At 70.2% G+C, this 57,671-nt stretch carries 49 protein-coding genes and 1 pseudogene (1 of these 50 running past the window's edge); 21 read left to right on the top strand and 29 right to left on the bottom strand.

What is annotated here, in order from left to right:
• Nucleotides 1-87, top strand: a pseudogene (locus tag ACWEOW_RS21165) (HNH endonuclease); the annotation flags it as partial.
• Between the two features lie 49 nt (nt 88-136).
• Here the strand turns inward: ACWEOW_RS21165 and ACWEOW_RS21170 are convergent.
• Together ACWEOW_RS21170 and ACWEOW_RS21175 are read right to left on the bottom strand one after the other, a co-directional pair.
• Complete coding sequence (locus ACWEOW_RS21170; protein WP_452271297.1) at nt 137-292, bottom strand: hypothetical protein; 156 nt, start codon at nt 290-292, stop codon at nt 137-139.
• Nucleotides 293-575: 283 nt separating this feature from the next.
• Nucleotides 576-959, bottom strand: a complete 384-nt coding sequence (locus tag ACWEOW_RS21175) for an SHOCT domain-containing protein (RefSeq protein ID WP_452271224.1) — start codon at nt 957-959, stop codon at nt 576-578.
• 184 nt (nt 960-1,143) lie between these two features.
• Here ACWEOW_RS21175 and ACWEOW_RS21180 point away from each other — a divergent pair, with 184 nt between their 5' ends.
• Together ACWEOW_RS21180 and ACWEOW_RS21185 are read left to right on the top strand one after the other, a co-directional pair.
• Nucleotides 1,144-1,692, top strand: coding sequence for a copper chaperone PCu(A)C (locus ACWEOW_RS21180; RefSeq protein ID WP_452271225.1), 549 nt, complete (start codon nt 1,144-1,146; stop codon nt 1,690-1,692).
• Between the two features lie 121 nt (nt 1,693-1,813).
• Nucleotides 1,814-2,317: a hypothetical protein gene (locus ACWEOW_RS21185; protein WP_452271226.1), complete on the top strand. Its 504-nt coding sequence runs from the start codon at nt 1,814-1,816 to the stop codon at nt 2,315-2,317.
• 64 nt (nt 2,318-2,381) lie between these two features.
• Here the strand turns inward: ACWEOW_RS21185 and ACWEOW_RS21190 are convergent, their stop codons facing one another.
• From ACWEOW_RS21190 to ACWEOW_RS21200, 3 genes are all read right to left on the bottom strand, one after another.
• Nucleotides 2,382-4,067, bottom strand: coding sequence for an AbgT family transporter (locus ACWEOW_RS21190; protein ID WP_452271227.1), 1,686 nt, complete (start codon nt 4,065-4,067; stop codon nt 2,382-2,384).
• Nucleotides 4,064-5,713, bottom strand: coding sequence for a leucyl aminopeptidase family protein (locus tag ACWEOW_RS21195; protein ID WP_452271228.1), 1,650 nt, complete (start codon nt 5,711-5,713; stop codon nt 4,064-4,066). The genes ACWEOW_RS21190 and ACWEOW_RS21195 overlap by 4 nt, the downstream gene beginning before the upstream one ends.
• Nucleotides 5,714-5,989: 276 nt before the next feature.
• Nucleotides 5,990-6,631: a TetR/AcrR family transcriptional regulator gene (locus ACWEOW_RS21200; protein ID WP_452271229.1), complete on the bottom strand. Its 642-nt coding sequence runs from the start codon at nt 6,629-6,631 to the stop codon at nt 5,990-5,992.
• 240 nt (nt 6,632-6,871) lie between these two features.
• On the opposite strand from ACWEOW_RS21200, the gene ACWEOW_RS21205 reads away from it, so the two are divergent.
• From ACWEOW_RS21205 to ACWEOW_RS21215, 3 genes are read left to right on the top strand one after another with little or no spacing between them, the layout of a single operon-like run.
• Complete coding sequence (locus ACWEOW_RS21205) at nt 6,872-7,663, top strand: SDR family NAD(P)-dependent oxidoreductase (RefSeq protein ID WP_452271230.1); 792 nt, start codon at nt 6,872-6,874, stop codon at nt 7,661-7,663.
• A 5-nt stretch (nt 7,664-7,668) separates the two neighbouring features.
• Nucleotides 7,669-8,796 (top strand): DUF5938 domain-containing protein, encoded by a 1,128-nt coding sequence (locus tag ACWEOW_RS21210; RefSeq protein ID WP_452271231.1) that lies wholly within the window; start codon nt 7,669-7,671, stop codon nt 8,794-8,796.
• 3 nt (nt 8,797-8,799) lie between these two features.
• Nucleotides 8,800-10,419, top strand: a complete 1,620-nt coding sequence (locus ACWEOW_RS21215; RefSeq protein WP_452271232.1) for an acyl-CoA synthetase — start codon at nt 8,800-8,802, stop codon at nt 10,417-10,419.
• Nucleotides 10,420-10,450: 31 nt separating this feature from the next.
• Here the strand turns inward: ACWEOW_RS21215 and ACWEOW_RS21220 are convergent, their stop codons facing one another.
• Complete coding sequence (locus ACWEOW_RS21220) at nt 10,451-11,941, bottom strand: hypothetical protein (protein WP_452271233.1); 1,491 nt, start codon at nt 11,939-11,941, stop codon at nt 10,451-10,453.
• A 583-nt stretch (nt 11,942-12,524) separates the two neighbouring features.
• On the opposite strand from ACWEOW_RS21220, the gene ACWEOW_RS21225 reads away from it, so the two are divergent.
• Nucleotides 12,525-12,746 carry a helix-turn-helix domain-containing protein gene (locus tag ACWEOW_RS21225; RefSeq protein WP_452271234.1) on the top strand — a complete coding sequence of 74 codons (222 nt, stop codon included), beginning with the start codon at nt 12,525-12,527 and terminating at the stop codon, nt 12,744-12,746.
• 76 nt (nt 12,747-12,822) lie between these two features.
• On the opposite strand, the gene ACWEOW_RS21230 is transcribed toward ACWEOW_RS21225, so the two are convergent.
• Nucleotides 12,823-13,296 (bottom strand): hypothetical protein, encoded by a 474-nt coding sequence (locus ACWEOW_RS21230; RefSeq protein ID WP_452271235.1) that lies wholly within the window; start codon nt 13,294-13,296, stop codon nt 12,823-12,825.
• A gap of 173 nt (nt 13,297-13,469) precedes the next feature.
• Nucleotides 13,470-14,177, bottom strand: coding sequence for a helix-turn-helix transcriptional regulator (locus ACWEOW_RS21235; protein WP_452271236.1), 708 nt, complete (start codon nt 14,175-14,177; stop codon nt 13,470-13,472).
• 114 nt (nt 14,178-14,291) lie between these two features.
• On the opposite strand from ACWEOW_RS21235, the gene folE reads away from it, so the two are divergent.
• Nucleotides 14,292-15,035, top strand: coding sequence for a GTP cyclohydrolase I FolE (gene folE / locus ACWEOW_RS21240; RefSeq protein WP_452271237.1), 744 nt, complete (start codon nt 14,292-14,294; stop codon nt 15,033-15,035).
• Nucleotides 15,036-16,034: 999 nt separating this feature from the next.
• On the opposite strand, the gene ACWEOW_RS21245 is transcribed toward folE, so the two are convergent.
• The 4 genes from ACWEOW_RS21245 to ACWEOW_RS21260 all read right to left on the bottom strand — a co-directional run bounded on the left by ACWEOW_RS21245 (nt 16,035) and on the right by ACWEOW_RS21260 (nt 20,899).
• The gene (locus ACWEOW_RS21245; RefSeq protein WP_452271238.1) at nt 16,035-17,102 is read right to left on the bottom strand and encodes an ABC transporter ATP-binding protein; all 1,068 of its coding nucleotides are present in this window, start codon (nt 17,100-17,102) and stop codon (nt 16,035-16,037) included.
• On the bottom strand, nt 17,099-18,709 hold the full coding sequence (locus ACWEOW_RS21250; protein WP_452271239.1) for an ABC transporter permease: 1,611 nt from the start codon (nt 18,707-18,709) through the stop codon (nt 17,099-17,101). The genes ACWEOW_RS21245 and ACWEOW_RS21250 overlap by 4 nt, the downstream gene beginning before the upstream one ends.
• Nucleotides 18,710-19,744 carry an extracellular solute-binding protein gene (locus ACWEOW_RS21255; RefSeq protein WP_452271240.1) on the bottom strand — a complete coding sequence of 345 codons (1,035 nt, stop codon included), beginning with the start codon at nt 19,742-19,744 and terminating at the stop codon, nt 18,710-18,712.
• Nucleotides 19,745-19,876: 132 nt separating this feature from the next.
• Nucleotides 19,877-20,899 carry a sigma-70 family RNA polymerase sigma factor gene (locus ACWEOW_RS21260; RefSeq protein WP_452271241.1) on the bottom strand — a complete coding sequence of 341 codons (1,023 nt, stop codon included), beginning with the start codon at nt 20,897-20,899 and terminating at the stop codon, nt 19,877-19,879.
• Nucleotides 20,900-21,046: 147 nt separating this feature from the next.
• On the opposite strand from ACWEOW_RS21260, the gene ACWEOW_RS21265 reads away from it, so the two are divergent.
• The 8 genes from ACWEOW_RS21265 to ACWEOW_RS21300 all read left to right on the top strand — a co-directional run bounded on the left by ACWEOW_RS21265 (nt 21,047) and on the right by ACWEOW_RS21300 (nt 30,784).
• Nucleotides 21,047-21,835, top strand: coding sequence for an SDR family NAD(P)-dependent oxidoreductase (locus ACWEOW_RS21265; RefSeq protein ID WP_452271242.1), 789 nt, complete (start codon nt 21,047-21,049; stop codon nt 21,833-21,835).
• 156 nt (nt 21,836-21,991) lie between these two features.
• Entirely contained in the window at nt 21,992-23,890 is a 1,899-nt protein-coding gene (locus tag ACWEOW_RS21270) for a potassium transporter Kup (protein WP_452271243.1), read from the top strand.
• A gap of 103 nt (nt 23,891-23,993) precedes the next feature.
• Nucleotides 23,994-25,238, top strand: coding sequence for an ROK family transcriptional regulator (locus ACWEOW_RS21275; RefSeq protein WP_452271244.1), 1,245 nt, complete (start codon nt 23,994-23,996; stop codon nt 25,236-25,238).
• A 69-nt stretch (nt 25,239-25,307) separates the two neighbouring features.
• Nucleotides 25,308-26,651 carry an ABC transporter substrate-binding protein gene (locus tag ACWEOW_RS21280; protein ID WP_452271245.1) on the top strand — a complete coding sequence of 448 codons (1,344 nt, stop codon included), beginning with the start codon at nt 25,308-25,310 and terminating at the stop codon, nt 26,649-26,651.
• 8 nt (nt 26,652-26,659) lie between these two features.
• Nucleotides 26,660-27,670: a carbohydrate ABC transporter permease gene (locus tag ACWEOW_RS21285; protein ID WP_452271246.1), complete on the top strand. Its 1,011-nt coding sequence runs from the start codon at nt 26,660-26,662 to the stop codon at nt 27,668-27,670.
• Entirely contained in the window at nt 27,670-28,509 is an 840-nt protein-coding gene (locus ACWEOW_RS21290; RefSeq protein WP_452271247.1) for a carbohydrate ABC transporter permease, read from the top strand. The genes ACWEOW_RS21285 and ACWEOW_RS21290 overlap by 1 nt, the downstream gene beginning before the upstream one ends.
• Nucleotides 28,506-29,780 carry a 6-phospho-beta-glucosidase gene (locus tag ACWEOW_RS21295; protein ID WP_452271248.1) on the top strand — a complete coding sequence of 425 codons (1,275 nt, stop codon included), beginning with the start codon at nt 28,506-28,508 and terminating at the stop codon, nt 29,778-29,780. Before ACWEOW_RS21290 ends, ACWEOW_RS21295 begins: the two co-directional genes overlap by 4 nt.
• Nucleotides 29,780-30,784: an N-acetylglucosamine kinase gene (locus tag ACWEOW_RS21300; protein WP_452271295.1), complete on the top strand. Its 1,005-nt coding sequence runs from the start codon at nt 29,780-29,782 to the stop codon at nt 30,782-30,784. Before ACWEOW_RS21295 ends, ACWEOW_RS21300 begins: the two co-directional genes overlap by 1 nt.
• 4 nt (nt 30,785-30,788) lie before the next feature.
• Here ACWEOW_RS21300 and ACWEOW_RS21305 read toward each other — a convergent pair whose 3' ends face one another.
• The 3 genes from ACWEOW_RS21305 to glsA are packed head-to-tail and all read right to left on the bottom strand — an operon-like array spanning nt 30,789 to nt 34,059.
• Nucleotides 30,789-31,685 (bottom strand): Dyp-type peroxidase, encoded by an 897-nt coding sequence (locus tag ACWEOW_RS21305; protein ID WP_452271249.1) that lies wholly within the window; start codon nt 31,683-31,685, stop codon nt 30,789-30,791.
• A gap of 4 nt (nt 31,686-31,689) precedes the next feature.
• Nucleotides 31,690-32,232, bottom strand: coding sequence for a DUF6328 family protein (locus ACWEOW_RS21310; RefSeq protein WP_452271250.1), 543 nt, complete (start codon nt 32,230-32,232; stop codon nt 31,690-31,692).
• A 21-nt stretch (nt 32,233-32,253) separates the two neighbouring features.
• A complete protein-coding gene (glsA, locus tag ACWEOW_RS21315; protein WP_452271251.1) occupies nt 32,254-34,059 on the bottom strand; it encodes a glutaminase A in 1,806 nt (601 codons plus the stop codon).
• Nucleotides 34,060-34,148: 89 nt separating this feature from the next.
• Between glsA and ACWEOW_RS21320 the strand changes: the two genes are divergently transcribed.
• Nucleotides 34,149-35,570, top strand: coding sequence for an alanine/glycine:cation symporter family protein (locus ACWEOW_RS21320; protein ID WP_452271252.1), 1,422 nt, complete (start codon nt 34,149-34,151; stop codon nt 35,568-35,570).
• A gap of 54 nt (nt 35,571-35,624) precedes the next feature.
• On the opposite strand, the gene ACWEOW_RS21325 is transcribed toward ACWEOW_RS21320, so the two are convergent.
• The 12 genes from ACWEOW_RS21325 to ACWEOW_RS21380 all read right to left on the bottom strand — a co-directional run bounded on the left by ACWEOW_RS21325 (nt 35,625) and on the right by ACWEOW_RS21380 (nt 49,057).
• Complete coding sequence (locus ACWEOW_RS21325) at nt 35,625-36,200, bottom strand: polysaccharide deacetylase family protein (protein WP_452271253.1); 576 nt, start codon at nt 36,198-36,200, stop codon at nt 35,625-35,627.
• 45 nt (nt 36,201-36,245) lie between these two features.
• A complete protein-coding gene (locus ACWEOW_RS21330; protein ID WP_452271254.1) occupies nt 36,246-36,854 on the bottom strand; it encodes a LutC/YkgG family protein in 609 nt (202 codons plus the stop codon).
• Nucleotides 36,851-38,365 carry a lactate utilization protein B gene (locus ACWEOW_RS21335; protein WP_452271255.1) on the bottom strand — a complete coding sequence of 505 codons (1,515 nt, stop codon included), beginning with the start codon at nt 38,363-38,365 and terminating at the stop codon, nt 36,851-36,853. The genes ACWEOW_RS21330 and ACWEOW_RS21335 overlap by 4 nt, the downstream gene beginning before the upstream one ends.
• Nucleotides 38,362-39,174: a (Fe-S)-binding protein gene (locus ACWEOW_RS21340; RefSeq protein WP_452271256.1), complete on the bottom strand. Its 813-nt coding sequence runs from the start codon at nt 39,172-39,174 to the stop codon at nt 38,362-38,364. Before ACWEOW_RS21340 ends, ACWEOW_RS21335 begins: the two co-directional genes overlap by 4 nt.
• A 31-nt stretch (nt 39,175-39,205) precedes the next feature.
• Nucleotides 39,206-40,645 (bottom strand): rhamnulokinase, encoded by a 1,440-nt coding sequence (locus ACWEOW_RS21345; protein WP_452271257.1) that lies wholly within the window; start codon nt 40,643-40,645, stop codon nt 39,206-39,208.
• A gap of 4 nt (nt 40,646-40,649) precedes the next feature.
• Nucleotides 40,650-42,689 (bottom strand): bifunctional aldolase/short-chain dehydrogenase, encoded by a 2,040-nt coding sequence (locus ACWEOW_RS21350; RefSeq protein WP_452271258.1) that lies wholly within the window; start codon nt 42,687-42,689, stop codon nt 40,650-40,652.
• Nucleotides 42,690-42,693: 4 nt separating this feature from the next.
• Complete coding sequence (gene rhaI, locus ACWEOW_RS21355; protein ID WP_452271259.1) at nt 42,694-43,857, bottom strand: L-rhamnose isomerase; 1,164 nt, start codon at nt 43,855-43,857, stop codon at nt 42,694-42,696.
• Nucleotides 43,858-43,866: 9 nt separating this feature from the next.
• Entirely contained in the window at nt 43,867-44,232 is a 366-nt protein-coding gene (locus ACWEOW_RS21360; protein ID WP_452271260.1) for an L-rhamnose mutarotase, read from the bottom strand.
• 89 nt (nt 44,233-44,321) lie between these two features.
• Nucleotides 44,322-45,365 carry a rhamnose ABC transporter substrate-binding protein gene (rhaS, locus tag ACWEOW_RS21365; RefSeq protein ID WP_452271261.1) on the bottom strand — a complete coding sequence of 348 codons (1,044 nt, stop codon included), beginning with the start codon at nt 45,363-45,365 and terminating at the stop codon, nt 44,322-44,324.
• 16 nt (nt 45,366-45,381) lie between these two features.
• Nucleotides 45,382-46,428 (bottom strand): ABC transporter permease, encoded by a 1,047-nt coding sequence (locus ACWEOW_RS21370; RefSeq protein ID WP_452271262.1) that lies wholly within the window; start codon nt 46,426-46,428, stop codon nt 45,382-45,384.
• Nucleotides 46,425-47,426: an ABC transporter permease gene (locus ACWEOW_RS21375; protein ID WP_452271296.1), complete on the bottom strand. Its 1,002-nt coding sequence runs from the start codon at nt 47,424-47,426 to the stop codon at nt 46,425-46,427. The genes ACWEOW_RS21370 and ACWEOW_RS21375 overlap by 4 nt, the downstream gene beginning before the upstream one ends.
• A gap of 110 nt (nt 47,427-47,536) precedes the next feature.
• On the bottom strand, nt 47,537-49,057 hold the full coding sequence (locus tag ACWEOW_RS21380) for a sugar ABC transporter ATP-binding protein (protein WP_452271263.1): 1,521 nt from the start codon (nt 49,055-49,057) through the stop codon (nt 47,537-47,539).
• A gap of 175 nt (nt 49,058-49,232) precedes the next feature.
• Between ACWEOW_RS21380 and ACWEOW_RS21385 the strand changes: the two genes are divergently transcribed.
• Nucleotides 49,233-50,240 carry a LacI family DNA-binding transcriptional regulator gene (locus tag ACWEOW_RS21385; RefSeq protein WP_452271264.1) on the top strand — a complete coding sequence of 336 codons (1,008 nt, stop codon included), beginning with the start codon at nt 49,233-49,235 and terminating at the stop codon, nt 50,238-50,240.
• Between the two features lie 193 nt (nt 50,241-50,433).
• Here the strand turns inward: ACWEOW_RS21385 and ACWEOW_RS21390 are convergent, their stop codons facing one another.
• A complete protein-coding gene (locus ACWEOW_RS21390) occupies nt 50,434-54,246 on the bottom strand; it encodes a glycoside hydrolase family 78 protein (protein ID WP_452271265.1) in 3,813 nt (1,270 codons plus the stop codon).
• Nucleotides 54,247-54,604: 358 nt separating this feature from the next.
• Between ACWEOW_RS21390 and ACWEOW_RS21395 the strand changes: the two genes are divergently transcribed.
• The gene (locus tag ACWEOW_RS21395; RefSeq protein WP_452271266.1) at nt 54,605-54,847 is read left to right on the top strand and encodes an Lrp/AsnC ligand binding domain-containing protein; all 243 of its coding nucleotides are present in this window, start codon (nt 54,605-54,607) and stop codon (nt 54,845-54,847) included.
• Nucleotides 54,848-54,863: 16 nt separating this feature from the next.
• Here the strand turns inward: ACWEOW_RS21395 and ACWEOW_RS21400 are convergent, their stop codons facing one another.
• Nucleotides 54,864-55,868, bottom strand: a complete 1,005-nt coding sequence (locus tag ACWEOW_RS21400; protein ID WP_452271267.1) for an alpha/beta hydrolase — start codon at nt 55,866-55,868, stop codon at nt 54,864-54,866.
• A gap of 129 nt (nt 55,869-55,997) precedes the next feature.
• Between ACWEOW_RS21400 and ACWEOW_RS21405 the strand changes: the two genes are divergently transcribed.
• Entirely contained in the window at nt 55,998-56,918 is a 921-nt protein-coding gene (locus tag ACWEOW_RS21405) for a dioxygenase family protein (RefSeq protein ID WP_452271268.1), read from the top strand.
• A gap of 297 nt (nt 56,919-57,215) precedes the next feature.
• Nucleotides 57,216-57,671, top strand: the start of a protein-coding gene (locus ACWEOW_RS21410; protein WP_452271269.1) for an IPT/TIG domain-containing protein. It continues 630 nt past the right edge of the window; the window shows 456 of its 1,086 coding nt (coding positions 1-456); its start codon is at nt 57,216-57,218; its stop codon lies beyond the right edge, outside the window.

Consider the following 57,671-nt stretch of genomic DNA (forward strand, 5'->3'; position numbering starts at 1 on the left):
TGGTGCGAGGCGCACCACGTCCAGCCCTGGTCCACCGGCGGGCCCACCGACCTGGGCAACGGGGCGCTGCTGTGCGGACGGCACCACACCCGGGTCCACGAGCTGGGCCTGGACGCCGAAGTCACCCCCTGGGAAGTCACCTGGCACCGACCCCCACCACCGCAATCACCACAGCAATCACCACAGCAATCACCACCGCAATCACCACCGCCGGCAGCACCGCCGGCACCACGATCGGCGGCACGATCGGCAGCACCGCAATCACCACCGCCGGCAGCACGATCGGCGGCACCGCCGGCAGCACGGGATCGCCCGCCGCCAGCCGCCACCGCGACCAGGACAGGGACCCGGACCGACCCCGGCACCGGGGTCGGTGCAACGGTGAGTGCCAGGCTCGGTGCCGGCGGCGGGGTTGGTCGCCAACCACCCTGACCCACATGATTGATCGGTGGGGCCAGCGGTGGTCGGCATCCCGCACGTCGACGTGCACCGGCACCAGCACACGAGAAAAGGCGGCCGGCCCGCCCGTGAGCACGGGACGGGCCGGACGCCTCAGCACCGGACGGCAGCTCGCGTCAGGCGAGCGCCTTGGCCTTGAGCTGGTCGAACTCGGCCTGCGTGATCGCACCCGAGTCCAGCAGCGACTTCGCCGCCGCGATCTGGTCGGCGGGCGTCTTTGACTCCTGGGCGACCGACTTGATGTACGACTCGGTCGACTGGCGGGCAGCCTCGTAGTCCTTCATCTGCCGCTCCGCCATGCCGCGGCCCCGGACGATGAGGTAGATCAGCGCAACGAGGAACGGGAAGACGATCAAGCCGATGACCCACAGGGCCTTGACCCAGCCGTTCACATCCTTGTCGCGGAACAGGTCCGTCAGGATCTGGAACAGGACCATCAGGTACATCACGAAGACGAAGGTCCAGACCAGCAGCCAGAACCAATCCCAGAAACTATTCATAGGTGCTCCCGTGGTAGTGAGGGGAAACGCGGCAACGCGAGAGGTCGAGCACGCTGATTCTCGTACAAACGCACCTTCGCGCGACCGCTTTTCGCGTATGCCGTCAGCATGTGTCGTGCGCCCGCCCGCCACATCACCCACGATGGGCGACACGGCAGCTCGCGACCGGTCCTACCGTCGATCCATGACGACTCGCCGTGCCCTCGCCGTCGCATTCCTCGCGCCGCTGCTCGGGGTGGGGATCGCTGCGTGTGAGCGACCGAGCCCTGCGACCGTCCAGCAGGCCCGGATCACGAACCCGATCCGGGAGAACAGCATCAACGCCCAGGTCGGCAACATCCGCCTGCTCGGCACCCGGATCGACACTGCCGCCGAGCGAAAGTCCATCGCGGGCTCGAATGTCGGCCTCTTCACCACGATCGCGAACGACGGGGACACCCCCGACAAGCTCGTCAGTGTCTCGAGCGTCTACGCAACCAGGGTGGTCCAGCGGCAGGGCACGAGCGGGCCGGAGCAACCCGTAGCCGTCGACATCCCCGGAGAGATCGCCGTGTCGCTGCAGTATGCCGGCGGCCTGCACCTCGAGATGGTCGAGCTGAAGATCACCGCGCAGGCCGGACGGCTGCTGCCGGTGACGTTCACCTTCGAGAAGGCCGGGTCGGTCACCGTCAACGTGTTCATCGACGGCTTCGGCCTGCCCACTGTCTCGCCGCCGTCCCCGACCACCTCCTGAGCTGCCGACGACGCCACCCGGCGCCATCGGGACGCGGCACCACCTGACGCGCCACACGGCATACCCAGCGGCAGACGGGCCGCCCGCAGAGCGGCATACCCGACGAACGAAAGGACCGGCCATGGCTGCGATCGCCATCGGATCACTCACCACAGGGCAGGCCGACCTCGTGCGCGAGACCGAGCCAGACCGGATGGCCTCGCTGTCGGAGGACGACCTGCTCGACCTGCACGCCCGCATCCGGCGCGCGCGCAACAAGCATGTCGGGCTCTATCGGCGCCAGGGGGCCGCGCTGGTGGCGGCCAAGGGCGCGCGGGGGTTCGCCCGGCCGGCCAACCGCACCAACGCCGAGCGCGCCGAGGTGTTCGAGCTCGCACTGGCACGAGTCAGCGCGCGGATCGGAGTCGTCGCCAAGGCGGCGGCCAGCGAGCTCAAGCAGGAACGCCTCGCCGCGGCGGCAGCTGCCAAGGCGGGCACCGGGCCGGACACCGCGGCGGTCGCCGCCACGAAGGCATCCATCCCCTCGACGCGCCGACGGGCCACGAAGACCACAGGCGGGACGAAGCGCGACGCATCGTCGCAGGCCGCCGGGGCTCGCCGCCAGGCCAAGCGCGACAGCCGCTGACTCCGAGCCTGACCCGGCGCCGGCTCACTCGATCCCCCGAGTTCGGGTGAGCCGGCTGTCCGTGTCAGCCCAGATGGACGGGGGCATCTGGGCCCCAAGGGATTCCGAGCACGTACCAGAGGACGTAGAAGAGCAGCCAGGTCACGAGGACGATTCCGGTGTAGGGGATCATCATCGACACCACCGTGCCCATGCCTGCCTTGCGACGGTAGCGCTGGCAGACGAGCACGATGAACGGCAGGTACACCATGAGCGGTGTGATGACGTTCATCGGGCCGTCGCCGACGCGGTATGCCGCGATGACCGTCTGCGGGGCGATGCCGAGCTGGTAGAAGAGCGGGATGAAGATCGGCGCGAGGATTGCCCATTTCGGGATGACGCCGGGCATGATCAGGTCGATCACCGCGACGAGGATCACGAACCCGATGAGCAGCGGCAAGGCCCCGACGTTGGCCCGCTCCAGGAGGTCGGCCAGCCAGGTCGCGGCGAGCCGGCTCATGTTGGAGTAGTTGAAGTACGCGATGAACTGGGCGATGAGCAGCATGAGGAAGATCAGCCCGCCCAGGCCGCTGAACGTCTTGACGATCGCGTTGATGACGTTCGTGCTGCCGAGCAGCGTCTTCGCGCCGCGCCCGTAGCCGAGGCCGGCGGCGAGGAAGAGGATCGAGATGATGAACAGCAGGCTGCTCATGAACGGCGAGGTGCCGAAGATCTCCCCGGTGTCGGGGTTGCGCAACGGCGCGTTCGGCAGGACGGTCAGCAGGGCGATGACGAGCGCGGCACCGAGCAGCCAGTAGAGCGACATCCGCAGCCCGCGGGCCTCGAGGCTCATCTCCTCGTCGTTCGCGACGTGCTCCTTCGGTGCGTCCTCGGGGGCCTCGCCGGGGTCCCACTTGCCGAGGCGCGGCTCGAGCAGGCGCTCGGTGATCCACGTGATGACGACGGCGCAGAAGATCGTCGATCCGATCGAGAAGAACAGGTTGTGCGTCACGTTGAGGCTCACGTGGGGCGCCACGAGCCCGAGGGTCTCGTTGGTGACCTCGGTGATGATGCCGTCGGCCGGTGTGATGAGGATGTTGACGAAGAAGGCAGCGCTGACACCGGCATACGCTGCGGCGATCCCGGCGAGCGGATGCCGCCCGAGCGAGACGAACGCCGCCGCACCGAGCGGGATGAGGACGAGATAGCCGGCGTCGGAGGCGACGCTCGACAGGCCACCGAGCAGCACGATGATGAACGTGATGAGGCCCGCCGGAGCCACCTTGACCATCTTGCGGATCATGGCTCCCATGAGCCCGGCCTCTTCGGCCACGCCGACACCGATCATCGCGACGAGGATGACGGCAACGACGCCGAAGTCGTTGAAGTTCTGCACGGCGGTCGTGAAGATGAACCGGATGCCATCGCCAGTGAGCAGGCTGTTGGCGGTGATGGTCTCGCGCTGAAGCTCGTAGTCAGGGATCGGGCCGACGGGCGGATGCGGGTAGCCCGGGTTGACCGTGCCGCCCTCGTAGTCGGGCACCGCCGGCAGGCTGCCGGGCTCGGCGACATCGGCCGTCACGCTCGCCCCGGTCAGGTACAGGATGTGCGAGAGCACGATCACGCCGATGATGAGCCCGAGGAAGATCAGTGCCGGGTGCGGGACCCGGTTGCCGAGCCGCTCGATCGCGTCGAGGAAGCGCTGTGCCCCGCCCGGCTTCTCTTCAGCCTCCGGGCTGCCGTTCGACGGCGACTCGGCGACGGTGCTCATGGCTGCGGCTCCGGGGCCGTCGCCGCGCCTGGATCCTCACCGCGACCGGCGTCGCCATCGGCACCGGCGTCGTCCCCGGCACCGGAGTCGTCCCCGGCACCGGCGTCGCCATCGGCGTCCATCTCATCCGCGCTCTCCAGCGGCGGGGGCGGCACGAAGCCGAGCGCGAGCGCGATGAGCAACCGGGTGCCGAACCCGGTCGCGCCCTTGTTGCGCCAGGCGCGTGGGGCCGGCAGCTGCGCCGTCCCCGCGATATCGAGGTGCGCCCAGGGCCGGTCGCCGACGAACTCGGCGAGGAACAGCGCGGCCGTGATCTGACCGGCGTTGGGTCCGCCCATGTTGGTGAAGTCGGCTACGACGGAGTCGAGCTGGGACCGGTAGGGCCGATGCAGCGGGAACTCCCAGACCGGCTCGTCGGTCACAGCGCCCGCCCGCCTGACCTGCTCGACGATCTCGACGCTGTTGCCCATCACGCCCGCCATGTCGACCCCGAGGGCTCGCAGGCACGCACCGGTCAGCGTCGAGATGTCGACGATCGCGTCGACGCCCTGCTCGACCGCGAGCGCCAGAGCGTCCGCCATGACGAGGCGGCCCTCGGCGTCGGTGTTGAGCACCTCGACGGTCTTGCCGTTGCGCATGGTGAGGACGTCCCCGAGCTTCATCGCCGAGCCGGAGGGCATGTTGTCCGTGCACATGAGATAGCCGGTCACCTCGGTCGTGCAGCCGAGGGCATTGAGCGCGGTCATCGAGGCCAGCACGGTGGCCGCACCCGTCATGTCGTTCTTCATCTGGGCGTGGGACTCGTCGCTCGGTTTGAGGCTGATGCCGCCGGAGTCGTACATGATGCCCTTGCCGACGAGCGCGAGGTGCCCGGTCGGAGCGTCCGGCGCGTAGCGGAGGCGGACCATGCGCGGCTCCTCGACGCTGCCGAGGTTGACCCCGAGCAGGCCACCGCAGCCCATCTCGATGAGCTGCTGCCTGTCGAACACCTCGACCTCGAGACCGGACCGCGGCCCGATCTCCTGGGCGACCTCGGCCATTCTCGTCGCAGTGAGGATCGCGGCGGGGCAGTTCGCGAGGTCGCGGCCCAGGCTGGCCGCCGCGGCCAGGACACGGCCCCGCTCGAGGCCCTCCTGCACCTGCTGCGCAGACTCGGCCGGAGCGACGATGACGAGCGAGTCGAGTGTCGACTCGTCAGCGCCCTTGCCGATGAGGAAGCGCCAGCGCGCAAGCACGACACCCTCGGTCACGGCCTCGGCGAACTCCGCTGGGCTCAGGGCGGTTCCGGTCGCGGGAAGGCTCACGGCGAGGCGCTTCTGGTGCGGTACGGCGCGAGCGAACTCGCCTGCGAGGTCACGCACCATCGCCGTGTCCACCTTCTCGCCGACGCCGATCCCGACCGCGACGAACACGTGCCCGTCCGACGACGGCACGACAAGGGTCTGACCCCGCTTGCCTTCGAACCCGGCGGCGCGCAACGCAGCACCGCTGAGGCCGAGCTCCGGCGGCGGCTCACCGCCCTTCGCGAGCGGGATGGCCACCGCCCCGGCGTGCTCGGGCGGTGGCAGCTGGGCCGCGGTCGAGATCGAGGCGGTGCCGCGGGCGGACGGGATGGGGTCGATGGCGCGTGCCGCTGGAGTGCTCACGGGAGCCCCCCTCCTTCCAAGAGTTCCGCTCACGAGCATGCCGACCTCTCCGAGCACGGCGACTCACCCAGGCGGGGTGAGCACACCGGTCCGAGGTGACCAGGAATGCCGGAAGGTCCGCCCTTCGTGGGGGTGTCACCCCCGTGCCGCGCAGGCCTTGCCGCATCGCTCGCCAAGGCCTCCGGGTCGAGGTATGGAGTCGCGACATGGCGCGTGAGATGGCACGACGAGATACCTCGAACCGGGAATACCTCGAATCGGGAGGGCGGTCCGGGGTCAGGCGTCCATCATGCGCTCGAGGACGAAGACGGCGTCGCGGCGCAGGCGATGCGGGGCCGTGGTGTCACCGGCCAGATGCCGGTGGAGGGCATTCTCGAAAACCCCGTCGAACACGGCATACGCCCCGGCGGGGGTCATCGCGACCTCGCTGCCGGCGAGCTCGGCGTGACGTGACACGACCCGCCAGATCATCTCCTCGAGCTGGCGGTCCAGGTCGATGACCGTCGAGAGCAGGCCCTCCTCGAACATCGCCTGGACGCGCAGGTCGTACCAGAGCCGGTGCATCGCGGTGTCCTCGAGCATGGTGCCGACGAGCGCGTCGGCGAAGGCCTGCGCGAGAGCCGGCGCGTCGGGTGACTCGGCGACGATCTCGTCGTAGCGCGTGACGCAGTGCTCCTTGTAGCGGCGCACGCAGAAGGTGATCAGCTCGATCTTGTCGCGAAAGTAGTAGTGCAGGACGCCGTGCGAGAAGTCAGTCTTCTGCGCGATCTCGCGCAGGCTGGTCCGGGCAAAGCCGAGCTCTCCCAGCGTGGCCAGGGTGGCGTCGGCGAGCTCGGCCCGGCGCGACTCGAACTTGTCGACCCGGGCCCTCTCGAAGCGGTCGGCCGCGGGCACGACGACCTGGCTGGCTGGCGTCATGTCGGGCTCACCGCCTTCGTCTCGGGTGCCGCGTCGGCCCGCTCGTCCGGCATATCTCGGTCAGCGGGGTGCCTTGCACTCTATCCGGGGTTGTGTCTTGACGAGTGTCATAGAGAGTTTGGTCAAGTGTCAAGGAAACTCTTGACAAGTGTCCAGAAGCGGGAGGAGCCTGCTGCCAACCGCGACCCGACGGGGGTTCGCGGCCCAAGCCTCAAACCAGTGCCGGCAAAGGAGCCCGCCATGACCTCGATCGACCTCACCGGACGAGTGGCCCTCGTCACCGGAGCCGCCCAAGGGCTCGGAGAGGGCATGGCCGCCGCCCTCGCCGCGGCCGGGGCGCGCGTCATGCTCGCCGACGTCCAGGACTCCGGAGAGCAGGTCGCGAAGGAGCTCGGCGAGGAGCACGGGTTCGTCAAGCTCGACGTCACCGCCGAGGACGACTGGGAGCGGGCGGTCACCGAGACGGTCGAGCAGCTCGGCGGCCTCGACGTCGTCGTCAACAACGCCGGCATCGAGATCACCAGCCTCATCTCCGAGGTCGACCCGGCCGACATCCGGCGCATGCTCGACGTCAACATCCTCGGCACGACCCTCGGCATCAAGCACGGCCTGCGTGCGATGCGCCCGGGCGGCGCAGCCGGCAAGGGCGGCGCGATCGTCAACGTCGCATCGGTCGCCGCGACGATCGCCTTCCCCGGCATCGCGGTCTACTCGGCGACGAAGTCGGCCGTCGACCGCCTCACCCGGGTCGCCGCGATGGAGTCGGGCAAGCTCGGGTACGGCGTCCGAGTCAACTGCATCTACCCCGGGCTCGTCCCCACGGCGATGGGCGCGGGCCTGGCCAACGACTGCGCCGAGCTCGGGCTCTTCCCCTCGCCCGAGGCGGCCGTCGAGGCGGTCGTCGGGCTGACCCCGGCCGGGCGTCTCGGCCAGGTCGACGACATGGCCGATGCCGTGGTGTTCCTCGCCTCTGACGCGGCGAAGTTCATCACCGGCGTCGGGCTCCCCGTCGACGGCGGCATGGGGATGTGATGACGATGACCGACAAGCCCGTCATCGTCTACGGCGCCTCCGGCTACACCGGCCGTCTCATCTGCGAGTACCTCCGCGAGTTCAACGTCCCGTTCGTCGCGGCCGGCCGGGACAAGGACAAGCTCAACGAGGCGATGTCGCAGAACGTCGCCGGCATCGAGACGGCGAACTTCGAGATCCAGACGGTCGAGCACTCGGTCGAGGCGCTGACCGAGCTGTTCCGCGGCGCCTCGGTCGTCTGCAACACGGTCGGCCCGTTCGCGCGGTTCGGCCCCGAGGTCGTCGAGGCCTGCCTCGCGGCCGGCGTGCACTACCTCGACACCACCGGCGAGCAGGACTGGCTGATCCGGTGCGACGAGAAGTACGGCGCCGACTTCGCCGCGGCCGGGCTGCTGCTCGCCCCGGGCGTTGCGCAGATGTACACCACCGGCGAGATCGCCGCGCAGCTGTGCCTCGAGACACCCGGCCTCGACACGCTCGACATCGCCGTCTTCTGGGGCGGCAGCCCGACGATCGCCTCGACGCAGACGATCCTCGTCAACGCCGCGATGTCCAAGGCGTACTACCTGGAGCAGAACGCCTACCAGGAGTGGGACCCCGACGCCGGGCTCTACCAGCTGGCCATCCCCGGCCAGCACGAGCTCGCCCTCGCCCTCCCGTGGGGTGGCACCTCGCACCCGGTGTGGTTCCGCCGCGATCCGCGCGTGGCGAACGTCCGCGTCCTCGGCGGTGTCTTCAACAAGCCGCTCATGCTCGGCGTTCCGCAGATCGTCGCCGCGGCGCTCGAGGCCACCAAGGACCTCGACCCGGACGCGAAGTACACCGCCCTCAAGGCCACCGCGGAGCAGGTCATGAACCAGATGCCGCCCCGCGAGAACCCTCGGCTCAACAAGTCGCTCGACTCGGTCCACGCCTCGGGCCCGCTCGGGCGCGCACACTGCGTCATCCACGGCAACCAGAACTACAAGCAGACCGGCGCCCTCCAGGCGTATGCCGCATACTCCCTTCTCCAGCAGCCGCCGCGCCGCGCCGGCTTCGCCTCTGCATGCCAGGCCTTCGGTCACCGCGAGCTGCTCGGCGTGCTCCGCTCGTTCGGGCTCGTCATGGAGCCGGTCCTCACCATCGAGCGCTGAGCCGTGCGGATCGTCGACTACCTCGACAAGGGTGCCTCGCTCGGCGCCGATGCGCCGTGCCTGACCACCGACGGGCAGTCGATGACGTATGCCGCCGTCCGCGCCTTGTCGTTCCGTGTGGCCGCTGCGCTGGCCGGGCGTGGCGTGCGGCCCGGCGACAAGGTGGCGATCCTGTCCGCGAACGACCCCGTCGCGTTCTCGTGCGTCTTCGGGATCAGCCGCGCGGGCGCCGTGTGGTGCCCGATCAACCCGCGCAACGAGGCGATGGAGAACCGCGAGCTGCTCGACCTGTCGGACTGCTCGGTGCTCGTCTTCCAGAAGTCTTTCGCAGGTCTCGTCGCGCGCATCCGCGACGAGCTGCCGAAGGTGCACACCTGGGTGTGCCTCGACGGCGACGTCTCCACCGACGTCGCCGGCGCGGTCACCTGGACAGAGTTCCTGGCCGGCGGGGGTGGTGCTCTCACCCCGATCCCCCCGGCTCCCGCCGGCCAGGACGAGACGCGCGGCGGGGAAGGTCCGGTCATCGTGGAGGGACCGGACCTCCCCGCCGTTGCGGATCTGGCGATGATCGTCGGGACCGGCGGGACGACCGGCCGGCCCAAGGGCGTCATGCTCACGGGCACCAACCTCGAGACGATGACGGCGCTGACCCTGATGGGCTACCCGTTCGAGGGACGACCGGTGTACCTCGCGCTGGCGCCGCTGACCCACGCGGCCGGCGTGCTCTGCTTTCCGATCCTGTGCCACGGCGGCGAGATCGTCATCATGCGCGCGCCGGACGTCGGCGGCTTCCTGCGCCTCGTCGAGCGGCACCGGGTGACGCACACGTTCCTGCCCCCGACCCTCATCTACATGGTGCTGGGGCACGAGGCGCTCGACACGACGGACCTCTCGTCTCTCCAGTGCTTCTGGTACGGCGCGGCGCCGATGTCGGTGAGCCGGCTCGAGGAGGCTCTACACCGGATCGGCCCGGTCATGGCCCAGCTCTTCGGCCAGACCGAGGCGCCGATGATGGTCTCGATGATGCCGCCCAAGGACCACTTCCGGGCGGACGGCTCGATCGCGGTCGAGCGCCTGTCGTCCGCAGGCCGTCCGGCACCGCTCGTCACGGTTGCAGTGATGGACCCGGTCGGCGGGCTGGTGGCGGCCGGCGAGCGCGGTGAGATCGTCGTGCGCTCCTCGCTCGTCATGCCGGGCTACTACAAGAACCCGGACGCGACGGCCGAGGCGTCCCGGTTCGGATGGCACCACACCGGCGACATCGGCTTCCTCGACGACGAAGGCTTCCTGCACATCGTCGACCGGGCCAAGGACATGATCATCACGGGCGGCTTCAACGTGTACTCCACCGAGGTCGAACAGGCTCTGATGCAGCACCCCGACGTCCAGGAGTGCGCCGTGGTCGGGCTGCCCGACGACAAGTGGGGCGAGCGCGTCGAGGCCGTCGTCCAGGTGCTGCCGGGCCGCTCGGTGCAGGAGCCGGAGCTGATCGCGTTCGTCAAGGACCGGATCGGCTCGGTCAAGGCGCCCAAGGCGGTCCACGTGTGGTCCGACCTGCCTCGCTCCAAGGTGGGCAAGGTCCTGAAGACCGAGATCAAGTCCACCCTCACCAGCACCCTCTGAGTCTTGTCGGGTCCTGCTGCGTCGAGAGCGGTCAGATCCAGGCCGGATGCGGTGGGATCACCACGGCCCGGACCGAGCCGAGGTCGACCATCCACCGGTGTGCCTCGTCCGGTGACTCGCTGGGAGCCGTGACGCCCGGCCGGGGGGCAAGGCGTGCGATCTGGCTGCACTCGGCCGGCTTGCACCATCGCGGCACGTGCCCGCCGAGCTGTTGCCGCAGCATCATCTGCATCGTGCCCGCCATGATCCCGCCAGCGTTGGACGCCTTCTCCTTGGGCGGCTGGTACAGGATCACCTGGGGGACGGTGCCGTCGGAACGCGGCTGGGTCGCAAGGGCGACGATGGCGTCATACTGCCTCCGCGTCTGGAGGTGGCCGCCGAGGTCGGCGCGCCAGATGACGACCCCGGTGACGGCGAGCGCGGCCAGGCCGACGATGCCGGCGATGCGCGACCTCCGGGACCCGATGAGGAGCAGGGCCGTCGGCAGCAGGACGGCGAGCCAGGCCCAGAGCTCGCCCCGGGTGTCCGTGACCACGCCGGTGACGAGGGTCTGGGCGACGTCGAGGCCGATGACGACGGCGATCCCGAAGAGCACTCGAACCAGGCGGGGCCGCACCGCCTCGTCCAGCCAGCCGAGGACGACGGTGACGACGCCGACCACCACCGCCGGCCACACCCCGCTGACAAGGCGGATGAACTCGTGCGCGTAGCGCGTGACGTTGACCCTCAGGGCCGAGAAGCTGCGCAACGGGTTCGGTCGCCGCCACGCGGCGATCTCGATGCCGAAGTGCCCGAAGACGAACCCGTTCAGAAGGTCGATCACGAGGACGCCGAGGGCGAACCCGACGAGATAGCCGACCGCGAGCAGGCCCAGGTCGCGCCAGCGTCGTACCCCCAGCTGCACGATCGCGGCGAGGAACAGGACGACTCCCACCGGCGGGTAGGTCAGCATCGCCGCGACGGTGCCGACGACCAGCCAGAGCCCCAGCCGAACCCGGGTCCCAGCCAGGAGCGGGAGCGTCCAGACCCCGACGGCCGCGACGATGACGGACGGCGTGAGCGTGCCGGGCCAGTAGAACAGCTGGACCCACAGCGCGGACACGAAGATCGTGAACCCGAGCAGCGCGTCGACCGCCCAGTGCAGCCGTGGCATGACCAGGTGCAGGATCCGCCAGAACCCGACGACGAAACCGAGGTATGCCGCGACGTACGTCAACGACGCCGAGAGCGGAGTGCTGTGCTGGCCGATGACCTTCCACCAGAGGGTGTTCAGCCACCGCCCCTCGTGCAGGTCCTTGGACAGGACACTGCCGGCATCCGGGGTGTGCGACGGGAGCAGATATGGCCAGTCGTCGCGCCGGATGAACGGCGCGACCGCCTGCTCCCAGACGCCGGTGACGATCAGGGCGATGACGAGCACCGCGACGACGACGACCCAGCGCGGCGGGCCCGTGCGTGGCAGGCCACCACCCCGCAGCCGAACGTGCCACGGGGATGTCTGGACGAGGCTCTCGGCCGTCAAGCGAGCGGTCTCCATCTGGGTCGACGATCGGACCATCCGACGCTACGCGCCGAGGCCGGACATTCGTCCTGCCACGGGTGTTTGCCCAGCGACTTCGGATGGAACTCGCGGCCACGGCGCTGCAGACCGCAACACACCGAGCAGGCGGCAGGTCCGACGGAAGTGGCCGTCGCACCTGACCGGTGCTCGGTGTGTTTGCTGGGAAGGCTCTCGCCATGCCGACCCGCGCCATGACCGGCCCGCTCGTGCGTCTACGAGGTAGTGGCTCATGGGTGTCCGACCCCGCTGGGCCACCCCAGCGTCTCCCCCGACCCGCAGGTGCGCTCACGAAGGACCGCCGTATGCCGCTGACCGCCGAGACCCCGCCCGGCGCGGGTGCCCGGGTCTGCACATGACGCGGCCACCCGGGAGCGGACCGAGGCGACCGACCCCGGAGGTTCGGCGCCCCGACACCGACGCGCGGCAGCGGGAGCCGGAGGAACGGCATACGGAACCCGGCGCGCGGCAGCGGGAGCCCGAGGAACGGCATACGGGACCCGGCGCGCCGGCAACGGAACCGAAAGCGCGGCACACGCGACCCGAAGTGCCACCTCCGGAGGCGACGCGGCACACGCCGGCCGACGCGCACGCGTCCCCGGACCGGCTGCTGACCCCTCAGGAGGCCGCGAACCTCATCCACGTGAGCCGCTCGACACTGCTCCGGTGGGCGCGCGAGGGCAGGCTGGCGTCGGTCACGATCCCGAGCGGCCGCCGCAGGTTCCGGCTCGGCGACCTGCCCGGGTTCGGCGACAACCACGCGCCGTGAGCCGGGTTGGTTGGGCTTGGGGGTCACCTCGCCTGATGCGGCGCTCCCGAGGCAGGTGCCGGTGCGACCTTGGAGATCACGCCGTCCGCGGGACTGTGGCAGCCGCCTCTACCGCCACCGGCTCAGCGCCCTCGCGACGCGCGCTACCCGCGACGCGCACCTCGCCGTCCGCGCCCTCGCCGAGCGCGACGACGCATGCCTCGCCGGGCAGCAGCCGGTGCGAGGGAGCGTCGAGGGCCGCGGGCTCGCCCGACGTCGGCGCGTGCGTGACGACCAGGTCGGTGACCTCGCTGCCGCCGTCGTTGCGGATCCAGACGTTGGGTGCGGGGCTGTTGAACCCGGGCACCACGGTCACGACGATGGCGCTCTCCGCCGGCCGATCACCCCTCGCGGCGTCTCCGGCGGCGTCTCCGGCGGCAACCTCGGGGGTGTCTCCCGTGGGGACTTCAGGGCCGAGCTCAGTGGCGCCCTGGCCTGTCGCGCGGGCAACCTCCCGGTCGAGCCCGGCGGCATTCTTGCCCCGGGACGAGATGTGCCACAGCCGCGTCATGACCGCACCGCCCCGGTCGCAGCCGACGGGCGCTCGGCGTCATTCACGTTCATCGCACACCTCCGGGTCGTGACCCTGTTTGCTTCCCCTGTTAGACGGGCGGCGCCAGTTCATGACGACCTGACGGGCGCGATTTCGTTCATTTCCGCTCGCCTCGACAGTGAGATACCCACCTAGCCAGCGACCTCTTCGCCCCTCGCCCGCAGCTCGACACAGCACTCGCCACTGCGCGGGACGAGCTCGGCGCTGACCCGCGCCGCCTCGAGCCCGGAGAGCACACCCGAGACGAACGCATGGTTGATCCCGCAGACGAACTCTGGTGCCCGGCTCGCCAGCGGGTGGAAGGGGCAGTTGCGCAGCCGCAGACACGCCGGCTCCTCGCGCTCCGGCTCGAACCCCTCGCTCGCGAGGATCCGCTCGGCCATGGTCAGGGCACGCTCCGCGCCGATCCGGCCGGGCCTGGTCCGCGCACGTTCCTGCGCGCCGAGGTCGTGGCCACGCTCACGGGCCACCCGGGAGGCCGCGTCGCGGGCGTCCTGCGTGTCGTCCTCGGCAAGCACCGCCTCGAGCAGGATCTCGGCGAGCAGGCCGTGACGGCGCTCCGGGATGCTGACCCGGATGTCGGTCTCGGTGGCCTCGTAGACCTTGGGCGCTCGCCCGACCCGGCGGCGGCCCTCGGCGGGCGCGAAGTCGGCGCGCAGCAGGCCGATGTCGACGAGCTTGTCGAGATGGAAGGCAGCGAGCTTGCGGGAGATGCCGACGACGGCCGCGGCCTCGTCGCGAGTCACCGGGCGGCGTGCGGTCCGGATGAACTCGTACATGCCGCGGCGGAGGTCGTCGTCCAGGGCTGCGACCGCGCTGATCGTCGGTTCGATCGCCACGATGTCCACGATATCGCCAGCGAGCATGGCCTCAAAGCTGCCACTGTCGGTGGACGCGCCTAGGCTTGACCGGAGCGGGGGATTATGACCAAGATTGTTTAGTTAAATTCGAGAGTGGATGTCACCCGAGTCCCGGATTCCGGCTGGGACCCAGAGGTCGTGGAGGTCGTGATGACGATGAGCACGAACGCAGGCAGCAGGTCGCGCGGAGGTGGGTCTGCCACCGCGTCGGCGATGGTGCCGGCACCCGCAGCGCCGACACCGGCCAGGCAGCCGGCCCTTCGGGTGGTCCACGAAGCCGAGGGGGTGGACGTCCCGGCTGCCACCGCGGCGGCCGCCGACTTCCTCACGGCGCTCGGGGTGCCTCTCGACTCCGAGAGCCTGCGGGAGACCCCCGCCCGGATGGCGCGGGCGTACGCAGAGCTGTTCTCCCCGCGTCCGTTCGATCTGACGACGTTCCCCAACGACGAGGGGTACGACGAGCTCGTCATGGCGCGAGACATCCCGCTGCGTTCGGTGTGCGAGCACCACCTGCTGCCCTTCGTCGGGGTCGCGCACGTCGGATACCTTCCGGGCGAGCGCATCCTCGGGCTCTCCAAGCTCGCTCGCATCGTGGAGCACTTCGCCTCACGGCCACAGGTGCAGGAGCGGCTGACCAAGCAGGTCGCCGACTGGCTCGAGCAGCAGCTTCTCCCGCAGGGCGTCGGAGTCGTCATCGAGGCCGAGCACACGTGCATGACCCTGCGCGGCGTCCAGGCGCGCGGCTCCAACACGGTGACCTCAACGATGCTCGGCGTCCTTCGCGACGACCCGCGCTCGCGGCAGGAGTTCTTCGCCCTGACCGGCCTGGGCGCCTGACCGCGCTCTCCCGGTGCGAGCGCGACCCGCTCAGGCCGAGCAAGCGGGCGAACCCCACAGTCGAGTGGCCACCCCGCCCCACCCCTCAGCGCGCACGCGGCCCGGCTCCACTCAAATCGCGTGTCAGGTCGCAGCAGGGGCTGCCATGACGACCACATCGACGACCTGACCGCCGACCCGACCTATGGGCGGGTGTGACGGGGTGGCCACTCGAGCGGATCGGTCAGGCGTCGTGCGGGCAGGCCCGCTCACGGCACGGGACCGGGCGTGCGAGCGCGGGCCCACTCGGGCTGGCGCGAGCGCGACCCGCTCAGCCCGAGCAAGGGCCTCACCCCACAGTCGAGTGGCCACCCCGCCCCACCCCTCACCGCACACGCGGCCCGGCTCCACTCAAATCGCGTGTCAGGTCGCAGCAGGGCTGCCATGACGACCACATCGACGACCTGACCGCCGACCCGACCGACGGGCGGGTGTGACGGGGTGGCCACTCGAGCGGATCGGTCAGGCGTCGTGCGGGCAGGCACGCTCACGGCACGGGACCGGGCGGTGTGACGGGGTGGCCACTCGACGGGATCGGTCTGGGGTCCCGCGGGGCGGCAGGCTCACGGCACGGGACCGGGCGGTGTGACGGGGTGGCCACTCGACGGGATCGGTCAGGCGTCGTGCGGGCAGGCACGCTCACGGCACGGGACCGGGCGGTGTGACGCGGCGGCCACTCGACGGGATCGGTCAGGCGTCGTGCGGGCAGGCACGCTCACGGCACGGGACCGGGCGGTGTGACGCGGCGGCCACTCGAGCGGATCAGTCAGGCGTCGTGCGGGCAGGCACGCTCACGGCACGGGACCGGGCGGTGTGACGGGGTGGCCACTCGACGGGATCGGTCAGGGGACCCGCGAGCAGGCACGCTCACAGCACGGGACCGGGCGGTGTGACGCGGCGGCCACTCGACGGGATCGGGCGTGCGAGCGCGGGCTCACTCGGGCCGGTGCGAGCGCGGGCTCAGGCGACCGGCGCGGCCACCGGGAGGACGTGCGGCTCGCCGTCGACCGTGACGGACACCCTCGTGCCGACACCCGGGACGGTCCCCCCGAACGTTCGCGCCCACAGCGTCATCGGTGCCACCGCGCCGGTCTCGATGCGCAGCTCGACGAGCGCGTCGTGGCCGTAGAAGGAGGCCTTGGTGACCTCGCCGACACAGGCGCCACCCATCGACGACGGGTCTGCGAGCCGGAGCTGCTCCGGTCGGACCATCACCTCGCAGGCGCCGGAGAAGCCCTCCAGACCACCCGCGGGCAGTGCGCCGAGAGCACACAGCACCACGCCGTCGCGCACCTGTCCGGGCAAGAAGCACGCCTCGCCGAGCGACGCGGCCGAGCGCCGGTCCATCGGCGCCCGGTAGACCTCAGCCGGCGCGCCGACCTGCGTGAACCGACCTTCGTGCATGATCGCGACCTGGTCGGCGAAGGACAGTGCCTCGGCCTGGTCGTGCGTGACGAGCACGACGGTGGCCTGCTCGTGGGCCAGGGCGGCGGCGACCGCCTCGCGCGTGGCCACGCGCAGCTCGGGGTCGAGCGCCGAGAACGGCTCGTCGAGCAGCACGATCCGGGGGCGGCGGGCGAGTGCACGCGCGAGCGCGACCCGCTGCTGCTGCCCGCCGGAGAGCTGGTCGGGCCGGCGGGCGCCGAGGTCGCCAGAGAGCCCGACGAGCTCGAGAAGCTCGCCGACGCGCTCGCGGGCTCGACGCTCCCGGCGCGGCAGGCCGTACGTGATGTTGGCGGCGACGTCGAGGTGCGGGAAGAGGTTGCCCTCCTGCGCGACGTAGCCGAGGCCGCGCTTCTCCGGCGCCACCCAGACGCCGGGTGCGGCCACGAGGTCGTCGCCGAGACGGACCTCGCCGCCGTCGGGAGCAAGGAAGCCGGCAACGACCCGAAGGAGCGTGGTCTTGCCACAGCCGGAAGGCCCGAGGACGGCGGTCGTGGTCCCCGCGGGCACCTCGAGGTCGATCCCGTGCAGGACCCGGTTGCCATGGTGCGACGCGGTGACCCCGCGCAGGTGCAGCGTCTTCACGTCAGTGGTTCCTCGTTCTTGCTGTGGAGCAACAGGTAGGTGAGGGGCGCGGACAGCAGCACGAGCGCGGCGGCATACGGTGCCGCGGCGGCGTAGTCGAGCGTGGCGCTCGCGTCCCAGAAGGCGGTGGCGAGCGTCTCGGTGCCCGTGGGCGCGAGCAGCAGCGTGGCGGTCAGCTCGGTCGTCACCGCGATGAACACGAGAGCGAAACCGGCCAGCGTGCCGCGCAGCGTGAGCGGCAGCTGGACCCGCAGGAACGCCCGGATCGGGCGGTCGCCGAGCGCGCGGGCGGCATCAGCCAGCTCTGGCGGGGTCTGCGCGACGGCCGCTCGGGTCGACACCATGGCGCGTGGGATGAAGAGGATGACGTATGCCGTCACGAGCACGGCCGTGGTCTGGTACAGCGGGCGCGCGAACCCGATCGTCAGCGTGATCAGCGCGAGCGCGACCACCACACCCGGCAGCGACGCCGCGACGTAGGTGACGCGCTCGACGAGGACGGCGAACCACGAGCGGCTGCGGGCCAGCAGCCATGCGGCGGGGAACGTCGCGACCGTCGTGACGAGCGCCGCGAGCAGGGCGAGGCGGACCGTGCCCCAGAGCGTCGGCAGCAGGCTGGTCGGCTCCATGGCCTGGTCCGCCTTGAGCAGCCCGCGGGCGATGCTCCAGGCGGGCACGCCGAGGGCCAGGACCGTGAGGCCACCGACGCCGAGGAGCCCGAGCGGCGTCGCCCGGCCGAGGCGCGCCGGAGTGGGCCGCCGGCCGGCGCCCGTGCCGACGCGGGCGTGCCGTCTGCGTCCTCGGGCCAGGAGCTCGAGAGTGAGCAGGGTGACGGCGAGGCCGATGAGCATCACCGCCAGGACACTGCCCGAGCGGTTGTCGAAGGCCACCTCGAACTGGTCGAGGATCGCGGTCGTGAAGGTCGGGAAGCGGAGCATCTCGAGCGCGCCGTACTCCGCGAGCAGGTGCAGGCCGACGAGGAGCATGCCGCCGAGCAGGGCGGGGCGGACCTGCGCGAGGCTCACCCGCGCGAAGGTGCGCCACGGCCCGAGGCCAAGGGCCCGGGCGGCCTCCTCGAGCCCCTGGTCGAGGGAGCGCAGCACCGCCGCGACCGGAAGGAAGACGAACGGGAAGTAGGACAGGGACGTCACGAGGACCGCGCCCGTGAGCCCTTCGAGACCCGGCACCAGATCGGCCCACACGAAGCTGTTGACGAACGCCGGCACGGCCAAGGGCGCGACGAGCGCGACCCTCCAGAAGCCGGCCCACGGCAGGGTGGTCCGTTCGACGAGCCAGGCCGCGCCGACCCCCAGCACCGTGGTGACGACGACGGTGAGCACGACGAGCGAGACCGTGTTGCCGAGCAGCTCGGCCACGCGTGGGCGCCAGATGAGCGCGAGGGCCTGCGACGGGCCGGACTCGAGCGCCTTGAGCACCACGACGACGACCGGCATCGCGGTCAGCAGGGCGACTGCGAGCGCCGCGAGCCGCAGCGCGAGCGGCGTCGAGCGGCGTCGCCGCGGACGGTCCGCGTATGCCGTCGCCACCGGGGCCGACTGTGGCTCCGATGGCAGGGCGGGGCGGGTGCCCGACGGCGCGATGGTCACCTAGAGGATCCCTGAGTCCGTCATGAGCTCGATGACCTTGGGCCCGTTGAGGGTGAACGGGTCGATCTTCGGCGCCTGGAGCGAGTCCAGCGGCGGCAGGGCCGGGTCGGACGCGACCCCCGTGCCCACGGCATACTCCATCGCGTCGCTGGAGGCGAGCAGCTGCTGGCCGTCCTTGCCGGTCACGAAGGCGAGGAACTTCTGGGCGTCGGCCGCGTGCTTGCTCGACTTGAGGACGCCGCCCCCGGAGAGGCTGACGAAGGCGCCGGGGTCCTCGTTCTTGAAGTAGTGCAGCTTGGTGTTGCCGCTGCTCTCCTTGTCGAGGGCCTGGTCGCGGTACCAGTAGTAGTGGTAGATGACGGCCATCGGCGACTGGCCGGCGTTGACGGCCTTCATCGCCGCGATGTTGTTCTGGTAGATCTTCGCGCCCGACTTGAGGGCGTCGAGCCAGGCGGTCGTCTCCTGCTCGCCCTTGGTCGCGAGCACGGCCGAGACGATGGCCTGGAAGTCCGCGCCACCGGCGGCGGCACCCCACGTGCCGGCATACTCCGGCTTGGCGAGGTCCATGAGCGACTTCGGCAGCTGGGCCTCGGAGATCTTGGTCGGGTTGTAGACGAGCACGGTCGAGCGGGCGGCGATGCCGGCCCATGCGTGCGAGGACGGGACGTACTGCTCCCCCACCTGCGCGATCGTGGCCGGGTCGACCGTGGCGAGCAGGCCGGCGTTCTGCACGGTCGTCATCGCCGGGGAGTTCTCGGTGAGGAACACGTCGGCGGGCGAACCGGCGCCCTCCTGCACCAGCTGGGCGCCCATCGAGGAGTCGTTGCCGTAGCGGATCTGCACCTGGACGCCGGTCTTGTCCTGGAACGCCTTGGCCCAGTCCTCGGTGAGGTTCTTGTGCTGGGCGCTGTAGATCGTCAGCTTGGACGCGTCGAGGTCGCCGGTGGCCTCGAGGCTGCTGCCGCACCCGGCGAGCGCGAGGCCGGCGGCGGCTACCGCGGCCACGGCGGCAAGGACGGAGGGGCGGCGCGGCACGGGGTACTCCTGCGGCTCGAGGTCGGCGACACCTCTGGCCGAGGTGCATTAGGTATGCCTTACCTTAGGCAGCCCGCGTCCCAACGCGAAATCGCGTTCCGACATGCGCAACGGTCCGTGCGCGCGAGGCCCTCACTCGGGTAGCGACCGGGGCAGGCCGAACCATGGCAGCACGCTGTTCTCGAACCTCGTCATCGCACAGATCCGGTCGCCCGACCCCGTGAGGACGAGCATGCCCGTCCCGTGGCGCATCCCGTCCGGGGTGCGCAGGTACATCCCGAACGCCGGCTGGCCGTTCGCCCGTGTCGGCACGAGGTCGAACCTCCGTCCCGGGCGCAGGATCGCGGCGACGAAGCGCCGGACGGCCTCGCGGCCGGTGTACTCCAGCGGGATCGGCGGCATCGACACGTGCACGTCCTCGCTGAGCAGGGCGACCAGCGCGTCGAGGTCGGCGGACTCGAAGGCGCGCACGAACCGCTCGACGAGCGCCCGCTCCACCGGCGAGTCGGGTGCGGGCGGCGGCTCGCGGTCGTCGGGGGACGGCGTACGTCGCTGCAGGGTGGCTCGCGCCCGCTTCAGGGCGCTGGTGACCGACTCGACGGTCGTGTCGAGCATGGCGGCCACCTCGTCGGCGTGGTAGCCGAGCACCTCACGCAGGACGAGCACTGCCCGCTGCCGGGCGGGAAGCACCTGTAGCGCCGTCACGAAGGCGAGCGAGATGGCCTCGGCCTGCTCGTACCGCGCCTCCGGGCCGGCCATGCCCTGCTCGAGCGCGACCCCCTCGAGCAGCGTGTCGGGATACGGCTCGAGCCAGAGGATCTCACCGAGCCCCGTGGGCTCGGGTGGTTCGACATCGGGAATGTTCCACTCCTTCGGGGGTCGCCGACCGGCCGACCGGCGCGCGTTGAGGCAGCGGTTGGTGGCGATCCGGTAGAGCCAGGTGCGGACGGAGGACCGGCCCTCGAACGCGGGCAGACCGCGCCACGCCGCGAGCATGGCGTCCTGGAGGGCGTCTTCGGCGTCCTGGAGCGAGCCAAGCATGCGGTAGCAGTGCACCAGCAGCTCCCGGCGGTGCGGCTCGGTCAGCTCCTGGAAGGCTCCCGCGTCGCCTGACTGCGCCCTGGCGATGAGGTCGGTCGTCGTCCCCACGCTCACCTCACGTCCCTTCGTCGAACCGGTCGTCCACCCAGTATCGACACCGCACGGCCCCCGAACTGGGCGGTCCCGAGGCGCCCAGTTCGCCCGCGCGCGGCTGTCTGCACTGATGACGAGCACAAACCCGACACGTTCGAGGAGGACGACATGCTGCTCGAGAACAAGACCGCCGTGGTGTATGCCGCGACCGGTGCCATCGGCGGTGCCGTGGCCCGGGCCTTTGCCCGTGAGGGCGCGCAGGTGTTCCTGACCGGGCGCGACCTGGCCCGGGTCGACGCGCTGGCCAAGGAGATCCGCGACACGGGAGGCCTCGCCGAGACGGCGCACGTCGATGCGCTCGACCCGGAGGCCGTCGAGGGGCACCTGGACACCGTGGTCGAGCGCACGGGAGGGCTGGACATCTCGTTCAACGCGATCGGTCCTGGGCCCGCGCCCGAGAGGACGGCGTTCGTCGACCTGACCGTCGAGGAGTACCTGCGGCCGATCACCTTCTACACGCGCGCCAACTTCATCACCGCGACGGCCGCGGCCCGGCGCATGAGTGCCCGCGGCTCCGGAGTGGTCGTGACGCTGACGGCCCTGCCCGGCCGGCTGCCGGTCGCCCGGATCGGTGCGTCGGCGTCAGGCTGGGCAGCGGTGGAGGCGTTCACGCGCTCGCTCGCTCTCGAGGTGGGGCCGTCCGGCGTTCGGGTGGTCTGCCTTCGGTCCAACGCGATCCCCGAGACCCCGGTCATCGAGGCGAACTTCGCGACGGCCGGACCGGCTGCCGGCATGACTCCCGCCGAGTTCCGCGGGCGTCTCGAGCAGGGCACGCTGCTGCGGCGGCTGCCGACCCTCGCGGAGCTGGCCGACACCGCGGCATTCGTCGCCTCCGACGGGGCGGGCGCCATGACCGGCACGGTGGTCAACCTCAGCGCCGGGGCCTACACGGACTGACAGCGCCCCAGGGCGCTGGCGCCGTGCTCACGGGGTGGGACGGGGCGCTCACTCGACCAGGAGAGGGCCAGGTCGCGCGATCTTGACGCAGACTTAACGCCGCGGCGGCCGGCAGAGACCCGACCAGCGCCAGCGGCGCCTGCAAGGATTGCCGTCGTGAGCGACAGTCATGGCAGGACCGCCGCGGGCTGGGCCCCGCTGGCCCTCGGCGCACTGGGCGTCGTCTTCGGCGACATCGGCACCAGCCCCCTCTATGCCCTGCAGACCGTCTTCTCCATCGACCACAACATGGTCGCCACGACCCCGGGTGACGTGTACGGCGTCATCTCGCTGGTGTTCTGGTCGATCACCCTGGTCGTGTCGGTGAAGTACGTCGTGTTCATCCTGCGGGCCGACAACGACGGCGAGGGCGGCGTCATGGCGCTCGCGGCGCTGGCCCGCACCGCGGTCCGCCCGGGCGGCAAGCGGTTCGGGCTGGTCATGCTGCTCGGCGTCCTCGGCGCGTCACTCTTCTACGGCGACAGCGTCATCACGCCTGCGATCTCGGTGATGTCCGCGATCGAGGGCCTGTCGGTCTCCACGCCGTCGCTGGTGCACCTTGTCGTGCCGATCGGCGCCGCGATCATCACGCTGCTGTTCGCCGGGCAGCGCTTCGGCACGCACCTGGTCGGCAAGTTCTTCGGGCCGGTCATGGCTGTGTGGTTCGTCGTGCTGGCGGTCATGGGTGGCGCCGAGGTCGTGCGCGACCCGGCGATCCTGGGAGGCCTGTCGCCGCACTATGCCGTGCTGTTCGTCGGCGAGCACCCGGGCATCGCGTTCGTCGCGATGGGCGCGGTCGTCCTGTCGATCACCGGCGCCGAGGCGCTGTATGCCGACATGGGCCACTTCGGACGGGCTCCGATCCGGCGTGCCTGGTTCATCGTCGTGTTCCCCGCACTCACGCTGAACTACCTCGGCCAGGGCGCCCTCATCCTCAAGGACCCCAAGGCCGCCGAGAGCCCCTTCTTCCACCTGGCGCCCGACGCGCTCGGCTTCCCGCTCGTGATCCTGTCCACCATCGCGACCGTCATCGCGTCCCAGGCCGTGATCTCGGGGGCGTACTCGGTCTCACGCCAGGCCGAGCGCCTGGGCTACCTGCCCCGGCTCACGGTGCGGCATACCTCCCCCGACGAGCGCGGACAGATCTACGTCCCGGCCGTCAACTGGACGCTCTATGTCGGAGTCATGGTGCTGCTCGTCGTGTTCCGGTCGTCCGAACGTCTCGCGACCGCATACGGGCTGGCGGTGACGGGGACGTTCCTCATCACCACCACCCTGTTCCTCATCTACGCACAGTCGGCGTGGCACTGGAACCGCGGTCGCCTGCTGCTGCTCGGCGTGCCGCTCGCGGCCCTCGAGCTGACCTACTTCGCCGCGAACCTGACCAAGGTGTTCACCGGGGGCTGGCTGCCGCTGCTCATCGCGGTCATCGTGGCCACCATCATGCTCACCTGGCAGCGGGGTCGCGTGCTCGTGACCGAGCGTCGGGCTGCCATGGAGGGCTCGCTCGACGCGTTCGTCGACTGGCTGCACGGAGACCCCGTGGGCAAGGTGCCGGGCACTGCCGTCTTCCTCCATCCGGACAAGCATTCGACGCCGCTCGCGCTGCGGGAGAACGCGACCTTCAACCATGTCATCCACGAGACGGTGCTCGTCGTGAGCACGACGTCGGAGAACGTGCCATTCGTCGCCGACGACGAACGGGTCGTGCTCGACCATCTCGGCGACCCGTACGACGCGATCACCCACCTCACCCTGCGGTACGGCTTCCAGGAGGACCAGGACATCCCGCGCGCGCTGGCGGTGGCGCGCGACCTCGAGATCTTCGCCGTCGACCCCGACACGGCGTACTACTTCCTTTCGCGGATCACCTTGCAGCGCGGGCCTGGTCGCGAGATGCCCGCCTGGCGCAAGCGGCTCTTCCTCGGCCTCGCGCACAATGCCGCGTCGCCGACGGAGTACTTCCGGCTGCCCGAGGGACGCACGGTCGCCATGGGCGCGACCGTCATCATCTAGCCCTCCACCACATCCACCTTTGTCCAGGTCTCTTGACCGGACGTCGGCACAGCGCTATTTTCCCCAATAGTTAAGGTCTCTTACTATTGGTGGAAGGCCGGCAATGACGCCAGGTGACGGACAACCGGACGGACGACCCGCGCACGGGGCGCCGGCCACGTCTCGCACGATCCGCGCACTCAACGACCACGCCGCGCTCACCCTTCTGGCTGCCGAGGGCCAGCAGTCCCGCAGCGAGATCGCAAGGCGCACCGGAATCTCGAAACCAACTGCGTCACAGGTGCTTTCACGCCTCGAAGCCGCCCAGCTCGTCGAGGCGACCGGGCAGGAGCACGGCCGCCGCGGCCGCAGCCCCGTGATGTACCGCATCAACCCCGCGGCGGGTCACGGCGCCGGGCTCGACGTCACCGCCGCCCGCGTCAGTGCGGCGATCGTCGACCTGAGCGGTTCCGTTGTCGCCCGTCACGAGCTGCCGACAGGCCGGCGCACCAAAGGCGCGGTCCTGTCCGTCATGGATGCGCTGACGAGCGCCGCCTCCTCGATCGGCCTGACCGTCGCCGACCTCGACGCCGTCGTCATCGGCACCCCCGGCTCGTTCGACCCGGCGACCGGACGCCTCAGCTACGCCAAGCACCTCACCGGCTGGCACTCCCCCGGGCTCCTAGGCGAGCTCTCGGAGGCCGTCGGCTCACCCGTCCACGTCGAGAACGACGTGAACCTCGCCGCCCTCGCCGAACGGCATACCGGCGTGGCGGTCGACTGCTCCGACTTCTTCCTCTTCTGGGTCGGCGACGGCCTCGGCGGAGCCCTCATGGTCGACGACCGCCTCTACCGCGGGGCGACCGGCGGTGCCGGCGAGGTCGGCTTCATGCAGGGCACCGGGGCGGCGCTGGTACGCCGCGTCCGGCGGGAGAACAGCGGCGGCTTCCAGGCGTATGCCGGCCCGGAGCAGACCGTGCCCCTCGCCCGCACCTACGGGCTCCGGGGGCGCACCGCATCCGACGTGGTCGCACGAGCCGCCGGCCTTGTCACACAAGACGGCTCGCGTTCCACCACGGAATCGGACACCGAACGCGCGTCCGCGTTCCTCACCGACCTGTCGGTGAGGTATGCCGCCGGGCTCGCATCCATCATCGCCATCGTCGACCCGGCGATGGTCGTCCTCGGGGGCTCGGTCATGCAGGCCGGCGGCGAGCCGCTGCGCTCGCGGGTGGCCGCGCAGCTGGCCGAGCTCGCCATGGCCCGCCCGACCGTCGTCGTCAGCACCGTCGCCGACAACCCCGTCCTCACCGGCGCCCTCGGCGCCGCCCTCGAACGAGCGCGCGAGGCCGTCTTCGCCGCCGGTTGACCACCCCACCGCCACCACCCGCGCGGAGCCGGCCGGTCCGGCCACGCGAGCCAACGAGGAGTCACGATCATGCGCAGAACCACACCGGGCCGCATCCTCACCGTCGTCGTGATGGCCAGCGCGGCCGCAGCCACGGCGGCGTGCACGGGATCGACGCCGTCCACGACCCCGACCGCCGCCGTCTCCGCACCGGACGAGAAGGTGACCATCACCTTCTGGCACGGCTGGAGCCAGGACAGCGAGAAGAAGGCGATCGCCGACAACATCGCCGCCTTCAACAAGCTGCACCCGAACATCACCGTCAAGACCGTCCCCAACGTGGCGGACGACAAGATCCTGCAAGGCATCCGGGGTGGCAACGGGCCCGACGTGGTCTCGTCGTTCACCACCGACAACGTCGGGCTCTTCTGCAACGGCGCCATGATCGACCTCGACCCGCTGCTCAAGGCCTCGGGCGTCGACAAGGCGACGACGTTCCTGGCGCCGATGGTCGACTACACGCAGTACAAGGGCAAGCAGTGCACGCTGCCGCTGCTCGGCGACGCGTACGGGCTCTACTACAACAAGGACATGTTCGCCGCCGCCGGCATCAGCCAGCCGCCGAAGACGTGGTCCGAGTTCGTCGCGGACTCGGTCAAGCTCACCAAGCCCTCCGCCAACGGCTACGACCAGCTCGGCTTCATGCCCAACTTCCACGGGTACGAGACCGCCTTCGCCCACTGGGCGTCGCAGTGGAGCCCGCAGTACCTCACCTCGGACGGCAAGTCCAACCTGGCGGCCGACCCCAAGTTCACCGACTTCTTCACCAAGCAGCGGGACCTCGTCGTCCAGCTCGGCGGCTACCCGAAGCTCGAGAAGTTCCGGAGCACCTTCGGTGACGAGTTCTCCGCGGAGAACGCCTTCGAGGCCAAGAAGGTCGCGATGCAGCTCGACGGCGAGTGGCGCACGGTCAACCTCAGGGACGACGGCGTGACGTTCGGCTGGGGCACGGCCCCCTTCCCCGTCCCGGACGACCAGGCCGACCAGTACGGCAAGGGCTACACCGCCGGGACCGTCATCGGCATACCGACGACCTCCCAGCACCAGGCGGCCGCGTGGCAGCTCGTCAAGTTCCTCACGACGGACACCGACGCGCTCGTCACCTTCGCCAACACGATCCACAACGTGCCCTCGACGCACGCCGCGTTCGACTCGCCGAACCTCGACAAGGACCCGGCGTTCGCGACGTTCCTCGACATCGCCAAGCACGCGAACACCAACACGACGCCCGCGAGCCCGAACGGCGGCCAGTACCAGCAGATCATCCAGGACTTCTCGTACAAGACGGAGGCCGGCCTCGTCGCGGACATCACCGCCGGCCTCAAGGACGTCGACGCCAAGATCAACAGGGCCAACCAGCAGGCAGGCGGCTGACCGACCCGATGACGAGCCCCACCGTCCAGCGCCACCAGGCCGCGCGGCCCCTTACGGACCGCGCGGAGCCGACCGACACCCGCCGACCCTCACGGGGCGGCTCCCTGCGGCGCCGCGAGACCCGTGCGGCCGCGCTGCTGCTCGCCCCGTGGGCCATCGGCTTCGGGCTGTTCTTCGTCTACCCGCTGATCTCGACGGGGTGGTTCTCCCTCACCCACTACGACCAGATCAACCCGCCGAGCTGGGTCGGGCTGCGCAACTGGGAGTACGTCTTCCAGCTCGACGACTTCTGGATGTCGCTGCGCAACACGCTGTGGCTGGTCCTCGTCATGGTCACGCTCCGCGTCCTCAGCGGCCTCGGGCTCGGCGTGCTCGTGACGAAGATCCGCCGCGGCGCGGGTCCGCTGCGCACGGTGCTCTACCTGCCCTACCTGGCGCCGCCGGTCGCCGCGACCATCGCCTTCGCGTTCCTGCTCAACCCGGGCACGGGGCCGGTCAACCAGGTCCTGGCCCGCCTCGGGCTGCCCACCCCGGACTGGTTCAACGACCCGGCGTGGTCCAAGCCCGCGCTGACGCTGCTCGCCCTCTGGGGGGTGGGCGACCTCATGGTCATCTTCATGGCGGCCCTGCTCGACGTGCCGACAGAGCAGTACGAGGCTGCGCAGCTCGACGGGTGCGGCCGGTGGCAGTCCTTCCGCTACGTCACGATCCCGCACCTGCGTCCCGTCATCATCTTCTCCGCGATCACCGGCGTCATCGCCACGTTGCAGTACTACACGCAGGCGGTCGTGGTGGCGCAGGTCGCGAGCGGCCGGGCGGACCAGCCGGGCGCACCCTTCGACGCCGGCTACCCACAGGGCTCGACCCTCACGCTGCCGCAGCTGGTCTACTCGCTCGGCTTCCAGCACTTCGACACGGGGTCGGCCTGCGTCGTGTCCCTCGTCCTGTTCGGGCTGGCCATGGCTGTGACCAGCCTGCTGCTGCGCCGGGGATCGGGCTTCGTCGGAGAGGACGACTGATGCGCACCAGGACGCCGAGCCGCTTCCTCGAGTGGGTGGCCGTGCACTCGCTCGGCCTCGCCCTGGGGATCCTGTTCCTGCTTCCCTTCGTCTTCGTGCTGCTGACCTCGGTGATGTCGGACCGTCAAGCGCTCACCTCCGAGCTGTGGCCGCGCGAGTGGCACTGGGACAACTACCTCGATGTGTTCCAGACGCCGGGTTTCCTTGTGTGGTGGCGTAACTCGCTGATGTATGCCGTCCTGGGCACGATCCTGACCGTGCTGTCCAGCGTGCCCATCGCCTACGCACTGGCAAAGCTGCGCTTCCGCGGCCGGAACCTCGTCTTCGTCCTCGTCGTGTCGGCGATGATGCTGCCCCCGCAGGTGGTCATCGTGCCGATGTACCTCGTGTGGGCCAAGCAGTTCCACCTCACCGGCACGCTGTGGCCGATCATCATCCCGCTCGCCTTCGGCGATGCATACTCGATCTTCCTGCTGCGCCAGTTCATGCTCACGCTGCCACGTGACTACCTCGACGCGGCCCGGGTCGACGGGTGCGGCGAGCTGCGCACACTGGCGCTCGTCGTGGTACCGATGATCCGGCCGGCGATCGCCGCCGTCGCGCTGTTCCAGTTCTTCTACTGCTGGAACGACTACTTCGGCCCACAGATCTATGCCAGCGAGAACCCCGACGCCTGGACCCTGTCCTACGGCCTGCAGACCTTCAAGGGAGCCCATCACGTGAACTGGAACCTGACCATGGCGGCCACCCTGCTCGTCATGGCCCCAGTGGTCCTCATCTTCCTGTTCGCCCAGCGAGCCTTCATCCAGGGCGTCACCCTCTCGGGGGTGAAGGGATGAAGATCGCCGTCGTCGGTGGCGGATCCACCTACACCCCGGAGCTCGTCGACGGGCTCGCCCGCCTTCGTGAGCAGCTCCCGGTGGACGAGCTCGCGCTGATGGACCCCGACGCGACCCGGCTGGAGGCGGTGGGCGGTGTCTCGCGCAGGATCCTCACGGCATACGGACACCCCGCGGCGCTCACGACGACGACCGATCTCGCCACGGCGGTCGACGGCGCGGACGCCGTGCTGCTCCAGCTGCGCGTCGGCGGCCAGGCGGCCCGCGAGCGGGACGAGACGTGGCCGCTCGACTGCGGGTGCGTAGGCCAGGAGACGACCGGGGCCGGCGGCCTGGCGAAGGCCATGCGCACCGTGCCGGTGGTGCTTGCCATCGCGGACCTGGTCCGCTCACGCAACCCCGACGCGTGGATCGTGGACTTCACCAACCCGGTCGGCATCGTCACGAGAGCCCTTCTGCAGCAAGGACATCGGGCCATCGGGTTGTGCAACGTGGCGATCGGGCTGCAGCGACACCTCGCCTCGCTGACGGGTGCGACCCCAGCGGACGTCGTGCTCGACCATGTGGGCCTGAACCACCTCACGTGGGTGCGCGGTGTCCGTCTGGGCGGTACTGGCGGGGACGTCCTCCCGCGCATCATCGAGGACCACGCGGCCGACCTGGCCGAGCACCTCGAGCTGCCCGAGCGTCTGCTTCGCGACACGGGGCTGTTGCCGTCCTACTACCTGCGCTACTACTACGCTCATGACGAGGTCGTCGAGGAGCAGCGGCACAGCCCGAGCCGGGCGCGCGTCGTCGCCGACCTGGAGGCGACCCTGCTCGACCTGTACCGGGACCCGGCGGTCACGACCAAGCCGGCGCTGCTCGAGCAGCGGGGAGGTGCCTACTACTCGGAGGCCGCCGTCGATCTCGTTGGCGCGCTGCTCGGGACAGGTGCCACCTCGACTCCGAGCCGGCAGGTCGTCAACGTCCGCAACGGCAGCACCCTGCCGCTGCTGCCGGAGGACGCCGTCATCGAGGTGCCGGCCATCGTGACGGCGCGCGGGGCCGAGCCCGTGCCGCAGGCACCATTGCCGCCGCTCGTCGCCGGTCTCGTCGCGCACGTGCACGCGTACGAGCGGCTCGCCCTCGACGCGGCCCTCCATGGGGGCCGCGCGCGAGTCGTCGAGGCCCTGCTCGCACACCCGCTCGTGGGGCAGCTCTCCGTCGCCGACTGCCTCGCCGACCGCCTCATCGCCGACAACCGCGCACATCTGCCCTGGGCGACGTGATGGACCTCGTGCTCGCCATCGACGGCGGCAACTCCAAGACCGACCTGCTGCTCGTCGACGCGTCGTCCGGTGCAGTGCTGGGCACCGAGCGGGGGCCCGGGTTCCAGCCGCACGTGGTGGGCGCCGATGGTGCGCTGTCGTCCCTTGACCCCGTGGTGCGACGGCTGCTCGGATCCACGGGTCGCGACCGCGCCGACCTACTTGTGGCCGCGCTCGCGAACGCCGATCTGCCGAGCCATGTCGCGGCGTTCACCGAGGCCATCGAGCGGCGCGGCTGGGCCGGCCGCAGTGTGGTCGTCAACGACACGCTCGCAGCACTCCACGCCGGAAGCCCCTCTGGCACAGGCGTGGTCGTCATCTGTGGTGCCGGGATCAACGCCGCGGGCGTCGCCGGCGACGGGCACGAGGTCCGTTTTCCCGCGATGGGACCGTTCACGGGCGACTGGGGCGGCGGGATGGGGCTGGCCCAGGAGGCGCTCTGGTATGCCGTCCGTGCCGAGGACGGTCGGGGCGAACCCACGCGTCTGGCCGGGATGATTGCCACCCACTTTGGGATGCTCGACGCGACGTCCGTCGGAATCGCCCTGAGTGAGAACGTGATTCGAGAGGAGCGGCTTCACGAGCTGGTGCCTGGGCTGCTCCGGGCGGCGACCGAGGGCGACGAGGTGGCGCTGCGCGTCGTGCAGCAGCAGGCCGACGAGATCTGCGCTCTCGCGCGGGTCTGCCTGGAGCGGCTCGACCCCGCACCGGACTCCGCGACCACGGTGGTGCTCGCCGGCGGGGTCCTAGCCGCCCGCGAACCAGTGTTGCTCGATCCCGTGACGCGCGGGCTGGCGGCCCTGGGTCGGCCCACCCAGCCCGTGCTGCTCCTGGCGCCGCCGGTCCTCGGCGCAGCGGTCATCGGCCTGCGTGAGCATGCGGCAGGGGCCAACGGGGGCGGACCGGCCAACGAGCTCGCCGAGGAGCGGCTACGCGCCCGGTTCGCCCCGGTCGCGAGCCCCTGAGCCCTCACTCGACTGAAGGAGCGAACGCGGTGAGGGCCTCGGTGGACGGGATCACGTAGTACGCGCCGGTGAGCGCGCGCGTGTAGAGCGTCAGCGCATCGCGCGTCCCCGTGACGCCGGCCATGCTCTCGAGCATCGCGACCAGGGGGCGCTGCTCGCGGCAGAAGCCGACGAACATCGTCCCGTGCAGCGCCGATGACCCGTAGGCGACGTTGCGCCGCAGGATGTGCCCGAACTCGTCCTGGTCCGTGCGCGCAGCGTGCGACGACGGCGGTCGCGGGTCGAGCTCGACGCTGTCCGGCTTGGTGCGACCGATGACGCGCTCCTGCTCGGCAACGGGCAGCGAGGTCCACAGGGCGCTGTCGTGCTCCCACCGTTGCAGCAGCAGGATCGACGAGCCGGCACCCGGCTCGCCGTCGGGGACGACGGCCACGGGCGCCGCTCCGAAGACGGGCGGGTTCTCGGTGCCGTCGATGAACCCGGTCAGGTCGAAGTGGCCGTGATAGGACCACCCGATGGTCTCGTCGGCGAGAGTGGCCACTGGCGCAAGCATCGAGCGGGCAGCCACCGTCGCGTCGTACACCGAGTCCTGGCCCGCGCCGGCGATCCACAGCACGATGTCGTGCTGGGTGGCCGGCATCGTGAAGCCGTCCGGGCCGACGACGGCGTCCGTGAAGCCAGCCGCCTCGGGAGCCGTGTCGTCCGGGGCGATCGACGACCACAGCTCGGGTCGGAGGCCGGCGACGACGTCGACCCCTCGCAGGGTCGTGAACGCCGCGCACACCTCGGCGAGCGTGACGACCAGCGTGTGGGCGTCGGTGTCGGCGGCGGCGTCGAGCTCGAGGTAGGCGTGCGACGCGGTTCCGAGGGCGAAGATTCCGGGCTGAGGGGTTCCCATCATGGAGTCATGATGGCCGATGCGCTCGGAACGGTACGACCAACCAGAGCACAACGTAGAAGACGAAGGCCACGAGCGAGGCCACGACCCCGGCCGTCCTGCCGAGGGCGAGATCGAAGATGAGGAAGACCACGCCACAGGTCGTCAGCGCCGCGAGCACCAGCCCGGCTCGGGCGACGCGGTTCGCCGTCTCGACCAGCCAGGGACGCTGCCCGCGCCGGAAGAGGATGCGGTGGTAGGCGATCGGTGACATCGTCGCCGCGGTCGCGGCGACGGCTCCGCACAGGACGAGCAGGTATGCCGTCCGCTGCACGCTGTCGAGCGTCGCGAACTTGTCGCTGAAGGGAACCGCGAGCAGGAAGCCGGTCAGGACCTGCACACCGGTCTGGGTCGACCGGAGCTCCTGGACCAGCTCGGTCCAGTTGCGGTTGATCTGCTCGGCCGGGATCGCGTCGTCGCGTTCACCTGAGCCACCGGCCCCGTGGCGATCGTCGGGCTCGTCGGGCTCGTCGGGCTCGTCGGTGGGTGGTTGCGGCTCCGAGGTCTCCACAGGAGTGAACCTACTCGCGCCTCAGCGCGTCAGGGCGGCATTCTCGGCCAGGACCCAGCGGTACTCAGCCGCAACGGCTTCCGCGACCGCGCGGAAGAGCGCAGCCGCCAGCCGCGGATGCTCCTGCTGGAGCCCGTCGAGCGCCTCGTCGCTGAGCGCGACGACCGATACGTCGGTCTCGGCGACGAACCGGGTGGACGCGGTCGAGACGCCGAGCGCCGAGAGCGCACCGACCGCGGAACCCGCAGATCGCGAGGTGACGCGGCTGTCGAGGTCGTATGCCGTGACAGCGCCCGGGCCGGAGTGGTGCTCGATCGCGACCTGCCCCTTGGTGATGAACTCGATCGGGTATGCCACCGACCCGTCGCCGGTGAGGTCATCACCGGCCGCGAAGTCCAGCTGTGCGCCGACGCGCTGCAGCTCGGCGACCTCATCGTCCGTCAAAGCGCGGCAGAGGTCGTTGTCCCCCAAGGGAACTCCCGCCTCGGGCCCAGGCAGTCCAGCCTCGGCGACGAGAACGTCCTCGCACGACTCGATGGCCTCCGTCACCGTGGTGAACGACTGGTCGATGGGGACGTCCACGAGCTTCCGCGGCCCGGCGACGAGGACCGTCACGCCTGCGGCCGCCAGGCGCGTGGCCGTCGCGTCGAGCAGCTGAGCCGCGACCGGGTCGACCTGGTCGACGCGGGCCGTGTCGAGGACGAGCCAGCGTGGCGTCTCCACGGCAACCTGCCGGGCGACGTCCTCGGCCTCCGCGAACGTGAGATCGCCTTGGAGCTCGTAGACCACCATCGCCTCGGGATGCTCTGCGATGACCACGCGTTCGGTGCTGTGGCGACCACGACGGGAGCGGACCTGGCTGCCCGAGAGGCGGCGACGCACCGTGGGCGCGACGGGCGGGCGCGGGCGCATCAGGTGGAGTGCGAAGTGTCGCGCCAGCTCCTCGCAGGCGGCGACGCCTCGGACGCTGTTGCCCCGCGCGTCGAGCCGAGGGCTGTACGTCCCGATGCCGAACGCACCAGGAAGGACGACCGCGATCCCACCGCCGACCCCGCTCTTGGCCGGCATACCGGTGTGGAACATCCACTCGCCCGAGAAGTCGTACATGCCGCAGGTCACCATCACGGACAGCACGTTGGTGACGACCTCGGGGCTGACGACGAGCTCGCCGGTCAACGGGTTCCGGCCGCCCGACGCGAGAGTGCCCGCCATGACGGCCAGGTCATGAGCGGTCACGAGGACCGAGCACTGCCGGAAGTACACCTCGAGGGTGCGCTCGACGTCGGCGTCGAAGGAGCCCATCCCCCGCATGAGGAAGGCGATCGCCCGGTTCCGGTCGCCCGTCGCGATCTCGGAGGCGAGCACCCGCTCGTCGACGGAGAGCGGCCTCCCGGCAAAGGCCGAAAGACCATCGACGACACGCTGCGACTGGGCTGGGACGTCTTCTCCCGCAACGAGACTCGTCGTGAGGATGGCACCCGCGTTGACCATCGGGTTGAGCGGACGCCCGGTGCCCTCCTCGAGCGTCACGGCGTTGAACGGGTCGCCGGTCGGCTCGACCCCGACGTGAGCCAAGAACGTGTCGAGGCCCCGGTCCTGGATCGCGAGTGCCATGACGAAGGGCTTCGACACGGACTGGATGGTGAACGGCTGCTCGGCGTCGCCGGCCTCGTAGAGCGCGCCGTCCAGTGTCGACAGCGCAAGGCCGAAGGCGTCGGGGTCGGCCTGCGCGAGCTCCGGGATGTACGTCGCGACAGCGCCCTCGTCGAGGCCGAGCGCCTCGCGGTGGATGTGGTCGAGGATGTCCTGGACCGGGCTGTCGACCACCGGCACCTCCCCCGCGGAAGCGGATACGCCACGGCATACGGCGTGAAATGCTGACCGTGACCCTGGAACGGATGCTATCGGAGGGGCACGTGGACTTCATCCAGGAACGGCTCATCGACCCGGTCAGCCACTTCCTGTGGAGCTACCTGCTCATCTGGGTGCTCCTCGGCGCCGGCTTCTGGTTCACGTTCAGGACGCGCTTCGTGCAGTTCCGCATGTTCGGGCGGATGGTCTCGCTGCTGCGCGGCTCGCGCGAGGGCGCCGAGGGCGGGGTCTCGTCCTTCCAGGCCTTCTGCATCGGTCTCGCGTCGCGTGTCGGCACCGGCAACATCGCAGGCGTCGCCATCGCCCTGACCCTGGGCGGTCCGGGCGCCATCTTCTGGATGTGGTGCGTCGCGCTGATCGGCATGGCGACGGCGCTCGTCGAGGCCACGCTGGCGCAGCTGTTCAAGGTGCCGAACGAGGACGGCAGCTTCCGCGGAGGCCCGGCGTACTACATCGAGCGCGGCCTGCGGTCGCGCAAGGGCGGCATACTCTTCGCCGTCCTGCTGATCTTCGCGTTCGGCATCGCCTTCGAGATGGTCCAGGCGAACACGATCACCGACGTGATGCGCGACGACCGGTTCGGCGAGGGCACGCTCGCGATCGTTCTCGTGGTCCTCACCGCGCCGGTCCTCTTCGGTGGCGTGCGCCGCATCGCGCGGGTGGCCGAGCTGGTCCTCCCGGTCATGGCCCTGACCTATGTCGGTCTCGCCGTGCTGATCCTCATCCTCAACATCGGCAAGGTGCCCGGCATCATCGGCGACATCTTCACCGCCGCCTTCGGGATCGGTCCGGCAGCAGCAGGTGTGGCGGGCGGGGTCGCTGCGGCGCTGCTCAACGGCGTCAAGCGCGGGCTCTTCTCGAACGAGGCGGGGATGGGCAGCGCCCCGAACGCCGCGGCCACGGCGACCACGGCGCACCCGGTCAACCAGGGCCTCATCCAGAGCCTCGGCGTCTTCGTCGACACGATGGTCATCTGCACCGCGACCGCGATCATGATCCTGCTCGCACCGACCAGCGTCTACGACCCGGGCGTCACGACGTCCGCGCAAGGCGCGTCGCTGACCCAGGCCGCGGTCGCAGCGCACCTCGGTGACTGGAGCGCGTACCTCATGACGATCCTCGTCACGGTCTTCGCGTACTCCTCGGTGCTCGGCAACTACACCTACGCCGAGATCAACATGACCTTCCTCGGCGCCGGGCCGAGAGTGATCAACGCGTTCCGGGTCGTCGTGCTCGCGGCCATCGGCCTCGGAGCCGTGGTCGCGCTCGATGCCGTCTGGGCCATCGCCGACGTCGCCATGGCACTCATGGCGCTGGTCAACCTCGTGGCCATCGTGCTGTTGGGCAAGTGGGCCTTCGGCGCGCTCGCCGACTACGAGGGGGCTCTGCGGGCCGGTCGCGTGCCGCTGTTCCGGGCCAAGGACAACCCGCAGCTCGAGCGTCCCCTCGACACCGAGGTCTGGTAGCCCCCCTGGTCGAGGACGTGGCGGGTGCGCCGGCGCGGGGACCGTGTCGCGCGCCTAGTGGTCGGCGAGGTCAGGGACGGTAACGAAGGTGAAGCCGCGCTCGCGCAGGCCGTCGACGATGCCCGGGACAGCGTCGACGGTCGTCTCCTGCGTGTCGTGCATGAGAACCACCGCCCCGTCCCGTGCGCCCTCAAGGGCGGTCCGGGTCGTCGTCCGGGCGTCGTGGCCCCTCCAGTCCTCGCTATCGACATCCCAGAGCACCTGGGCGAGGCCCCGGTCGGCCAGCAGCCCGGCGACGGTCGGGTTCGTGGCGCCGAAGGGCGGTCGTGCCAGCGTCGGCCGGCTGCCGGTCGCCGCGGCGATCGCGTCGGACGTGCGGTCGATCTCGTCGGCGAGCTCCCCCGGCTCGAGCGCCGTCAGGTCGGGATGCGTGAAGCTGTGGTTGCCGACCACGTGCCCGGCGGCGACCTGTGCGCGCGCGAGGTCGGGGCGTGCTTCGACCTCGCGCCCGACCAGGAAGAAGGTCACCCGGACCCCGCGTGCCGCGAGCACCTCCAGCAGCCGCGCCGTATGCCGCCCGGGCCCGTCGTCGAACGTGAGGGCGACCCGGGGGTGCGTCCGGTCGCTCATCGGTCGCTCATCGGTCGGTCAGGTGCCGTGGTGCGCCAACAGGGCTCAGTCGACGACGATGACGTGGAGGTGGCGCGGGCCGTGCACGCCCTCGACGCGGTTGAGCTCGATGTCGCTCGTCGCGCTCGGCCCGCTGATCCAGGTCTGGGGTCGAACGGGATCGAGCACCGTGACCGCCTCAGGCACGTCGGCGACCACCTGCTCGGCCCGCACGACACATACGTGCCGGTCCGGGACCAGCGACAGGGCACGCCGGCCTTGCCCCGGGCCGTGGTCGAGGACGATGGTGCCGGTCTCCGCGACCGCCACGGCCGCGGTCGTCACGACAGCGTCGATCCGGTCGAGCTCGCTCGCCGAGAGGTCCGTGTCGGCGACCTGGCCCGGCACGGTCCACGGGAACCCCTCGGGCACGACGACGTATGCCGTGTCGCCCAGAGCCGTGGCCAAGGTGGCCTCCACGTCCGCGGAGAGGCAGCGGGACACCTCGGCGCGATAGTCCTCCACCCGCTCCACGAAGAGCCCGACGATGTCGGCGACCCCGACCCTTCCGGGCACGGCCTCCGGTGTCGGCGGTGCGGCCGGGGCCCCGGCGACCGCTGACCGGACCGCCGCGAGCACCGCGTCACGGGCCGACTGTCCTTCGGGGCTGCTCATCGGCCCTCACTCTCGTCGTCTCGGCCACCGGACGTGCGCGCCCACCAGGCGCGGAACGACTCCTTGGCCGGAGCGGGCAGGTCGCGAGTGGCCGTCCACCGCCGTCCCGGTCCGGGGAGCCGGGTGACGACGCCGGAGCCGCGAGCGTCCGTGGTCTTGCGCGAGGTGACGAGCGACGAGCCCAACCCGGAGAGCCGCTCCAGCGGGCGCAGCCGGTTGGACCTCCCGAGGACCCAGGCCGCGCCCTTCATCGCCACCGCCTCCGCCTTCGGAAGCCGACCGCGATGAGAGGAGCGGCCGGGACGGTGGGCGTCGACGACCTGCGCACGAAGGTCGACGAGCACGGACGGGATGTCGATGCGGACCGGGCAGGCCTCGAAGCAGGCGCCGCAGAGGGTCGAGGCGTACGGGAGCGAGTCGACCTGGTCGTCCGAGCCGACACCGCGCAGCAGCGGGTTGAGGATCGCACCGATCGGCCCGGGGTAGACCGAGCCGTAGGCGTGGCCGCCGGTCCGCTCGTAGACGGGACAGACGTTGAGGCACGCCGAGCAGCGGATGCAGCGCAGCGCCTGCCGCCCCATCTCGTCAGCGAGCGCGCGGGTCCGACCGTTGTCCAGGAGCACGACGTGGACCTCCTGCGGGCCGTCGCCTGGAGTGACCCCGGACCAGGTGCTGGTGTAGGGGTTCATCCGCTCGCCCGTCGACGACCTGGGCAGCAGCCGCAGGAAGACGTCGAGGTCGCTCCACGTCGGCACGAGCTTCTCGATGCCGACGACCGAGACGAGCACCTCGGGAAGGGTCAGGCACATCCGCCCATTGCCCTCGGACTCGACGACGACGAGAGTGCCGGAGTCCACGACGGCGAAGTTCGCCCCGGAGACGGCCATCTTGGCGCTCAGGAACTTCTCGCGCAGATGCAGCCGGGCAGCCTCCGCGAGGCGCGCAGGGTCGTCGGTCAGGTCCGCGGGCGCCGGACGTCCAACCGCGCCCATCTCCCGCTGGAAGATCTCGCGGATCTCCTTGCGGTTGCGGTGGATCGCCGGGACGAGAATGTGGGACGGAAGGTCGTGGCCGAGCTGCACGATGAGCTCGGCCAGGTCGGTCTCCCAGGCCGCGATGCCTTCGGCTTCCAGCGCCTCGTTGAGGCCGATCTCCTGGGTGGCCATCGACTTGACCTTGACGACCTCGCGGACCTCGTGCTGCTTGGCCACCGAGGCGACGATCGCGCAGGCCTCGGCCGCGTCCCGCGCCCAGTGCACGACCGCGCCCCTGCTCGTCAGCGACTCCTCGAGCCGCACCAGGTTCTCGTCGAGGTGGCGCAGCGTCCGGTCCTTGATCGCGGCGGCGGCGAGCCGGAGCTCCTCCCACTCGTCCACCTCGGCGACGACCGCGGCGCGCTTGCGGCGGATCGTCCCGGTCGCCATGGCCAGGTTGTCACGAAGCTGCTTGTCTCCCAGGGCCGCTCGCGCCGCCTCGGGGAAGGCGGGCATCCCCACGAAGGTCGCGGTCATGCCGTCACCCCGTCCGTCGCGCCATCCGTCGCGCTATCTGTCGCGCCATCCGTCGCGCTATCCGTCGCGCCACCCGCCGCACCATCGTCCATCGCCAGCACCTCGGCCAGGTGCATCACCCGTACCGGTGATCCCTGGCGCGACAGCAGGCCGCCGATGTGCATCAGGCACGACGAGTCGCTCGCCACGAGGATCGCCGCCCCGGACTCCTCCACGTGCCGCGTCTTGTCGCGGCCCATGGCCACGGAGACGTCGGCGTTCTTGACGGCGAAGGTGCCGCCGAAACCGCAGCACGACTCGGCGTCAGGGAGCTCGACGAGCTCGAGGCCACGGACCGCGCGGAGCAGCCGGGTCGGCCGGTCGCCGACGCCGAGCATGCGCAGGCTGTGGCACGTCGGGTGGTAGGTGACCCGCCCTGGAAAGGTTGCGCCGACATCGGTGACCCCGAGCACGTCGACGAGGAACTCGCTCAGCTCGAGAACCCGAGGCGCCGACTGGGCCACGGCCGCCTGCAGGCCGGCGTCGCCGGACCGGCGGGCGACGATCGCGTGCTGATGGCGCGCCGACCCCGCGCACGAGCCAGACGGGGTCACGACGTAGTCATAACCCTCGAAGGCGGACACGAACGAGCGCACGACGGGGACAGCCTCGTCCAGATAGCCGGTGTTGACCATCGGCTGGCCGCAGCAGGTCTGGGCCTGCGGGAACTCGGCGTCGACGCCGAGTCGGCGCAGCAGCCGGAACACCGCCTTGCCGACATCGGGGAAGAGGGCGTCGTTGATGCAGGTGACCAGGACAGCGACCTTCACGCGAACTCTCCTTGCGGCCCGGTGGGCATCATCATCGAGGCTGGTGCCGGCGCAGCTGGTGCGTGCGGGCGACGAGCTCGCGCATAGCACCGAGGTCGGGTCCGACGACACCGGCCGCGCGTGCTTGCACCAGGACGTTGCCCAGCGCGGTCGCCTCGACCGGACCCGCCACCACCGTACAGCCGGAACGGTCGGCGAGCGCCTGGCACAGCAGTGCGTTCTGCGAGCCCCCACCGACGACATGGATCGTGTCTACACGTCGCCCGGTCAGCCCCGCAGCCGTGTCCACGGCTCGCGCGTAGGCCTCGGCGAGGCTCTCCAGGATGGTCCGCACCACGGCCGGGCGCGACGTCGGCGGAGGGACGTCGTGGTCGATGCACCACGTCGCGATCCGCTCCCCCATGTCGCCCGGCGGCAGGAAGCGCGGGTCCTGCACGTCGACCACAGGCACCGAGGAGGGGGCGACGCTCGCGGCCGCCGCCAGCAGCCCGGTGAGGTCGTTCCCGCCTGCAGGCAGCCCGTCCTCGCGGTCCCAGGCCCGCAGCGTCTCGCTGAGGATCCAGGTGCCCATGACATTCGTGAGGAAACGGGTCCGCCCGTCGACCCCGCCCTCGTTGGTGAAGTTGGCCGCCCGCGCCGCGTCGGTGATGACCGGCTGGTCCGTCTCCACCCCGACCAGGCCCCAGGTCCCCAGCGAGAGGTATGCCGACGCCTCGCCTTCCAGAGGAACGCCGACGACCGCGGAGGCCGTGTCGTGCGAGCCCACGGCGACCACGGAAACTCCAGGCAGACCCGTCTCGCCCGCCACGCCGTCGGTGAGGACGCCGATCGTCGTCCCGGGGTCGACGACGTCGGGCAGCAGCCGCCCCGGCAGGCCGATCCGGTCCGCAAGGTCGCGGTCCCACGCACCGCTCCGCGGGTCGAGCAGGCCGGTCGTCGACGCGTTGGTGCGCTCGGCCGCCATCCGGCCGGTGAGCCACCATGCGACCAGGTCGGGGACGAGCAGCACGTGGTCGGCGAGGGCGACCCACGGGTCGGCGGCGAGCTGGTAGACCGTGTTGAACGGCAGGAACTGCAGGCCGTTTCGGGCGTAGAGCTCCTCCGGCCCGACGAGGGCGTGCACCGCGGACGGGCCCGCGTCGCCGCGGTGTTCGTCGCGGTAGTGGAACGGCAGCCCGAGCAGACGGTCGCCACGGACGAGCCCGTAGTCGACGGCCCACGAGTCGATCCCGATGCTCGCCAGGCCGCCCGAGCCGACCGCCTCGATACCGGCGGCCCGCAGACCACCCAGCGCGCCGGCATACAGCGAGGGGAGGTTCCAGTGGAGGCCGGACGGCAGCCGCAGCGGGCCGTTGGCGAAGCGCGCGGTCTCCCGCAGCTCGAGGCGGTCCGGGCCGACCTCGGCGAGGACGACCCGGCCGCTCGTGGCGCCGAGGTCGATCGCTGCGACACGCGCCGCCAGCGACGTCACGTCGTCACCGGAGGAACGCTGCGGCGACGCCGGAGTCGACGGGGATGTGCAGGCCGGTGGTCTGCGACAGGTCGGGCCCGACGAGCGCGAAGACCGCCGCCGCGCAGTGCTCCGGCAGGACCTCCTTCTTGAGCAGGGTGCGCTGGGCGTAGAACGCGCCGAGGTCCTTCTCGTCGACCCCGTAGACGGCGGCGCGGTTGGCGCCCCAGCCACTGGAGAAGATGCCGGATCCCTGGACGACGCCGTCGGGGTTGATGCCGTTGACCTTGATGCCGTGCTGGCCGAGCTCGGCCGCGAGCAGCCTCACCTGGTGAGCCTGGTCGGCCTTGACCGCGCTGTAGGCGATGTTGTTCGGGCCGGCGAAGATCGAGTTCTTGCTCGAGATGTAGACGATGTCGCCGCCGAGGCCCTGGTCGATGAGGACCTTGGCCGCCGCGCGCGAGACGAGGAACGAGCCCTTGGCCATGACATTGTGCTGCAGGTCCCAGTCGGCGACGCTCGTGTCGAGCAGCGACCGGGACAGCGACAGCCCGGCGTTGTTGACGACCAGGTCGAGGCCACCGAAGGCGAGCACGGCCGCGTCGACGGCGGCCTGCACGGCCGACTCGTCCGAGACGTCCGCCTGCACTCCTATTGCGACGTCGCTGTTGCCGATCTCAGCCGCGGCACTCTCTGCCCTGCTCAGGTCGAGGTCGGCAACCACGACGCAGGCCCCTTCTGCCGCAAGGCGGTTCGCGATCGCCTTGCCGATGCCGGAGGCCGCACCCGTGACGAGCGCGATGCGTGTCGCCAACGGCTTGGGCTTGGGCATCCGCTGCAGCTTGGCCTCCTCGAGCGCCCAGTACTCGATGCGGAACTTCTCCGACTCGTCGATCGGGGCGTAGCTCGACAGGCCCTCCGCGCCGCGCATCACGTTGATCGCGTTGACGTAGAACTCACCCGCGACCCGCGCGGTCTGCTTGTCCTTGCCGAAGGAGAACATGCCCACGCCCGGCACGAGCACGATGAGCGGGTCCGCACCGCGGATCGCCGGGCTGTCCGCCGTCGCGTGACGGTCGTAGTAGCCGCGGTAGTCCTCGCGGTACGGCTCGTGCAGCTCCGTGAGCCGGGCGACCATCTCCTCTGCCGTCGCCGTCGCCGGCAGGTCGAGGACCAGCGGCTTGACCTTGGTCCGCAGGAAGTGGTCCGGGCAGCTCGTGCCGAGGGCCGCGAGCCGCGGGTGCTCGGCGTGGGCCAGGAAGTCGAGCACGACGTCGGAGTCGGTGTAGTGGCCCACCATCGGCCGGTCGGTGCTCGCGATCCCGCGGATCGTCGGCGCGATCGCCGCCGCCTTCGCGTGCCGCTCGCTCTCCGGCAGGGCGGCATACCCGGGCAGCTCCGGGCCGAACGGCTCCGGCCTGCTGTGGTCGTCGATGTATGCCGCCGCGGTCTGGATGATCCACAGCGAGTTCTGCTCGCACTCCTCGCTGGTCGCGCCCCACGCGGTCACCCCGTGACCGCCGAGGATGCAGCCGACGGCCTGCGGGTTGTCCGCCTTGATGGCGGCGATGTCGAGACCGAGCTGGAAGCCCGGGCGGCGCCACGGCACCCACACGACGCGGTCACCGAAGATCCGCTTGGTCAGCTCCTCGCCGTCGGCCGCTGTGGCGATCGCGATCCCCGAGTCGGGGTGGAGGTGGTCGACGTGCGCCGCGTCCACGAGCCCGTGCATCGCCGTGTCGATCGACGGGGCCGCGCCACCCTTGCCGTGCAGGCAGTAGTCGAACGCGGCGACCATCTCGTCCTCACGCTCCACGCCCGGGTAGACGTCCACCAGTGCGCGCATCCGGTCCAGCCGCAGGACCGCGAGGCCCTCCGGCTTCAGGGTGCCCAGGTCGCCCCCAGAGCCCTTGACCCAGACCAGCTCGACGTCCCGGCCGGTCACCGGGTCGGTCTCGACGCCCTTGGCGGACGTGTTGCCGCCCGCATAGTTGGTGTTCTTCGGGTCAGCGCCCAGGCGGTTCGACCGCGAGATGAGCTCTGCGACAACGCTGTTCGGGGACATGCTCTCAGTTCCATCCTGCCTGCGCGCCGCCGACGCGGTCGCGCTCGATCTGCTCTTGGTATCCGCTCGCCAGGTAGGCGCGCATCGGGTCGGCCGGCAGGCCGCGGCCCTCACGCCACTGCGCCAGCGCCGGCCGCACGTCTGTGTAGAAGGCATCCATGAAGATCTCGTTCGCGAGCAGCACGTCTCCCGACTCCCGCGCCGCGTCGAGCGCGACGGTGTCGAGCAGCAGCGCCCGCGCCACCATCTCCTGGACGTTGAGGACCGAGCGGATCTGGCCCGGCACCTTGTTCTCGATGTTGTGGCACTGGTCGAGCATCAGCGCCACGTCCGAGCCAGCGCCGAAACCGCCGCCACGGACCACCTCGACGAGGATCCGGTACAGCTGGAAAGGGTCGGCCGCCCCGACCATGAGGTCGTCGTCGGCGTAGAACCGGCTGTTGAAGTCGAACGAGCCGAGCCGGCCGAGCCGCAGCAGCTGGGCGACGATGAACTCGATGTTCGTGCCCGGGGCGTGGTGACCGGTGTCCAGGCAGACCATCGCGCGCTCGCCGAGCGCGACCACGTGGGCGTACGAGGTGCCCCAGTCCGGGACATCGGTGTGGTAGAAGGCCGGCTCGAAGAACTTGTACTCCAGCACCATCCGCTGGTCCTCGGACAGGTGCGAGTAGATCTCCGCGAGCCCTTCCGCGAGCCAGTCCTGGCGCTGGCGCATGTCGCCCTGGCCGGGATAGTTGGTGCCGTCGGCGAGCCAGATCTTCAGGTCACGAGAGCCGGTCTCGTTCATGATCTCGATGCACTCGACGTTGTGCTCCACCGCCCGCCGCCGCACCGCGGGGTCCGCGTTGGTCAGGCTGCCGAGCTTGTACTCGTCGTCCTGGAACGTGTTGCTGTTGACGGTCCCGAGCTCGACGCCGTGCTCGGCCGCGAACAGGCCGAGCTTGCGGTAGTCGTCGACCTTGTCCCACGGGATGTGGATGGCCACCGTCGGGGCCAGGCCGGTGAACCGGTGCACGGCGGCGGCGTCGGCGATCTTCTCCTCGACGTTGCGGGGCGTGCCCGGTGAGCCGAAGACCTTGAACCGCGTGCCGGAGTTGCCGTAGGCCCAGGAGGGCACCTCGATGGCGAGCTCTCCGAGCCGGTCGGAGATCGATTCGAACGTCGTCATGTCGTCACTTCACATCTGGTCGTGGGTGGTGGGCTGGTCGAGCTGGTCGAGCTGGTCTTCGAGGTGGAAGATCTCCTCGAGCTGGACGAAGCCCTGGTCCGGCGTCGTGTCGTCGAGGTCCACGAAGAACTCGGCCATCTCCGCCTGCCATCGGGCGTTGACATCGGTCTCTGCCATCCCGGCGCGGGCAGCCTCGAGCGATGGCGTCTCGAAGTAGCCGATGAGCAGGCCGTCGGGGCGCAGGAACAGGGAGTAGTTGTGCCAGCCGGTCCGGTGCAGCGCCTCGAGCATCTCGGGCCACACGGCACGGTGCCGGGCCTGGTACTCGTCGAGGCGGTCGGGGCGGACCTGGAGCTGGAAGCAGACGCGGTGCATGAGGGGTTCTCGGGTCGGGCAGCAGCCGGGGCCACGCGTGCCGTGTGGGGATGCCACGTCATGGCCCCGGCTGGTGCGTCAGGTGTCGGTCAGAAGTTGAACTTGTCGATGTTGCCGGAGTTGAACCCGGTCGGGTCACCGAGCAGGACCTCGCCGTTGGCGCCGACCTTGTAGTCGCCGAGACGGCCGGCCTTGAAGGAGTCGCCTTCCTTGCCGGTGATCGTGCCGGCGACGAGCGCAGCCGCGGCCTGCCCGGCCAGGTAGCCCAGGTCGGTCGGGTTCCAGAGGTAGAACTCCTTGACCGTGCCGTTCTTGACATACTCGCGCATCTGGTTCGGCGTGCCCAGCCCGGTCAGCGCGACCTTGCCCTTCTTGTCCGAGGTCGACAGGTAGCGCGCCGCGGCCGCGATGCCGACCGTGGTCGGGCTGATGATGCCCTTGAGGTTCGGGTGGGTCTGCAGCAGCGCCGCGGTCTTGTCGAACGAGGTCTGGTCGTCGTCGTTGCCGTAGACGGTGTCGACCAGCTTGATGTTGGGGTGCTTGGTCAGCTCCTTCTTCATCAGGTCGATCCAGGTGTTCTGGTTCGTCGCGTTGGCCGACGCGGACAGGATCGCGATCTCACCGGAGTCGCCGATCTCCTTGGCGATGCCGTCCACCTGGGCCTTGGCGATGCCGTCGGGCGAGGCCTGGTTGACGTAGAGGTCGCGGTACTGCGGGTCGGTGTCCGAGTCGAACGTGACGACCTTGGTGCCGGCCTGCTTCGCCTGGGTCAGCGCGTCCCCGATGGCCTTGGGGTCGTTCGCCGAGATGACGATCGCGCTGACGTGCTGCTGGGCAGCCGTGTTGATGTACTGCACCTGCGCGTCGGGGCTCGCGGTCTGCGGGCCGACCTGGGAGTAGGTGCCACCGAGAGACTCGACCGCCTCCTTGCCGCCCGCGTCGCTGGCGTCGAAGTAGGGGTTGCCGAGGTTCTTCGGGATGAAGACGACGTTCAGGGCCTTGCCGCCGCCCGTGCTGCCGGAGGTGCCGGCCGAGGTGGCGGGCGTCTCTGCCTTGCCGCAGGCCGTCAGGGCCAGAGCCATCGACAGGGCGGCGGCGCCGAGCACGGCGCTGCGGCGTGTAACGGTGTGCATCTTCAGCGATGTCCTTTCACTGTGAACCGACGCGTTGCAGCGTCTGTCGAGGGCCTTTTGCCCGCTTGCGCCTGGCCGCGACGTCGGAGACCCACGCCAGGACGGTTGTGGAGATGACGGACAGCACGAGAAGCAGTCCGATGATGATGTTGATGACGTTGACCGTGACCCCTTGCAGGCGAAGGGCGCTCGAGATGACCCCGATGAGCAGCACGCCGGCGACGACGCCGGGGAGCTTGCCGCGGCCACCGAAGATCGACACTCCGCCGAGCAGGACCGCGGCGATGACCTGCAGCTCGAGGCCGGTCGCGTTGTCGCCCCGGGCACTTCCGAACCGCAGGGTGAAGTAGATCCCGGCGAGGGCGGACACCACGCCGGTGAGACAGAAGAGGATGAACTTCGTCCGCTTGACGTTGACACCTGCGAACACGGCGGCCTCGCTGCTGAGGCCGGCGTCGTAGATGCCCCGCCCGAATGGGGTGAAGTGGAGCAGCAGCGCGAAGACGATGAGCAGCACCAGGAAGACGAGCATCACGCTGGGTATGCCGCTGCCGCCGAGCACCTGTGACGCGCGCTTGGTCCAGTCCTGCGCGAAGCCGGTGACGGCGCTGGTGCCGAGCAGCCCGACCGCGATGCCGCGGTAGAGCGCGAGGGTGCCGATCGTGACCGCCAGTGACGGCAGGCCGACGTAGGCGACGAGGAAGCCGTTGAACGCGCCGCAGACCAGCCCCACGAGCAGCGCGATGACGAACGAGGGCACGATCCCGACGCCGTTCTCGTGCAGCAGTCCGAGGGTCGCGCTCGAGAGCCCGACGACGCTGGCGACGGACAGGTCGATCTCGCCGGTGATGATCACCAGCGTCATCGGCAGGGCGATGAGCAGGATGGTCGTCGTGTCGAGCAGCAGGTAGGTCAGCGTCAAGGTGTCGCCGAAGTAGGGGATGTTGCTGTACCCCCACATGTAGACGACCACGACCAGGGCGACCATCGCGGCCTCCCGGCTCAGCAGGAGCCGCCGCCACAGCGGCCGGGAGTATGCCGCGTACGTCTTGGTGGTGCTCATGACTCGTCCCTCGCTTCGATGAGTTTGCGCGCCTGGCGGACGGACAGGACGCGGTCGAGGATGATCGCGGCGATGATCAGGGCTCCGACGAGCGCCTGCTGCCAGAAGTCGGAGATCCCGACCATGGGCAGCGCCCGGTTGATGGTCACGAGCAGGACGGCACCGATGGCGGCGCCCCAGACCGTGCCGGAGCCGCCGAAGATGGCTACGCCGCCGATGACTGCTGCGGCGACGGCCTGCAGCTCGATGCCGGTGCCGGCGTCGGAGGAGACCGTGCCGTAGCGCGCCGCGTAGATGACGCCGGCCAGGCCCGCGAGGGCGCCGCTGAGGATGAAAGCGCCGATGACGCGCCGCCGAACGGGCAGACCGTAGAGGACGGCCGCGTCGGGGTCGGACCCGACGGCATACAGCTCGCGACCGGAACGCGCGGTCTGCAGGTAGTAGCCCACGACGACGACGATCACCGCGGCGACGATGAACAGCACGGGGATCGTCAGGACCTGCCGCGTGCCCAGGTCGAGGAAGCTCGCGGGCATCTGTGAGGCGGAGACCAGGCTCGACCCGGCCCACGTGAGCAGGACGCCCCGGAAGATGTACAACGTGCCGAGGGTGATGACGAGGGCGGGCACCTTGCCGTACCCCACGAGCAGGCCGTTGACCAGGCCCAGAACTCCACCGGCCACGACCGCGGCGACGAAGACGGCGATCACCGGAAGGTCCGGATGGTCGATGAACAGCGTGCCGGTCATGTATGCCGTCAGGCCGAGGACGCTGCCCACCGACAGGTCGACGTTGCGGGTGATGATCACGACGGTCTGGCCGACGGCCAGCACCATGAGCATCGCCGGCGTCAGGAGCAGGTCGCGCCAGCCGCTGGGGCTGAAGAGGAACGTCGGGTTCTTGATCGTGGCCGCGGCGATCACGAGCAACAGCACGATGAAGATCGAGAGCTCGCGTGAGCGGAGCACCGTCTTGACGAGCCGCTCGCGGCTGGACATCGTGCTCGGCTCGACGAGCAGGGCGACCTCCTCGCTCGCGTGCGCGGCGCCTTCGGTCTCGGGGGCCGGGGGCTGCGACGCCCGGGTGTGAGGGGTCTGGGTCTCGGGGGTCATGATGCGGCCTCCTGGCTCAGCGTGGCGGTGGCGGCGTGCATGACCCGCTCGGGCGTCGCCTCGTCCCGCGACAGCTCCGCGGTGAGCCGGCCCTCGCACACCACGAGAACGCGGTCGGCCATACCGAGGACCTCCGGCAGCTCCGAGCTGATCATGAGGATCGCCATACCCTGGCCGGCCAGCTCCGACAGGAGCCGATGGACCTCGGCCTTGGTGCCGACGTCGATGCCTCGGGTCGGCTCGTCGATGATGAGCAGGTCAGGCTTGGAGGCCAGCCACTTGGCGATGACCACCTTCTGCTGGTTGCCGCCGCTCATGGTGTTGGCCGCCATGTCCAGGGCGTTGGTCTTGACCTCGAGCCGGGCGGCCCACGGCGCGCTCGCCTTGTTCTCCCGGGCGCGGGTGATGAGGCCTGCCGTGGTCAGGTTCCTGCGGATGACGGAGGCGACGTTGTCGGCGACCGAAGCCTCGGTCACCAGTCCCTGCTTGCGACGGTCCTCGGGGATGAACGCCATCCCGGACCTGATCGCAGCGGTCGGACTCGTCGCCGGGACCTTGGCGCCCAACATCTTGACGCTTCCCGAGTCGTAGCGGTCGACGCCGAAGACTGCTCGCGCGATCTCGCTGCGGCCGGCGCCGACCAGGCCCGCGAGGCCGACGATCTCGCCGCGGCGGACCGTGAACGACACGTCGTGAAACGTTCCGGTGGAGTTGAGGCCCTCGACCTCGAGGACCACGTCGCCGACCTCGGTCTCGACCTTCGGGAACAGGTCGTCGACCTCGCGCCCGACCATGAGGTTGACGATCTCGCCGACCGAGGTCCCGGCGATGGTCCGGGTGTCGATGTACGAGCCGTCACGCATCACCGTCACCGTGTCGCAGAGCGAGAAGACCTCGTCGAACCGGTGCGAGATGAAGACGATGGCGCGGCCCTCGTCGCGCAGCTGGCGGGCGACCGTGAAGAGTCGCTCGACCTCGACTCCGGAGAGTGCGGCGGTCGGCTCGTCCATGATGAGGACCTTGGCGTCGAGCGAGATCGCCTTGGCGATCTCGATGATCTGCTGGTCCGCGATCGACAGGCCCAGCGCCAGGCGACGCGGGTCGATGTGGACGCCGAGTCCCTTGAACAGCCGCTCCGCCTCGGCGTACATCGCCGGCTTGTCGATCCGGCGGCCGCGGCCGAGGATCTGACGGCCCATGAAGATGTTCTCGGTGACCGACAGGTCGGGGAACAGGGTCGGCTCCTGGTAGATCACCGCGACGCCGGCCGCCTTGGACTCGGCGGTCGACCCGAAGTCGACCGGCTCGCCGTCCAGCAGGAACGTGCCGCCATCGCGCCGGTGCACACCGGCCACGATCTTCACCAGGGTCGACTTGCCGGCGCCGTTCTCGCCGACCAGCGCGTGGATCGAGCCGGCGCGGGCCTCGATGCTGCCCGACCTCAGAGCGACGACGGGGCCGAACGACTTCGACACGTCCCGCAGTTCGAGAATCGCGGATGGCCGCGGTTCGTTCATAGTGCACCTTGCCTCGTTGAAAGGTTTCAACCACGGAGAACGTACCGTGGCTCTCCCCCACCGTCAAGAGGTTGCGCCTCTTTCCTCAGAAACCCCCGTATGAGCACGAATCCGTGACCACTTCGATATACAGTGGTCGCGGTCCACGCCCCCTTGAAAAGTTTTAGGAATCCGCATGTCGGTCAGCGTGAAGGACGTCGCCCTGGCAGCAGGCGTGTCCCTGGGCACCGTCTCGAACGTGCTCAACCGGCCCGAGCGCGTCAGCGCCAAGACCCGCCAGCGCGTCGAGCGCGCCATGGCCGAGCTCAACTTCGTCCGCAACGAGAGCGCCCGCCTGCTCCGGGCCGGTCGCAGCAGCACCCTGGCCTACGTCGTCCTCGACGTCACGAACCCCTTCTTCACCGACGTCGCCCGCGGCATCGAGGACGCCGCCTCCGAGGCGGACCTCGTGCTCTACACGTGCAACAGCGACAACAGCCTGGACCGCGAGCGCGTCTACCTCAGCCGCCTCGAGGAGCAGCGGGTGGCCGGTGTGCTCGTGACACCGGTGAACCCCGAGGACGCCACCCTCGTGCAGGTGTCGCAGCGGGGCACACCCGTCGTCGTCGTCGACCGGCGCCGCGAGGACCGGTCGCTGTGCAGCGTCGCCGTCGACGACGTCCTCGGCGGCCGGCTCGCCGTCGAGCACCTCGTCGACCGCGGCCACCAGCGCATCGCCTTCGTCGGTGGTCCCGACACCATCGGCCAGGTGCGCGACCGGCGCGCCGGCGCGACCGCCGCGATCCGCGACGCCGGGCTGCCTGCGGACCACCTCGTGTCGGTCCACACGGACGCCCTGACCGTGGCCGCGGGCCGCCTCGCCGGTGCGCGCATCGCAGGCCTCCCCCGCTCCCGCCGCCCCAGCGCCGCCTTCTGCGCCAACGACCTCGTCGCGCTCGGGCTGCTCCAGCAGTGCGTCGCCCTCGGGATGGACGTCCCCGGCGATCTCGCGATCGTCGGCTACGACGACATCGAGTTCGCAGGCGCGGCCGCGGTGCCGCTGACGTCGGTCCGGCAGCCGCGCCACCTGCTGGGACAGCGGGCCGCCGAGCTCCTGCTCGAGGAGACGAGCGACCCCGACCACCGACACCAGCAGGTCGAGTTCATCCCCGAGATCGTCGCTCGCGCCTCGACGCTGGGCTGAGCGCGTCGCTGCCTGGCCGCTTCGCGGGTTGATGGCTGCCGGTGCCGGTGTGCCGACACGATCGTGCACCAACCCGCGAAGCATGCAGGCGCGTCCGCTGCGGGTCACTCATATGTCAGATGGTGCTCACGGCACAGGCCGGTGGGGCCCGCGGCGGCTGTGCCGCGGGCCCCACCGGTTGACTGCCGTGCTGTCAGGACACTGGCTTGAAGGTTGTCGTACCTGAACCGACGGTGTAGATCGCCCGCCCGTCCTTGACTCCCTCGAACGTGGCGTTGCCGTCGCCCGTGGCCGTGTAGCCGTTCGGGCCTGGGGCTGGCAGTGACACCGTTGCCTGGACGTTGACGGGGATGTTGACAGTCAGGTCGACACCACCGCTCTGCGCCCTGGTCCAGTCCACTGCAACCTCGCCACGCTGTGTCCACTGGGACCCCTTCGCGTGGTCGAGCCCCTTGTCCGGCGGGGCGATGGAGATCGTCGATGCGCCCGGGGCCGTGACGTCGATCCCGAGGAGGTACTTCAGCATGGACGTGATGCCGCGGGATCCCCAACCGTGAGACATGCTGTTCGACCCACTGATCGTCCAGTCCTCCCAGGCGAAGGTGCCGCCGGAGGCGATCGTCTGGCCGGGACCGAACCGGTCGGTTCGGGTCATCATGTCCACGATCGCATCGGGGCGGTTCGCCATGCCGAGGGCCTCCATCGTGACGCCCCAGTCCATCGGCGCGGTTCGGAGCCCCTGGGCTGCCATGTACTCCGCAATCGCAGCCCACCTATCCTTCGGCGCGACGCCCTCGAAGATCGAGAACGCCTGGGCCTGCTGGGATGGCGTCGCGACGAACGCGCCGCTGGCGTGGGCACCCTTGAGCGGCGATGCCAGGGTGATCCGCGCGCCGACCGAGTCGATCGCGGCGATCCGCAGCACCTCGCGGTCGTTCCCGGTCCCGATGACGAGCGTCGGCCCGGCGTTCGCCTCGCTGCCCTCCGCCGCGGTGAACCCCGTGACATCGTTCACCGAGATCGTGCTGTCGCCTGCCGCGGCAGCCGCGGCGAGCGTCGTGGAGGCCGGGAACAGCTGGTCCGTCGTCGCCGCCCCGACCGTCACGTTGTTGGCGTGCGCCTTGGCGACCGCCGGCGTGATGTCGATGCCGGTGCCGGACGCGCCGGCTGTCCCGATCGCGGTCACGGTGGCCACCTCCTTGAGTGCCCCGTTGGCGAAGTCGATCGCGATGGTGTCACCGACCTGGAACGGGGAGACACTCGCCACCTTGAGGTTGGTCGAACCCGCTGCGACGGCACCGGTGAGCGTCGTCGTGGCGGTCCTCAGCCCGTCGGAGTACAGCGCATCGCCGTCGACCCGCTGCACGGCGTTGATCTTCGCGGTCAGCTGGTCGGCGAAGCCGGTGTACTTGTCGGCGTTGACGTCGTCACCGAGTGCGGTTGCGACGCGCGCTGCCGTCCGGTAGACCCCGACGGCCTCGGCGGCGTGGATCGTGCGCGCACCGTTGTTGGTGAACACGTAGCCCAGCCGGGACGGCCAGTCGATGATCCCGTTCTGGTACGAGCCCGTGCCGCCAGGCAGCAGCCAGGTCAGACCGGCGGCGGCGCCTGTAGCTGGTTCGGCGTTGTGCACGTAGTCCACGTCCGCCTGCAGCGACGAGTAGGCAGACTCCAGGGTGGCCCGGTCGCCGGTCTGGAGGTAGTAGCCCCAGATCATGTCCGGGTACAGCGCGGTGTAGTCAGGGATGTCGCGCATGTTGTCCCCGTTCGGGTACACCGCGTTCAGCCGTCCGGTGCTCAGCACGCCGTATCCGGGGTAGGAACAGGGCGCCGCCGAGCAGTAGCCCGACGAGGTCGACTTCCACACATGCGACCCGGAGGCGATGAACTCCCGGATCGTCCGCTGGGTCGCGTTCCGCTCCCCCAGCGAGGCCATCGTCGCCAGGTTGACATCCACGCCGTCGCCGAGGAACTGGCCCTTCTCACGAGTCGGCGTGTCGACGAGGGTCTCCTGCGACGCGTACAGCCCGGAGCGCTGCAGCATGGTGAACACCTCGTCGAGCATCTCGTTGCCCGTCTCGAAGGTCGCTGCGTGACCTTCTGGCACCCACGTGTGCTGGATCACCGCGGCGATGTCGTCAGCGGTCAGGCTCTCGCCGGCGCCGGGAGCGTTGATCTGCAGGTAGCGCCAGCCCCAGTACGTGAATGCCTGAGCGGTCTGCTCGCCGGCCTTCTGGGTGTAGAACCAGGTCATCGTGCTGCCCTGGTTGTCGACGCTGGCCGTGCTCGCCCGAGTGCCGGCGACATAGCTGTTCGCGGTGTGGGCGCTGTCCAGCGCCCGGTCGAGGGTGATGCCCGTCCCGTTGGCGCCAGTCGTCCCGACGCTCGTGATGGTGCGCCGCTCGGGATGCCCGACGGGATGGCCCGGACCGGGGCCGTCGACCGTGATGGAGTCCCCGGCGACGAAGTTGGTCACAGAGTTGACCTTGATGGACGTCGCGCCCGCATCCACGGGGGCGGCGAGCAGTGTGTTGACCGGCAGGTACGCAGTCTGGACCGTGAGCGCCCGCCCGTCCGCACCCGCGGTGAAGTGGAGCTGCGGCACCGCCGAGATGACCTTGCCGAAGTCGGCGACGACGGTCCCGTCTGCCAGCGTCGTCACCGACACCGGGTGGACGGTCTCGTAGTCGAGGTCGGACACGTGTCCCACGAGGTGGGTGAAGCGATCCTGGGTCGGCGATGCCGGGCGGGGGTGCGGCCCGATGATGGTCGCAGCCTGCCAGGAGCTGTCGTCGAAGCCGACCGTGTCCCAGCCGGGGATCTCGAGCCGGGCGTCGTATCGCTCGATGCGGTCCCCGGAGTCGCTGGTGCGGTAGGTCAGGGTGCTGTTGGTGTAGGCGGTGTCCTTGGTGACCTTCCAGGTGCCGTCCGACACGAAGGCATCGCGGGTGCCATCGGCGTGGTCGACCACGACGCGGACCAGGACGCCCGAGGGACCGTTGGACGACACATCCGCCACGCCCGCGGCATGCGCGAGGCCGAGTGGCTTGTCGAGGGTCACTCCGGTGCCAGCGACGCCCGCCGTCCCGACGGCGGTGATGGTCCGGGTCTCGAGGCTGGCGCCGGTGTCGATGTTGATGACGTCCCCGACCACGAGACCGGAGACACTCGCCGGGTGGATGACGGTGTCACCCGCAGCGGTGGCGACCGCAAGGGTCGAGCTGTTCGTCACTGGGCCGTTGGCTCGGCCCTGGCAGGTGCAGGTGTGGTAGTAGGAGAGCATGCCGACCGCGAGCTGGTTCGCCGCGCCGCCCGTGGCCTGCTGGGCGGCAAGCGCCTGCTTGGTGATGTCGTGGACGTCGTACTGTGCTTCGCCCGGGTAGTCGAACGAGTCACCGCGGGCGATCGCCTCACCGTTGACGTGCAGCTCGTACTCGCCCATCCCCGACGTGTAGGCCCGTGCGCGAACGACCGGACTGGAGGAGTCGCTCAGCGCGAACTGCTTGCGCAGCAGTGTGAAGTCGACGGTGGAGTCGTTGCCGGAGGTGAGTCTCCGGATCCAGGTGGCGTTCCAGTCGCTGTCGGAGATCCCGGTGTCGAAGTAGGCCTTCGCCGACCATGCCGAGGAGGCCCCCTCGCGGTCCCAGGTGCGGACCTTCCAGCTGTAGCTCGTCCCGCTGTCGAGCGCCGGCCCACCGTACGGGACGTACGACTGGTCGGACGACGCGACCTTCCCGCTGTCCCAGACCTGGGAGTCATCACTTTCCCGGATGACCCGCAGCTCGTATGCCGTCTGCACCTCGTTCCCGTTGCCGTCCTGGGGCAACCACCCGAACTGGGGCACGCCCTCGACCGTCAGCGGGTGGGTCCGGTCGCCGACGGTCATGCCGATCGGCTTGTCCGGTTTCGTCTTCGAACTCGCGTCCACGGGTGGGGCGACCGACAGCGTCGCCAGCGCGACCACCGCCAGCGACACCCCGATTCGCCATCGCCGACCTGCGCTCATCTGCTCCTCCTCGAGTACCAGCGCAAACCAGAGGCAGCCCGCGGCGAGAACCTCCAGAACGCGAGTGCAGCGAACTCCCCTTGGAACGATTCAATTTTGGCGCCGCCAAGTTAACACGATGATCCATAGGCCATCAATGGGTGTGTCCGGATTCGGACAGGTGCCATGCGGTCGGTAGGCACCACGTGGGCCCCCACGACCACAGGGGACGGGGTTGAAACGCTGCAACTCGAACGCTCGTCGCACCGTAGCCGGCCGCTGACGGACCAGGCCGGCCCCCAGGCTGCGCAGGCCACGCCGACCGGGCTGCCCTGACGCTCTCGTCACAGGTGCGCGAGGTTGGCGAGCAGGAGGCACGTTGGACCTCGCGACCGTCGAGGCGTTCGAGCAGCGCGTCGCCGACATGCCTGAGGTCACCGAGCTACGCCGGATGTGCGGCCTGCCCGACTACTTCATCCGCATGCAGGTGCCCGACGCCGCTGCATACGAGCGCTGGCTCATCACCCGGCTCCTCGGCGACCCGGCGATCGCGCGGGTCGACTCGCGCATCACGATGAAGATCATCAAGAAAGACGCGCTGACCGTTGCCGGCACCAGGTGACACCGCCCGTATGCCGTCACCACAGTCGGGCGCGTAGCTCCGTGGCGAGCTCGTGGCGGGCCTGGTTCCCGATGAGGGTCGCACCTGGGAACCGGTAGAAGCCGTGTGGGACACCCAGGTAGGTCGTCGCGCGGACGGGGACTCCGGCGGCGGCCAGCCGGACGGCATACTCCACCCCGTCGTCGCGCAGCGAGTCCAGCTCCGCGGTCTGGACGAGAGCGGGCGGAAGGCCCTCGAGGTCGTGGGCCAGCAGGGGCGACAGGCGGGGGTCCTCGAGGTCGACGCCCGGCTCGACATAGCTGCTGAGGGCCTGCTCGATGTACGCGTGGGACAGGAGCGGACGGCTCGGCTCTCGATGGGCCGGCATGCTGCGCGTGGCGTCCGTGGCGGGACAGAGCAGGGCCTGCACGGCGATCCGAGGGCCGCCCTGGTCCCGCGCCTGGAGGCAGGTCGCGGCCGCGAGGTTGCCACCGGCACTCGCGCCGACGACCGCGAGCCGCTCGCCGTCGGCGCCCCAGCGTCCCGCGTTCGCCGCCACCCACCGGACAGCGTCGAACGCGTCGTCGTGCGCGACGGGAAACCGGTGCTCGGGAGCGAGGCGGTAGTCGACATTGACGACGACGGCCGGGAGTGCACGGGACAGGTACGAGCACAGGGGGTCGTCCTGGCGCGGCGTCCCGGAGGTGAAGCCGCCGCCGTGGAAGTACACGACAACAGGGAGCGAGCTCTCCATGCGGCCCGCGGCCGGGCCGACGGATCGGCTGCGGGATCGGCTGCGGGATCGGCTGCGGGGACGGCTGACGCGCAACGGAACTCGCTCACCGTCGCGGGCACGGAAGTCGGTGTCGAACCGCTCCACGTCCGCGTGCACCGGCCCGGTGACCCAGGAGAACGGAGCAAAGGTCGGAGGGACGCTCACACGCGACCGTCGCAGCGACGCGGTGTCTCGGACGTCGAGCCTCGTCGTCCCGCTCCGCTCGAGCGCGGCGACGAACAGCCGGGTCCGTAGCGGCATGCCCATGCCAGCGATTGTGGACTCGGTTCGACGGTCGTGAGGGCGGATCGCACGAACGTCACGCCTTGTCGCGCGGACGTGAGACCTTGGGACACGTACGACGTGCTCGCGCGACACAGCCCGGAAGGAGCCGGCATGAGCGACACGGCACCGGCGTCGGAACCCGGCCGGACGGCATACGTCTCCGCGGAGCAAAGAGCCCGCGAGGAGGCGCTGGTCGAGCGGGTCGTCGCCTCTTTCGCCGACACGGCCGACCCGCGGCTCCGGGAGGTCGTGCAGGCGGTCGTGCGGCACGTGCACGCACTCGTGCGCGAGGTCCGGCTCACGGAGCGCGAGTGGGACCAGGCCATCGCGTTCCTCACCGACGTGGGCCACCTGACCGACGACCGGCGCCAGGAGTTCGTCCTGCTGTCAGACGTGCTCGGGGTGTCGATGCAGACGATCGCGGTCAACAACGAGGCGTACGAGAACGCGACCGAGGCCACGGTCTTCGGCCCGTTCTTCGTGGAGTCCGCGCCGCGGATCGCGCAGGGCGGCGACATCGCGGCCGGGGCGCCGGGCGAGCCGTGCTGGGTCGAGGGCACGGTCACAGACACGCACGGTGAGCCTGTCGCCGGTGCGCGCATCGACGTGTGGGAGGCCGACGCGGACGGCTTCTACGACGTGCAGTATGCAGACGACCGCACGGCTGCCCGCGGATACCTGCACACGGGAGCCGACGGCGAGTACCGCTTCTGGGCCGTCACGCCGACGCCCTACCCGATCCCCGACGACGGGCCAGTCGGAAGGCTGCTCGAGGCCACGTCGCGGACTCCGATGCGTGCACCCCACCTGCACTTCATGGTTCGCGCCGACGGGCTGCGAACCCTCGTCACCCACATCTTCGTCAGCGGCGACGAGCACCTGGACACCGACAGTGTCTTCGGGGTCAAGGACTCGCTCGTCGTGGACTTCCTCTCGCAGCCGGCCGGCACGCCGACGCCGGACGGCCGTCACCTCGACGGCACCTGGTCGCGCACCCGCTTCGACATCGTCCTTGCTCCCGGCACCGACTGACGATCGGGCCGTTTTGGAGGATTCCGCGCTTTTTGCATGACTGGCGAAGAATGCCCAGATGCGCGGAGGTCGCGGCTTTCTCGAATTCGATGAGACCGGATGAGAGCCGGAGGATACTCGTGCCCAGAAGTTCGTTCGCGAAACCACATGGATGGCGTCCGACCTCACGACACTCAGCCCTGGTGCACCAGCAGCGACGCCATCCGGGAAGGGGCGACCATGAGCGGGATCCAGGCGACTCAGGAACCGCAAGACACACGTCCAGGACCTGGCTCCAAGCCGGTTTCTGCCACAGGCGTGGTGATCGTCGCGAGCCTGATGGCGCTGACCGCGGCGTTCGCACTGTATGCCCTGTGGAGCTTCTGGCCCGCTCCGCTCGCCCCGAGCCTCGCGGCTCCGCCACCAGCGAAGTTCACCTATTTCCGATGGGAGGTCACGCTCACCCGGGACCAGCAGTATTTCGTCATCGTCGCCGTTGCCGGCGTCATCGGCTCGATGCTCTACGGACTGCGTTCGCTGGCGAAATACGTCGGCGAGCGCAAGTTCGTCAAGAGCTGGATCCCGTCCTATCTGCTCCTCCCGTTCATCGGGGCCGTCATCGCCACGATCGTCTACCTCGCCCTTCGGGCGGGACTCCTGCCTGGCGCGAACAGCGCGAGCCAGCCTGACGCCTTCGGCATCACGGCCATCGCTGCGATGGTCGGGTGGTTCTCCGCACAGGCCGCGGAGAAGATGAAGGAAGTCTTCCAAACC

The sequence above is a fragment of the Monashia sp. NPDC004114 genome (assembly GCF_053603855.1).

Excerpts from the sequence above, each read along its gene's own strand:
- ACWEOW_RS21175 (WP_452271224.1), bottom strand. The coding sequence starts at position 959 with ATGAATAGTTTCTGGGATTGGTTCTGGCTGCTGGTCTGGACCTTCGTC.
- ACWEOW_RS21180 (WP_452271225.1), top strand. The coding sequence starts at position 1,144 with ATGACGACTCGCCGTGCCCTCGCCGTCGCATTCCTCGCGCCGCTGCTC.
- ACWEOW_RS21185 (WP_452271226.1), top strand. The coding sequence starts at position 1,814 with ATGGCTGCGATCGCCATCGGATCACTCACCACAGGGCAGGCCGACCTC.
- ACWEOW_RS21190 (WP_452271227.1), bottom strand. The coding sequence starts at position 4,067 with ATGAGCACCGTCGCCGAGTCGCCGTCGAACGGCAGCCCGGAGGCTGAA.
- ACWEOW_RS21200 (WP_452271229.1), bottom strand. The coding sequence starts at position 6,631 with ATGACGCCAGCCAGCCAGGTCGTCGTGCCCGCGGCCGACCGCTTCGAG.
- ACWEOW_RS21205 (WP_452271230.1), top strand. The coding sequence starts at position 6,872 with ATGACCTCGATCGACCTCACCGGACGAGTGGCCCTCGTCACCGGAGCC.
- ACWEOW_RS21210 (WP_452271231.1), top strand. The coding sequence starts at position 7,669 with ATGACCGACAAGCCCGTCATCGTCTACGGCGCCTCCGGCTACACCGGC.
- ACWEOW_RS21230 (WP_452271235.1), bottom strand. The coding sequence starts at position 13,296 with ATGACGCGGCTGTGGCACATCTCGTCCCGGGGCAAGAATGCCGCCGGG.
- ACWEOW_RS21265 (WP_452271242.1), top strand. The coding sequence starts at position 21,047 with ATGCTGCTCGAGAACAAGACCGCCGTGGTGTATGCCGCGACCGGTGCC.
- ACWEOW_RS21275 (WP_452271244.1), top strand. The coding sequence starts at position 23,994 with ATGACGCCAGGTGACGGACAACCGGACGGACGACCCGCGCACGGGGCG.
- ACWEOW_RS21280 (WP_452271245.1), top strand. The coding sequence starts at position 25,308 with ATGCGCAGAACCACACCGGGCCGCATCCTCACCGTCGTCGTGATGGCC.
- ACWEOW_RS21285 (WP_452271246.1), top strand. The coding sequence starts at position 26,660 with ATGACGAGCCCCACCGTCCAGCGCCACCAGGCCGCGCGGCCCCTTACG.
- ACWEOW_RS21290 (WP_452271247.1), top strand. The coding sequence starts at position 27,670 with ATGCGCACCAGGACGCCGAGCCGCTTCCTCGAGTGGGTGGCCGTGCAC.
- ACWEOW_RS21295 (WP_452271248.1), top strand. The coding sequence starts at position 28,506 with ATGAAGATCGCCGTCGTCGGTGGCGGATCCACCTACACCCCGGAGCTC.
- ACWEOW_RS21300 (WP_452271295.1), top strand. The coding sequence starts at position 29,780 with ATGGACCTCGTGCTCGCCATCGACGGCGGCAACTCCAAGACCGACCTG.
- ACWEOW_RS21305 (WP_452271249.1), bottom strand. The coding sequence starts at position 31,685 with ATGATGGGAACCCCTCAGCCCGGAATCTTCGCCCTCGGAACCGCGTCG.
- ACWEOW_RS21325 (WP_452271253.1), bottom strand. The coding sequence starts at position 36,200 with ATGAGCGACCGGACGCACCCCCGGGTCGCCCTCACGTTCGACGACGGG.
- ACWEOW_RS21330 (WP_452271254.1), bottom strand. The coding sequence starts at position 36,854 with ATGAGCAGCCCCGAAGGACAGTCGGCCCGTGACGCGGTGCTCGCGGCG.
- ACWEOW_RS21335 (WP_452271255.1), bottom strand. The coding sequence starts at position 38,365 with ATGACCGCGACCTTCGTGGGGATGCCCGCCTTCCCCGAGGCGGCGCGA.
- ACWEOW_RS21350 (WP_452271258.1), bottom strand. The coding sequence starts at position 42,689 with ATGTCCCCGAACAGCGTTGTCGCAGAGCTCATCTCGCGGTCGAACCGC.
- rhaI (WP_452271259.1), bottom strand. The coding sequence starts at position 43,857 with ATGACGACGTTCGAATCGATCTCCGACCGGCTCGGAGAGCTCGCCATC.
- ACWEOW_RS21360 (WP_452271260.1), bottom strand. The coding sequence starts at position 44,232 with ATGCACCGCGTCTGCTTCCAGCTCCAGGTCCGCCCCGACCGCCTCGAC.
- rhaS (WP_452271261.1), bottom strand. The coding sequence starts at position 45,365 with ATGCACACCGTTACACGCCGCAGCGCCGTGCTCGGCGCCGCCGCCCTG.
- ACWEOW_RS21370 (WP_452271262.1), bottom strand. The coding sequence starts at position 46,428 with ATGAGCACCACCAAGACGTACGCGGCATACTCCCGGCCGCTGTGGCGG.
- ACWEOW_RS21375 (WP_452271296.1), bottom strand. The coding sequence starts at position 47,426 with ATGTCCAGCCGCGAGCGGCTCGTCAAGACGGTGCTCCGCTCACGCGAG.
- ACWEOW_RS21380 (WP_452271263.1), bottom strand. The coding sequence starts at position 49,057 with ATGAACGAACCGCGGCCATCCGCGATTCTCGAACTGCGGGACGTGTCG.
- ACWEOW_RS21385 (WP_452271264.1), top strand. The coding sequence starts at position 49,233 with ATGTCGGTCAGCGTGAAGGACGTCGCCCTGGCAGCAGGCGTGTCCCTG.
- ACWEOW_RS21390 (WP_452271265.1), bottom strand. The coding sequence starts at position 54,246 with ATGAGCGCAGGTCGGCGATGGCGAATCGGGGTGTCGCTGGCGGTGGTC.
- ACWEOW_RS21400 (WP_452271267.1), bottom strand. The coding sequence starts at position 55,868 with ATGGGCATGCCGCTACGGACCCGGCTGTTCGTCGCCGCGCTCGAGCGG.
- ACWEOW_RS21405 (WP_452271268.1), top strand. The coding sequence starts at position 55,998 with ATGAGCGACACGGCACCGGCGTCGGAACCCGGCCGGACGGCATACGTC.